The organism is Pseudooceanicola lipolyticus, assembly GCF_002786325.1.
In the GTDB taxonomy this organism is placed as follows: Bacteria; Pseudomonadota; Alphaproteobacteria; order Rhodobacterales; family Rhodobacteraceae; genus Pseudooceanicola_C; species Pseudooceanicola_C lipolyticus.
This window is the reverse complement of record NZ_PGTB01000010.1, coordinates 1-57,282: the sequence shown is the minus strand read 5'-3', so window position 1 is coordinate 57,282 and position 57,282 is coordinate 1. Positions and strand designations below refer to the sequence as shown.

The window sequence follows — 57,282 nt, the reverse complement described above, 5'->3', positions numbered from 1 at the left end:
TTACCGGCGCAAGGTCATGCTGGCGGGCCAGGATAAAGGCCAGCTTGCGATCGGCCACCAGTGCCAGCTGCTGGCCGTCGGCATCATGCACGGCATAGAGGTGTTGCAGATCGCCGGCCTCGTCGCGGACCTGCTTGGGAAGGTCGGCCACATCGACAGGTTTGACATAGACAATCCGCTGGGCCGCTTCTTCAACTTCAAAAGGCGTGTTCATCGCTCAGCCCTTTCTGATACTGATCGTTTTCACGACGGCTTCGGGAACGGCACGGGTCAGATCGACATGCAGCAAACCGTTTTCGATTACCGCCTCACCTACCTCAACGCCTTCAGCCAGCACAAAGGTCCGTTGAAACTGACGCGCGGCAATGCCGCGGTGCAGATAGATTCGGCCTTCGCTGTCGTCCTGCTGGCGTCCGCGGATCACCAGCTGGCGGTCCTCGACGGTGATCGCGAGGTTGGCTTCGGAGAAGCCCGCCACGGCAAGCGTGATCCGGTAGGAGTGATCCGAGGTCTGTTCGATGTTGAACGGTGGATAACCTTCGTTGCCCGATTTCGCGGTGCGCTCAAGAAGGCGTTCCAACTGCTCGAACCCCAACAGGTGGGGGTATGAGCCCAAGGTAAGTTTCGACACGTCTTGCGGTCCTTTTGCATGAAAGCGACACGTGTGCACGGCCCCGTTTTCGGCAACCGCGCAACAGGAATATGGGAAGGTTTTACGAGATCCACAAGGTCTAGGCGAAAACATGATCTGATTGTAATCTGGGACCCTGCCCAGCCTGCCTGCCGAGTCGCCAGAATGAATGCACCCGCCGATATTTCGATGAAAACAGACGATGTTCTGCGCGTCGAGCTTGAAGTGTTTCGCCGCCAGCACCGCGACCTGGACGAAGCGATTGCGGCCCTGGTGGAAAAGGGCACCGGCGACCAGCTGACCATTCAGAGGCTGAAAAAGCAGAAACTGAGGCTAAAGGATCTGATCGCCCTGATCGAGGACCGCCTGACCCCCGATATCATCGCCTGACGCGGCAATTTGCACCGGTGGCAAAGTTACATTGCCTGCCGTGCCGGTTTGGCTATAGTGCCCGTTCTTCGGCGGCAGGGCCGGACAGGCGGGGACAGGCAATGCAGGAAACACACGTCGGCATCATCATGGGAAGCCAGTCGGACTGGTCCACGATGAAAGAGGCCGCATTGATGCTGGACGATCTGGGGGTGGGGTACGAGGCGCGGATCGTCTCGGCGCACCGCACGCCGGACCGGCTGTGGGATTACGGCAAAAGCGCGGTGTCGCGCGGGTTGAAGGTGATTATCGCCGGGGCCGGCGGCGCGGCGCATCTGCCGGGCATGATGGCGTCCAAGACGCGCCTGCCGGTGATCGGCGTGCCGGTGCAAACCCGCGCGCTGAGCGGGGTCGATTCGCTTTATTCCATCGTGCAGATGCCGCGCGGCTTTCCGGTAGCGACCATGGCAATCGGGTCGGCAGGGGCGGCCAATGCCGGGCTGATGGCCGCCGGCATCCTGGCCCTGCAGGATCCGGCGCTGGCGCAACGGCTGGACGCGTGGCGCGCGGCGCTGTCCGCCTCGATCCCGGAGGAGCCGCAAGATGACTGAACCGCTGGCCCCGGGCGCCACCATCGGCATTCTCGGCGGCGGCCAATTGGGCCGCATGCTGTCGGTCGCGGCGGCGCGGCTGGGCTTTTCCAGCCATATCTACGAACCCGGCGCCAACCCGCCCGCGGCCCAGGTGGCGGCGCAGGTCACCTCGGCCGATTACACCGATGAACAAGCGCTGCGCCGCTTTGCCCGCTCGGTCGATGTGATCACCTACGAATTCGAGAACATCCCGACCGAGGCGCTGGATATCCTGGAGGAAGACCGGCCGATTCATCCCGGGCGCGAGGCGCTGCGGGTCAGTCAGGACCGGCTGACCGAAAAGACCTTTCTGCAGGCCTTGGGCCTGAAAACTGCGCCCTTCGCCGATATCGACAGCCTGGACAGCCTGGAGGCCGCGCTGAAGACCATCGGCACCCCGTCGATCCTGAAATCACGCCGCTTCGGCTATGACGGCAAGGGCCAGGTCCGCCTGCGCGATCCCGGCGAGGCCAAACGCGCCTTTAGCGAGATGTTCGGCGCCCCGTCGATCCTGGAAGGTTTCGTCGATTTCCAGCGCGAGGTCTCGGTGATCGCCGCGCGGGGGCTGAACGGCGAGGTCGCCTGTTTTGATCCCGGCGAGAACGTGCACCGCGACGGCATCCTGCACACCACCACGGTTCCGGCCCGGTTGAGCGGGGCGCAGCGCGCCGATGCGGTATTGCTCGCCGGTCAGATCCTGAACGCCCTGGATTATGTCGGGGTGCTGGGCGTGGAACTGTTTGTCACCGGCGAGGGGCTGGTGGTGAACGAGATCGCGCCACGGGTGCATAATTCGGGCCACTGGACCCAGAATGGCTGTACCGTCGACCAGTTCGAACAGCATATCCGCGCCATCACCGGCTGGCCGCTGGGCGATGGCCGGCGCCACCTGGATGTGGTGATGGAAAACCTGATCGGCGATGCGGTGGAAACCGCGCAGGACCTGGCCAGGGAACCGGGAACGGCGTTGCACCTCTATGGCAAGGCCGAGGTCAAGCCGGGGCGCAAGATGGGCCATGTCAACCGGATCACCGGCCCGGCGGGCGGAAGCTAGGCCAGGAACCGCGCCGCCAGGGCACCGTTCAGATAGCTGACCCGCCCGGCGCAGAGCGTCGCGGCGACACGCAGCGTTGCCTTGTCCAGCAGCACGATATCCGCCCGCTTTCCCGGCGCCAGCCTGCCCCGGTCGTCCAGCCCCAACAACCGCGCTGGGCCGTCGGAGACCAACCCCCAGGCGGTGGCGAAATCGCAAATCCCATCGCGCCACAGCCTGAGCGCGGCGCGGCGCAGCGAGGGATAGTGATAGTCCGAGGCCAGCGCGTCGCACAGGCCCAGGCGCACCAGTTCGGCGGCGCTGACATTGCCCTTGTGCGACCCGCCGCGCGACACATTGGGCGCGCCCAGGATCACCGGATCGCCGCCCTCGCGCGCCGCGCGGGCAGCCGCCTCGGTTTCCGGAAACTCGGAAATATGCACGCCGCGCGCGCGCCATTCGGCGCGGTCCTGCGCGCTGTGTTCGTCATGGCTTCCCATGCGCACGCCCTGCGCCGCCAGCACCTGCGCCAGGCGGTCCAGCGCTGCGGGAACCTTGGGGCCGTTGGCATGTAGATCCAGCAACAGCTCGAACTGTTTCTCCGGGTTGCGCCCGGCCTTCAGCGCCTGCCCGGTCAGCGCCTTGGGCCGCCGCCCTTGGGCCAGCCGGTCATGCGGCAGGTGGTCGTTGAACACCACATAGCTTACGCCCCACTCGGCCAGCAGGCCGGGCAGTGCCGCGAAATGGTCCAGCATATGGGTTTCGAACCGCAACTGCGGGATCAAATCGGTCACCAGCACGTCGCGTTCGGCGGTGATCGCCGGCAGCACCTGCGCGGCAAAGTCCGGGCCGCGCAGCCCGCCCTCCCAGCTGTAGAACTGCGCCATCACCCCGGTGGTGATGCCGTTCGCCGCCAGCTCGGCCTCGGCCGATGCAATACCCTCGCCGATATCCGGCATCGCGCCGCGCCGGGGGGCGACGTGGCGTTCGAAACCGTCGCCATGCGCATCGACCACACCGGGCAGCACCAGGAACCCCGATACGTCCACGCGCCGCCCGACCGGTTCGGCGCGGATGCGTCCTGCGGCGATGGACAGGCACCCGACTTCCAGCCCGGCACCGGGGCGCAGCACTTCGCCGCCCTCGAAATCGACGTTCAACACGCTCATTCGCTGGCATCCCCCAGCGGCGCGTCGGCGCAGTCCTGCAGGCCCAGGCAGGCATCCTGAACCAGTGCCAGCACCGCCTCGGACCACGAGAGTTCGGGGTCGAACCGGCCGAATTCGAGGAATTGCAGTGTTTCGACAATCACCCGCGGATTGTTCATCATGAAGGTATGGGTGACCGGCAGGGTCAGATGCGCCGCCATCCCCTGCACCCGGGTCGAGGCGACCGACACCTTGCCGTCATCCGGGCCGGGGATCAGCGCGGACAACACCGGGTTCAGCGTTTGCGTGCCGGCGATGACCCCCAGGGGAAAGTCCACCGGCGGCAGGCGGTTCGGCCAGCTGTCGGGTCCGGTGCCCAGTTGCAGGCCCGCCGGGCCGGCGATCAGGCCGAACACCTCCCAGTCGCCCAACTCGTCCACCACCTCGCTGCCGTGATTGGGCGGGCCCAGCATCACGGTGCGGCCCAGCTTTGCCGGCCGGTGCGATTGCAGCCAATAGCGGATCAGGATGCCGCCCAGGGAATGCGACACGAAATGCACCTGTTGATCGCCGCAGGCGGCGATGGCGGGCGGCAGGGTGGTGCGGGCCAGGTCCGGGATCGGCTTGTCGGTTGAAGGATAATCGGCATTGACCACGGTATAGCCGCGCGCGGTCAGCACCTGTTCCATCACCGCAAAGGACGCATCGGTGCGCAACAGCCCGTGCAGCAGCACGACGCAATCCGCCGCCGCGGACAACGGCCAGAGCAGGAAGAGGGGAACAAGCCAGCGCATGGCCGTTGCTTAGGCCGGTTTCGGCGCGAAAGAAAGCGTTCAGCGTTGCCGACGCAGCGACAGCGCCACGCCGCCCAGCACCAGAACCGCCCCCGCCACCACGCGCAGCCCGACGGTTTCGCCCAACAACAAAACGCCGCCCAGCACCGCGATCACCGGCACGCTCAGCTGTACGATGGCGGCGATTGCCGGGGCGATGCCCGGCAGCAGACTGTACCACAGCGCATATCCCAACCCGGAGGTCACCGCACCCGACAGCACCGCCAACGCGACCCCGGCGGGCGTGACGTTCAGCGGCCCCGCCGTCAGCAGCGGCACCAGCGCGGTCAGCGGGAGCGCCAGGCAGAAATTCGCCGCGGTCCCGGCCAGCGCATCCGGCTCGGTGCGGCCGGACAGGGTGTAGATCGCCCAGCCGATGCCCGCCGCCGCCATCAAGGCCGCCCCCAGCGGATCAGTCCCCTGCGCACCGGCGGGGTTGAGCACGACGATCAACCCGCCAAAAGCGATCAGCGCTCCGGCGATCTGTTGCCCGTTGGGCCCTGCCCCTCGCAGCGCCGACAGCGCAAAGATGGTGATTTGCACCGTCCCGAACAGGATCAGCGCCCCCAGCCCTGCATCAAGCGTCAGATAGGCCAGCGAGAACCCGGCCATGTAGAGCGCCAGGGCAAAGGCGCCCACGGCCCTTTGGCGGGTGGCGAAAACAAGCGGTATGCCCTGCAGCAGCGCCAGCGCCACCAGCACCAGCGCCCCGGACAGCACCCGCAATGCCGCGAAGGATCCCGGATCGGCATGGCCGCCCTCCACCGCCATCCGGTTGAGAATGGAGTTCGCGGCAAAGGCCGTCATGGTCAAGGTGATCAAAAACGCGCGCATCACTCGCCTTTCGCGCGTCCCGGGCCGCGCTGCAAGCGCCATCGCTCAGCCAAAGGCATCGGGATAGATCAACTCCGCTTGAGGCCGGTCATTTCCCGGCCGCAGGATCAGCGTGTGATCGATCGGATAGGGCGAGCTCAGCCGTGCCGCGCGCTCAAGCGAGAAACCCGCGCGGGCGTAAAATGGCGGGTCGCCCAGCACCACCACCGTGTCGATGGCGCTGCTACTGCTGCGGATGGAGGTGACAAGGTCATGCATCAATTGCGATCCCAGATGCACGCCCTGCGCACCGTTCTGATACGCCGGCAGCACCGCCACCGGTGCCAGGCAGGCCCAACCGTCCGGCGCGCGCATCCGCGACAGCGCGTAATACCCCACGATCCGGCCGTGCCAGGGTGTCACCACCTCGGACAGCATTTCGCCGCCTTCACGCAGCTGGTGCACCAGCTCTGCCTCGTCCGCACCGGGAAACGCCGCGCGCAACAATGCGTCGATCTCGCGGTGATCCGCCGGGGTGGCCGGCCGTGAAGGATCGGGGGAAGAAACCATGACCTTACCCTTGGCTTGCAAACATGACGGGCTGACCCCGGCAGAGTTTTCACCGGTTAGCCACCTTGCCAGTATCGCCCACGCGCAGATCACCCAACAAGTTTCGCAAGTCCCGGTCAACTCGACCCGGGCCACCCCGGCCCCTACCCGGTTCCTGCCGCATCGTTATTTGCGGCGGGAGGGAACTTGCCATTGATGAATCGCGTTTGGATTAAGGCTATAATGTCGCCCGAATGCGTGGCGCCTTTGATCGCAGGGGGACAGGGTGCAGCACAGCCAGCAAAACAGGTCGGAAACCAAGATCGCGCGTCCAATCGCCGAGGCGAACCAGGACAACGCGGCTAACACAGTTCGGCCGATCCTCCTGGACAACCAGGTCTTGTTGCCACTGATTGCCTGCCTGATCGGGGTGGTGACGGTGTTCATAATCCTGTACCTGGCGCGGTTTTTCTTCTCGCCGGTCATCTCGGCCTTTGTGATGGGGATCGTGGTTTCGCCCCTGTCCCGCCTGTTGCGCAAGCTGCGCCTCAATCGTGCGCTTGCGGCGCTGGCGACGATGCTGTTGGTCCTGGCGGGACTGGCGGCGCTGATCTTTGCGCTCGAGCCCTATATCACCTTCGCGATCCAGCGCGGGCCGGCGATCTGGGCCGAATTCCGCGATGCGCTGAACGGGTTCACCCAGATGCTGAAAGGGCTGGGCGACATTTCCAAGGATATCGCCGCCTCGGTGACCGGCGCCGGCGCGGGCGAGGTCGAAGCCGAGCCCGAGGTCGAAGTGCCCAGCTTTACCGACGCGCTGTTCTACGCGCCCCAGGTGCTGGCCCAGATCATGGTGTTTTCCGGGACATTGTATTTCTTCCTGCTGGCGCGCGGCGATGTCTATGCCTGGATCGGCGCCTCGATGCCGGTGCTGACGCGGGACGACCTGGACCGCGCCGAACGCAAGGTGGCCCGCTATTTCCTGACCATTACCGCGATCAACGGCGCCTTCGGGACGATTGTCGGTATGGTGATGATGGTGCTGGGCATGCCCTCGCCGGTGTTCTGGGGGCTGATGGCCTTCCTGTTGAACTTCATCGTTTATCTCGGGCCCATCCTACTGGCCGCAGCGCTGCTGGTGGCCGGGCTGGTGGTGTTCGATGGCCCCTTCACCGTCGTGCCCGCGCTTGTCTACATGGCCATGAACGCCACCGAGGGCCAGTTCGTCACCCCGGCGCTGGTCGGTCAGCGGATGTCGGTCAGCCCGCTGCTGGTATTCCTGTCGCTGACCTTCTGGCTGTGGTTCTGGGGGCCGATTGGCGGGATCATCGCCATTCCGCTGATGATCTGGACCATCACCATCACCGAAGCGGCGCTGGGTCAGAGCATCAGCGCCGGGTTTCCCGGCCGAGAGGCGCAGAGCCTGAAAAAAGCCCGTGCCGGGTAGGCACGGGCGCATTCTAGTTTGCTTTATTCACAAGACCCCGGCGATCGGCCGGGGTCTTGGTTTTAGTTACGCTGTAATCGCGCGCAGCATCCAGGCCGCCTGCTCGTGAAAGGCCGACCGCTCGGTCGCCAGATCGGCGGTCACCGGGTCCTTGTTCTCTTCGGCCAGTTCGATCAGGGCGTGAAAGCGATGCGCCACGCGCTCGTGATCTTCGGCCAGATCGGTGCACATCTCGCCGGCAGACGGCGTCTTGTCCTTATCCTTGATAATCGAGGCCGAAACGATCGCATCCAGCCGGGCCGGCGCCAGCTTGCCCAGGGCCCGCACCCGCTCGGCCAGTTCATCCGCGGCGTCGAACAGGTTTTCATATTGCTCTTCGGTCAGCTTGTGCAGCGAAAAGAACAGCGGACCTTCGACGTTCCAGTGATAGGCGTGCGTTTTGAATGTCAGCCGATAGGTATCGGCCAGCAGATCCGACAGGCCCTCGGCAATGCTCTCGGTGTTTCGGACACCCGATTTGACGTCGTGATCGGTCGGGGTGACTTCGAGTGCAGCAGACATAAGCTTCTCCTTTATTACAAAAAACGGCGCGGGCCTTTTCCCTTCAGGCCCGCGAGGGTTCGGTCAGGTTGGGAATTGAATCTCAGAGATTAGATATGGCGCGGAGCCGAACGCGGCCCGGCGACCAGCCAGATCAGGAAACCCACCACCGGCAGCAGCAGGACCAGTAGCGTCCACAGCACTTTGCTGCCTGTCGATGCGGACGATCCGATGATCGATACGATGGCCCAGATATCCAGAATAAGGATGATCAGGCCGCCCAGCCCTGTCACTTCAAGCATGTTCTTTCTCCTCTGATACGTCTGCCTGCTTAACGCCCTCGACCGCGCTTGGTTCCGGTTCGGCAGGTCCCAGACATGCGAAAGCCCGCGACAACGCGGGCTTTCGTCTTGGATTGATGGTAAGCTTTAGCCCTCGTAATCGGGCATCGCTTCCAGCTCTTCCTTGGTCATGTTCACATGGACACGGATCGCCGAGCCATCCGCCTCGCGCTCGAACTTCAGCTCGTCCAGCGCCAGCATCACAGGCTTTTCGCCGATCCCCAGGAAACCGCCCACGTCAACCACCGCACCGTCGATCTGGTTGTCCGTGTTGACCACCAGTTCGGATACTTCGCCGATCCAGTTTTCCGCAGCGTCATAGACCGGGGCACCGGTCATCTCTTCCACCCCAACGCTGGCGGCTTCGACTTCGACGTACTCAACCTCGGCCGCTTCGGCATCGGCGTTCTCGGTCATGTCGGTGTCAGTCGCGGTCGTGCCGGGGGCCACAGCCGCGTCGGTATCACGCTCCATCGCGGTTTCTTCGGCCATGCCCTGCTGCGACCAGTCATATTCCGGCGCTTCCTCGAACTGGCCGCGATTGGCGGTCATCACCAGGAAGAAATCGTTGACATCTTCGGGCGTGGCGTCATCCGCAACAAACCGCAGCGAGTCCATATTCACCGCGATCTGCCGTTCGCCGATGCCCAGGAACCCGCCGATATCGACCAGCACGGCGTCGATCCGGCCGTCGCGTGACAGTACGACGTCGTTGATCTCGCCAATATCTTCCCAGTTGTCCTGAATGCCGTCATAGCTGACCGCATCGCTGGGTTCTTCCATGCTGTAGACCCGCATGCCGATGAAGTCCGATGCACGGAAGCTTTCAATGCCGGGGCCCGACAGAAATGTCTCGTCGTTCATCGGTGTCGTGGTCCCCGTCTGAGCGTGACCAGCGGTGGCGGCCATCGCGATCAGGGCTGTCGTCATCATAAGGCGTTTCATGATTGATCTCCTTCCTCCTTGGGTGCCGGAGCACATCCGGCGATTGGCTGATCAACCACCATCGAGGCGATTTTGTTCCCGCCGCTCTGCATCTTCGAACCGCTTGCCGCCGCGGCGAAAACTCAGAGCCTTGCGGGGAACGAAGCGGCGGCCCGGGCGTTTCGTTTTCGACGTCGACAACCGGGACATGCCCGATAAAATGAACACCTCCGCTGCGCAGGGGGCCATGGTGCAGGCCCGCATGATCATTCTTTTCAACGGCGGGTCGGGCAAGCGCGACACCGCCCATGTGCCTGACCGGATTCGTGCCGCGTTCCGCGACTGCGGCATCGAGGCCGAGATCCGCGTGCTCGACCAGGACATCGACATCACCACCGCCGCGCGCGAAGCGGTGGAGCTGGGCTTTGACACCATCGTGGCGGCGGGGGGCGATGGCACCATCTCGGCCGTGGCCAGCGTGCTGCGCGGCAGCGGCGCGGTGCTGGGCATCCTGCCGCTGGGCACCTTCAACTATTTCGCCCGCTCGCTGGATATCCCGTTGGAGATCGCCGACGCGGCCAAGCTGCTGGGCACCGGGGTGCGGCGCAAGGTCCGCGTCGCCTCGATCAACGACAGGACCTTCCTGAACAATGCCAGCCTGGGCGCCTATCCCGCCATTCTGGAAACCCGCGAGAAGATCTATCGCCGCTGGGGCCGCAGCCGGATTGCCGCCTATTGGTCGGTGCTGGTCGCGCTGTTTACGCTGCGCCGCCCGCTGCATTTGCGGATCGAGGCGGGTGAAGCGGTGATCGAACGCCATACGCCGCTGGTCTTTGCGGTCAACAATGCGTTCCAGCTGGATCAGGTGGGGCTGAGCGGGCGCGAGGAAATCGCCGCCGGGCGGTTGGCAGTGTTCATCGCGCCGCATACAAACCGGTGGGGTATGCTGCTGAACTCGTTGTTGCTGGCGCTGGGGCTGGCCGGGAAAAACGAAAATTTCGACATGGTCGCCGCCGATCATATCCGCATCGAAGAACGCCGCAGTTCGCGCGATGTCGCCTGCGATGGCGAGCGGGCGAAGATGGACGCGCCCTATGAGTTGCGCGTGATCGAAGACGAACTGACGGTGATCGTGCCCGCCGCACAGCAGGACGAGGTGCGGTGAGACGGCTGGTGCATCTATCCGACCTGCATTTCGGCCGCGACCGCCCGGAACTGGCCGAGCCGCTGATCGCGGCGGTGAACGCGCTGGCGCCGGACCTGGTGGCCATTTCCGGCGATTTGACCCAGCGCGCCCGGCTGAGCCAGTTCCGCGCCGCGCGCCGGTTCATCGACCGGCTGCAGGCGCCCGCCCTGGCCGTGCCCGGCAATCACGATGTGCCGCTGCACAATCTCCTGTTCCGCCTGGTCTGGCCCTGGCGCCACTACCGGCGCTGGATATCGCGCGATCTGGAACCGCAATATCGCGATGACGAGATGATCGTTCTGGGCGTGAACACGGTGAATATCCTGGCCCATCAAAGCGGCTGGTTCACCCCCCGGGCACTGGCGCGCGTGCAGCGGATTTTCGACACCGCCCAATCCGGTCAGGCGCGCATCGTGGTGGCGCATCACCCGCTGGAACAGTTGCAGGGTGAACGCAAAAAGCCGATGCGCGGGGCCGCTGCGGCGCTGGAGGCGCTGGCGCAGCGCAAGACCGATGTGATCCTCACCGGGCATCTGCACAACTGGCAGGCCGCGCCCTTTGCCGAAAAACCCGGCCGCAACTCGGTTTTGCAGGTGCAGGCGGGCACCGGTCTGTCCTCGCGCAAGCGCGGGACGGACAATGATTTCAACCTGCTGGAGATCGACGGCACCGCCATCGGGGTCACCCGCTATGCCATCCTCCGCGAGGCGCTGGATTTTGTACCCGTTGAAACCCGCCGATTCGTGATGGATGCGGCGGGCTGGAAAGCGGCCGAACCATCGCTGGGCTAAGCCGGCCTTGCCGGCGGCGCCTTCGGCCGGCGCGGGGGACATGATGGAACCGGACGGTTCATGCCTGCCGCGCGGATTGATCCGGGTATTGCCGCGCCGCGGCCCAATCAGACAGGGCAGCCCGGCTGGCCTGCCACATCTGGGTCAGCGCCTGCAGCTGATCGGGTGCGACGGGCCCCCGTGCCGCCTGCGCCTCGATCTCGCCCAGCGCAATGCGCAGCGCGGCCAGTCCGAAGGAGCCACACGAGCCGGCACATTTATGCGCGGCGCGCCCCAGATCGGGATCCGCCGGGGCGCTGGCCGCCAGCGCGGCAATCTCGGAGTCAAGCTCGGCCAGGCACATCTCGACCAGCTGGTCGAACTCGGCCGCACCCAGCGTGTTCGCCAGTTCGTTCAGCAGAACGGTATCCAGCAAGCCCGGCGCTTCAACCTTGGGTTCCGGCGCAGCGGGGGCCGGACCGCCGGCCAGTTCATTCAGCAGGTCGATCAGTGTCTTCCGGTCAATCGGCTTGCTGAGACACCGGGTCATCCCGGCCTCGTAAAAACGGGTGATCTCTTCGGGCAGCGCATGGGCCGTCACCGCCACGATCGGCACGTCGGCCGAGGCACCCTTGCCGGCGCGGATCCGGCGCGTGGCTTCCTGCCCGTCCATCACCGGCATCGAGATATCCATCAGGATCACGTCAAAGGCCTGCGCCTGCGCCTGCGCCACCCCGGCCTGCCCGTTCACCGCCTCGGTCAAACGATGCCCCTCGGCCTCGATCATGGCGCGCGCGACAAAGCGGTTGATCTCGTTATCCTCGACCAGCAGGATCGACAGCGGCCGCGTAGTCGATGTCCGGGCCGGTGTTGGTGCCAGTGTCGGGGCCGGCGCTGGCACCGTGGCTGCGGGCACGTCCTGCTGGTGCTGCACCGGCAGCGGCAGTTGCAGCCAGAACCGGCTGCCCGCGCCCAGCCTGCTCTCAACACCAATCTCGCCCCCCATCAGGCCGACAAACCGCTTGGAGATGCCCAGGCCCAGCCCGGTGCCGCCGGCCTGGCGCGCATAGGAGGAATCGAGCGTTTCGAAATCTTTGAAAATTCGCTCCTGATGTTCGGGGGCGATGCCGATGCCGGTGTCGATCACCCGGAATTCGACCAGATCGCCCGGCCCCGGCAGGCGTTCCACCTCGATATCGATGGTGCCGCCACGGGTGAACTTGATCGCGTTGCTGACCAGGTTCAGCAACACCTGGCGCAGCCGCCGCGCGTCGCCCAGAACCTGCGCCTCGGCCGGGCCGCAGCAGGCCCAGGCCACGGTATTTTCGTTGGCCGCCGCAAGGCTCATCGTGGTTTCGACCACGCCGTCCAGCAACCGCGTCATGCTGAACGGGCGCCGTTCCGCCTGCAGCTTGCCGGCCTCGAATTTTGACAGATCCAGCACGTCGTTGACCAGCCCCAGCAGCAAGCGGCCCGAAGACTGCATATGATCCAGCAGGTCGGTCTGGTGACGGGTCAGGGTGTGATCGCGCAGCAGTTCCATGGTGCCCAGCAGGCCGTTCAGCGGCGTGCGCATCTCGTGGCTCATCAGCGCCAGGAACTCGGCCTTGGCCTTCTCCCCGGCAAGCGCCCGGTCGCGCGCCACGGTCAGGTCCTTCTCGGCCGCCTTGCGACCGGATATATCGCGGATATGCGCCACGTAGACGCGCTCGCCCGCATCCTCGGCCATGTCCATCGAGATCTCGACCGGGAATTCGCGCCGGTTGCGATCCACCGCGACGGTTTCGAACAGGCGTTCATGCGGCAGCGGCCGCTTGCCGTTTTGAAACGCGTTCAGCGGCCCGGACAGCAACTCGTCGCGCACCTGTTCCGGGTGGCAGAGATCGACGGCACGGCGCCCCAGCGCCTCGGCCCGGGCATATCCGAACAGGCGGCGCGCGGCCTCGTTCATATCGGCGATGCGGCCGTCGTCGCCGCTGACGATGATTGCGTCCACCGCCGCCTCGACCACGGTGCGGATCCGGGTGCCGGCGCGCTGCGCCGCCCGCGCGTGCTGCGCCGCTGCGCGGTAGAGATGGCGAAAGGAAAACGCCAGCAGCGACAGCCCGCACAGCAGCCCGGCCAGTACCAACGAGAGGCGGAACAGGGTCAGCACCAGCTGTTCGCGGCGCTGATCCGACAAGGTGGCAAAGGCGGCAAGCCCGGAAAACGAGATCTGGCGGACATGGGCATAGACCAGCCGCGCCGTCGCGGCGATCTCCGGCAGCGCCGCCGCCAACGCCGCATCGTCGCCGTCGATCAGCGGCAACAAGGCGGTGAGAAACGTGCTGATCTCCTGGTGCGGGCCGGCGAATTCCGGTTCCCTCCGCAGTGACCGGAACACCGCGCCGCTCTCGAGAGTGTGCATCCGGCTGTAAAACACATCATACCGCCGGCGGACATCACCCAGCGGGCCGCTCTGGCTGTGCGCCTTGTTCACCGCCAGTTCGAATTGCAGGAATTCCACCCCGGCCTGGGCCAGGCTCCATTGCAGGTTGTCCGAATTGGCGGTGCTCAGCTCGTCGATTTCGCGCAGCACCAGCCAGGCCATGCCGGCCACCGTTCCCATGCAGAATACCAGCAGGAGGACGATCGCCGATGTGCGCGTCCAGAGGTTGCGCCGCCTATCGGGGCCGGTACCGGCCACGCGGGCCTGCCGGATGCCCACGGATTTCCGCGCCTAGTCCTTTACGACGATCCGGTCCAGCTGCCAGATGCTGCGGGAATAGATCACCTCGGTCTGGTAGTCGGCGTTGGAGTCGTAGGGATAGATGATCCAGAGCGGCCCCTTGTCCCGCACCGACATTGCATCGCCATTGTGCAGATAGCTGACGATCGGCCCGGTTTCGACCCAATCCTCGGACGGGATGTCTACGGCATAGTCATTGATCGCGATGGCGTTGACCGTGCCACCGCTGGCGCCCACCTCGGACAACAGGCGGGCCAGGGGCACGCCAGTGAAGGTTTGCGGCCCTTCCGTCCAGATCGTCGTCGTTTCGATGGTGACCGCTCCCAGCTGTTCCAACATGGCCTGGTCGAACTGGGCGGTATCGCCGACATTGGTGGCGGTGATCTGGCCGCTGACCACCAGAATAGCTTCGCCCGTGGGTGCGGCGAGGTTTGCCGCGGCCAGCCGCAGCGGAGACAAAGCGGCAAGCGCGATCGCTGCCAGCTGAAGTAGAGTGCGCAATGACATCGTAGTCCCTCCTGGGTCGCCCTGCCGGGTCCGCAGCGCACGCCGCCCCGACGTCGCAGGGAGATCGGAAGGGACACCGCAAACAGACCGCAGGGCGCGTGTGAATGACAGGGAACACAGGTCCCCCGGCGCGCGATGCTAGTGCGAAATCGTCACCACGGGCTTAAGGCGGATGGATTCTGGCAATGTGGTTCCTTCGGTCCAGCAAACCCGCAACGCGGCCGCGTCTGACCGGGTTGAAACTCGGCAATCAACGAAGTCCGGCCGGGTGTTTCGACCGAGTCGGCACGGCGAAACCCCATGTTCCAGAATCCGCTCATGGCATGATTCGCCGCTTTCCTGCTGTCAAGATGACAAATGAGCGCCTTAATCCGCCTTTAACCAATCCGATTTAAGGGTCTCAGAGCCCGCGATCCAATTTGTTGATTGTGGATCGAAAAACTACCGCCGGCCCAGCGGCCTGTTCGAGGCGAAAGGTCGCCGATGGCGGATGGCTGCCAAATCGCAGCCGCGGCGTCCTGGTTCACTTGCCTCGCGACGACCAAATAAACAAGTTCCGCCCTGCGGGGCAACCGCAAGCCTTCGAGTAGGATAACAAAAGGACTACAGTGCATGGCCTCTACGACAACACTTAGCGGGAACTATGGCTACACGGCCTACAGGTATTCGGGCGATGCATCGGTAATCGACGCCTCGGACGCCTCGTGGATCGTTGCCAATACCGGCAGCAACATCAACCTCTACCCCTTCCTGATCAACAACGCCTCGGACGGAATCGAGGTCTTTGGCATCACCATCAACGGGCAGGTTTCGCAGACACTCGATTGGGCGAATGCCTATATCAATTCTGCTGCGGTCATGGTGCGCGACACCGCCGATTCGATCCTGCATGACATCACCATCACCAATCCCTGGGACGCGCTGCGGGTCGCCGGAGGCTCCAACGGGTTCGAAATCTACAACGTCCACGTCACCGGCGCCCGCGACGACGCCATCGAAAACGACGATGGCGCCAGCGGTGTGATCCGCGACAGCCTGTTTGACGGCGTGTTTTCGGGGATCAGCCTGGGCAACAAATACACCCCCAACCGCACCAACCAGGTGGTCGAGATCGACAATGTGCTGCTGCGGATGGAATCCTATCTGTACCGGGGCGACGTGACCCATGGGTCGCCGTTCAAAATGGTGGAAAACAGCCCCAAGCTGAAGATCACCGACTCGGTCATCGCCATCGAGGACACCGATCATATCGGTGACTGGCGGCTGGACCTGGCCTGGGACAAGACCATCGAATCCTCGGGCAACGTGTTCCTGAACCTGTCCGACAAGGCGCTGCCGTCCGACTACCCGATGCCCGGCGCCGGCTGGACCGTGCTGCAGGGCCAGGCCGCCCGCGACTATTGGGCCAAGGCCCGCGCCGAATGGATCGCCGAACAGGACGGCAGCACCGCACCGGTTGCCGAAGTGCCGCAGGGCTCGACCTCGAACAGCGACACGCCACAGGTGGTCGACGAGGCGGATGATGTGTTGCTACCTGCCCCCCTGCCCGGCCCTGGCCCCGAGGTCAGCATCAAGACGGTGCCCGACTTCAACCACAACACCGACAAGATCGTGCTGGACAGTTCGATCTTCACCAGCCTGACCGCCCCGAACGCGGCCGGATACCGCACGCTGGACCAGACCTTTTTCGAGATCGCCAGGCAGGCCGGCGATTCCAACGACTACATCATGTACAAGTGGAAAACCGGCGAGCTGTTCTATGACGCCGACGGCACCGGCGCCGGAGCGCAGGTGAAGATCGCCCAGCTAGAGGAACGCCTGTCGCTGGACCACACCCATTTCGTCGTCAGTGACGGCACAGGCGTGCCGGCGGTGTCGGTTCTGCCCGGCCCGGTGGACGAATCCACCGTCGAGGCAACCCGCAACACCGCGGCCAGCACCAGCCCCGACGCGCTGACCATCGACACCATCCCCGCCACGGGCCATCACCTGGACCTGATCGGCGATTTCGAACCCGGCACCAACAAGATCCTGCTGGACCACGACGTGTTCAAAAGCCTGACGGGCAGCAATGGCAGTTCCTCTGGCGAGTTGGATGTGAGCCAGTTCAAGATTGCCGAACGGGCGGGCGATGCGGACGACCACATCATGTATAAATGGAAAACCGGCGAGCTGTTCTATGATGCCGACGGCGCCGGCGGACAGGCACAGGTTCTGATCGCCGAACTGGACCTGCGGATGTCGCTGGATCACAGCGATTTCCTGATCGTCTGATACCTGTTTCCGCAAAGGCAGTTGCCATCGGCAATTGCCTTCGGAGCCCGCAGCGACAGGGCGCCCCCTACCCCCAGGCGTCCAGCCGCCGGCCGATCAACTCTTCGACCCAGGGCCGTGTCGCGGACAATTCGCGCTGCAGCCGGTCCCGGGTGAGGGGCGCCATCGCGGCTTTTTCCACATTGCTGGATCGCAGCTTTTCCCGCACCGCACCGGTGGACAGCGCCCGCAACGTCCCCCGCAGCGCCGGCTGACGCCGGGCAAAGGCCACCAGATTGCGCATGATCCGCGACCGCGGCACCCCGCTGGAATTATAACGCGGCACCGAACCGGCGGCGAAGTCGGGCAGTTCGAGAAAGGCAAAGACCCCGCGCATCACCCGCGCGGGATCGGCGGCCATCTCCTCGGTGATCACGATATGCATCCGGTCGGCCCCGAACGCCTCCAGGAAGGGCGGCAGCCGGTGTTCGTATTGGCTGAGATGTTTCAGGAACCACAGATGTTGCCAGCCTTCGGCGATCCGGGAGGCTTCGTGATCCAGACAGTCTTCGAAACTGCCGGCATCCCAGCCTTTGGACAAACAATACTGATAGCTTGAAAAGGCCCGGTCGACCGGGTTGCGCAGGATCACCACCAGCCTGGTATCGGTGCCGCAGAACCGTTCGATATTCGGGATCGCCGTGTCGGGATAGGAAATCGTGCTGACCGAGGCGTCCAGAAGGCAGGGTTCGGTCCGGCCGGCAAACAGGTCGAGCCATTGGTCCTGGCTCGGCCGGTGACGCGGCGCGAAGTTCTCGTTGCCGATGCCGCAGATCTCGGCGCTCCGGCCATGCATGGCCAGGAAATGCGGTTCTTTGGGCGTACACAGAAACATCGACGGATGTTGCGCCATGGCAATCGCCAGCGAGGTGCTGGCGCAGCGCGGCGCGCCGATCAGCAGAACATTCGGTGGGCGGCGATCTGCGGTCATGAGGGGCCTGATCATCCGTTCGACATGCCGGACAAGGTGCAGAGTGCAGGCCAAGGACGATTCCTGTCAACACGGCACTCGCCCAAGGCGCGCAGTCCAAACGCGCGGCAAACGCATGACGTGAAGAGGCCGACTCGCACGCCCCGGCCGGTTACTCCGATTGGGCGAAAATCCGCCGAAACGGGGCCGGATCATCCGGACGGATACATCAAAAGGATAGCTTCCGCAGATCCGGAAAGGATCGCACACTGAACTCCGCCAAAGGGGGGAACAGGGGTTTTGGCACCACATATCTTTGCGCTATCAGCACCGTAACTTCCCTTCACTTTAATCGGCCAGGGGCTTGCAACGGGCAATCCACGGGGTTGTCCGGCGCCTCAAGAATTTTGAAATGAAGATATAGGGGAGGCTTGAATGGCGAATTCGCACAAAGGGCACGACCAAGGCCATATTGCCGCAATGGGGGTTCCGGGACAGGTCAGGCCCCCCGGCCCCGAGATCGAAACCATCGGCCCCAACACCGTTTCCTCCAGCATCGCGACAACGCTGCAACGCCCCGACGTGGCGTTGCTGGGCGCGACGCCAGCCTTTGAACACACCTTGCATGTGGGGCGGCCGAACATGCCCGACCGGCAGGCGTTCCTGACACGGATCAACCAGGTGCTGGACAGCGGACGGCTGAGCAACTGGGGGCCGTTTGTGCAGGAATTCGAAGATCGCGTGGCAGAAATCTCGGGCGCGAAGCACTGTATCGCCACCTGCAATGCCACCATCGGGCTGGAGCTGGCGATCAGCGGGCTGGGCATGTCGGGCGATGTCATCGTCCCGTCTTTCACCTTCATCGCAACGGTTCACGCCCTGTGGCTGCAAGGGGTGCGCCCGGTCTTCTGCGACATCGACCCGGTGACCCATTGCCTGGACATCGACTGTGTCGAGGCGGCTATCACCTCGCGAACCACCGGCATCCTGGGCGTGCATCTCTGGGGGAATTCCTGCGCCAATCAAAGGCTTCACGACCTGGCGAAGAAATACGAGCTGAAGTTGCTGTTCGATGCGGCGCATTCCTTCGGCTGTGAAACCGGCCCGAACCACCCCAGCCATCTGGGCGATGCCGCGGTCTACAGCTTTCACGCGACCAAGTGCATTCACTCGTTCGAGGGCGGCGCCATTGTCACCAATGACCGCGAGCTGGCGGATCGACTGCGCCTGATGGTGAATTTCGGATTTGCCGGCGAGGATATCGTCGCGCATCTGGGCATCAACGGCAAGATGAACGAGGCCTCGGCGGCGATGGGCCTGACCTCGCTGGAAGCGATGGACCAGTTCTTCGACCATAACCGCGCGAATTATGCCACCTATGCCGCCGCGCTGGCGGATGTGCCCGGCGTCACCCTGATGCCGCGCGAAACCAATCACAAGCACAACTTCCAGTATATCGTGACCGAGGTCGATCCGACCAAGGCGGGGCTGACACGAGACGAGCTGATCTCGGCCCTGCGGCTGGAGAACGTCTATGCCCGGCGCTATTTCTATCCCGGCTGCCACCGGATGCAGCCCTATGCCGGGCTGAACCCGCGCGCGGGATACACGCTGCCGGTGACCGAGGCGGTAGCCGAACGGGTCATGGTGCTGCCAACCGGCATGGCCATGAGCGGTCACGAGATCAAGCGGCTGTGCGCCTGCATCGCCTCGATCGTCCGGCAGGCCCCGGCGGTGCGCGCGGCCATCCATGAATGCAAGGATCCACGCCTGCCACCCTTCCCGGCCTGGGAGGCCCGCACGCGCGTGAACCACTAGACCGCTCGGGCCGTGCAGTATCGGCGCGGCCCGAATACATCGACCAACCTTATTATTTCGGGATCGGCCGAGAGTTTTCAAAGCCCCTGGCGGGGCGAAGGCCATCCCAGACGGCGCCCGGTTCGGGAATTCCCCAACCGGACGCCACAAAATCCGGGTCGGAGAGCACATGACGATCTCGACCACACCGCAAGCCAACGCGCTGTCGCCCGAACACGGGCCGCGTTCCGGTTTTGCAAATTTCAGATCAATCGTGATCGGCCGGCTGTTTTCGGCCCTGTCGGTCTGGCTGGCAATCGTCGCGCTGACCAAGATGTCGGATCCCGCCACCGTCGGGATGTACGCGCTGGCTCAGGCGATCTGTATCCCGATTGCCGAAGTCTCGAAGATGAGCCTGAGGGAAGTGCGCTCCAGCGACCATTCCGGGCAATTCGTCTTTGGCGATTACCTGGGATTGCGGCTGCTGGCGGTTCTGGTCGCGCTGGCGCTGATGATGCTGTTCGGCTTTCTGCAAAGCGACTCGGCCGTCATGCTGATGGTGATGCTGCTATACGCGGTAGCACGCGGCGCCGAGCTGATCTCGGACATGATTTACGGGCTGTTCCAGGCCCATGAACGAATGGAATATATCGGCCGGTCGCTGTGCATGCTGGGTCCGCTGTCGCTGTGCCTTCTGGTCGCGGGCTATTGGCTGACCGGATCGCTGGCTGTCGCCGTTCTGGGCCAGTTGGTGGCGCATATCGCGGTTCTGGGCCTGTATGACCTGCGCCTGGGGTTGCGGCGGGCGCGGCTGGTGGGCGATGTCTTTTTGCCTCGTTTTCTGCCGTCGGCACTGTCGCGGCTGGCCCGCCATGCCCTGCCGCTGACCGTGTCGACCCTGCTGATCATCAGTGCCCTGTATTTCCCGCGCATCGCTGTCGAGCACGAATTGGGGTTGACCGGACTGGGCCTGTTCGCGGCGATTTTCGCGATGGCGATGGCGCCGGACCGGTTGGTCAACGCCATGGGCGTCGCGGTCAGCGTGCGCCTGGCCCGGCATTACGCGGCCCGGCATCATGCGGCCTTCCTGCGGCTGCTGGCCGGTTTGGCCACAACCGTGGCGATCTGCGGGTCGGTCGGCATTGCCCTCTGCGTGCTCTATGGCGAGGCGATCCTGCGCTTTGTCTATACCGAGGATTATGCTCGTTACGGCACACTGCTGGTCTTGCTGGTCACGGCGGCGACGCTGCGCGGCGTGGCGAATATTCTGCGCTATGGCGTGGTGGCGGCGCGGCGGTTCTGGTGGCTGGGGGCGCAGAACGCGGCCGCGGCGCTGGTGGCAATCGCCGCCTGCCTGATCCTGATCCCCCGCTACGGCCTGACCGGGGCCGGAATGGCCATGGTTCTGGTGTTTGCCATCCAGTTGTTTGTCGTTCTGGGCGCCCTGATCCATGCCGTGAAATTTCCCAGCCAGAAGGAGCCTTGCCGATGAAAGTTTCGGTCTCTGTCGTCACCTATCAACAAGCCTCGACCGTACGGCAGGCGGTGGAAAGTGTTCTGGAGCAACAGGTGGATTTCCCGATCGAGATCATCGCCGGCGATGATGCCTCGGCCGATGGCACCCGCGAAGCCTTGCAACAGCTTCAGTTCGAGGCGCCCGAAACGGTAAAAACCATCCTGCGCCACAGCAATGCCGAGGATTTTGGCCTGACCAATGTGCTGGCCACCGTCGATGCCGCGCAGGGGGAATATATCGCCTTTCTCGATGGCGACGACTATTGGACCGACCGGCAAAAGCTGGCGAAACAGGTGGCCTTCCTCGATGCCCATCCCGACTGCGTGATCTGCGCGCACCGGGTCCAACATCTGCGCAAGGACGGGGTCCGGATCCTGTCTCCCAACGCACCGCATGGGGAAGGCGTATATGACATCGGCGCCCTGATCGTTCGCAATTTCGCGCCCAAGATCTCGACGGTTATCCGCAGATCGGCATTGGCCGACTTGCCCGAATGGTACCGCCTGACCTCTTATTCGTCGGCGGACTGGCTGTTGAACATACTGGCCGGACGCCATGGCCGCGTCGGATTCATCGACCAGGTCATGGCGGTGCATCGCATCCACCAGGCCAGCGTTTCGGCCAATTTCGGGTCGCTTCACATGATTTCGGACAAGCTGCGCGCGATCACGGCACTGCGCAGCTGCCTGCCGCAGGCGGCGCGCGATCTAACGCGGCTGGAGCGGAAACTTCTGTGGAAACGCCGCATCGTGCGCTGGTCACCCCGCGCCTTTTCGGTTCTAAGACGGTTGAACGGCATGGCCCGATCGCATCCGGGCTAAGCGCGACGCCATGGCAAAGCTGTTCCGCCCCACCGCGACGAAGGGGCGATGCGGCCGATATTCCCGATTTATCAAAAAAATCCTCTTTCGTTTCTCCGCTGTTTCGGCAGCAGGTCAAACATTTAACCCCATTTTATCGCCTTCGCCCAAACGCAATTCGCAAATGTAATTATTCCGAGTGAAAATTTAGACCTTTCGGATCGGTCCTGATCCGCATGAATTAGACCGCATTCATTACTTGCCGAAACAGAGCACTGACGCCCAGTCTTCAGGGGTAGGTTTGTATTTTCGTGCCAGGTCTTCAGATTAGGGAGGCTTACTGTTTTGGAACACAAAACGGACCATCTATTTCAAGATTTGAAACCGCCTTCGGCGCGCTTTGGCAAGTCAGCTGCCCGCCCGCCGCTGCAACCGGCCCCGACGCCATCGCCTCTACCTACATCAGAACAGGTTGTGCTTCGACGATATACCCCGTCGATAAAAAGCTCGGTTGCCATCCCGGACGATCTTGTCGCCCCCTACCCGGTTGGGGGTGCCGCCAAACGGATGATGGATCTGGGCATCGCGCTGCCGTCGGTCCTCGTCGCGCTTCCGGTCATGGCCCTGATCGCCAGCCTGATTTTGATCACCACCGGCCGGTCGCCGTTTTTTGCCCACAAGCGCGTGGGGTTCCGCGGCTATCCGTTCCCTTGCTATAAGTTCCAGACCATGGTGCCCAACGCGCAGGAGGCGCTGGCCAAGCTGCTGGCCAGCGACCGCGACGCCGCCCGCGAATGGGCCAACCGGCGCAAGCTGCGCCATGATCCGCGGGTGACGCGCCTGGGCTGGATCCTGAGGAAATGCAGCCTGGACGAGCTGCCGCAGCTGATAAATGTGCTGAAGGGCGACATGAGCTGTATCGGCCCCCGCCCGGTGACCACCGAAGAGCTTGAGCGCTATGGCGCCGGTGCCGGTGCCTATATGTCGGCGCGCCCCGGCATTACCGGCCTGTGGCAGGTGACGGGACGCAGCAATATGGACTTTCCCACGCGTGTCTCGATTGACCAGGGCTATGTGCAGAACTGGAGCCTGCTGGGCGACATCCGCATCTTGGCAAAAACCCCGGCGGCAGTTCTTCGCATCATGGAAACGGGGTAATCCGTTCAATTCGGCGGAACTGCCGCCATTGCAAATGTCATATTGATTAGTCCGCACACAAAGATTTGGCACTTTAATTTAACTCTGTCGACAAGTTCTTTCAGCAATCCGGATAATGAACCGACCCGCTTAAAGAGGTCATCCGGAGGCAGCGCTTAACTCCCCCTTCCGTTTTTGGGGGCGTAATTTGGGCCCGTCGACAGCCAGGGGTACGAATGCAATGACTTTGAAACAGCTTTACCCGACGACGCTTGCGCTGACCTGCGCCTTGATCCTGTCCTTGCTGGCACCGTCGACTGGCCGTGCGCAGGATTATCTGCTGCAACCCGGCGACGTGCTTTCGGTGCGCATCATCGGGCCCGAGGTTCTGGAACAGGCCGTCCCGATCGAGATGGATGGCTTTGCCTGGTTCCCGATCATCGGCGAGGTTCAGGCCGCCGGGGCGACCCTGCGCCATGTGCGCGAGCAGGTGGCCAATGCCTATTCGGTCACCAGCATCCCGGTCTCTGCCGGGGCCGACAGCGTGCCGCAGCTGATCCAGTCAAGCCAGGTGATCGTCAGCGTGGCGAAATACCGCCCGATCTATGTATCCGGCGACCTGCAGCAGCCCCTGATCATCGATTTCGAACCGGGCCTGACCCTGCGCAAGGCTGTGGTGCTGGCCGGGGTCGGCAGTGCCATTGACCGTACGGCAACCGTGGTGTTGGAGCAGGAAGAGGCGCTGATATTGAACCTGGCCCGGGTCTATGCCCGGATCTGGAGCCTCAAGTCCCTGTTGGGCACCGATACCCAAGAGGATTACGACAACATCCTGGTTGCCGATACCGAGGATATCCGCGCGATTGTCGAAATCGAAAGATCGCTGATCACCGCCCGGACCGAGGAATATGAACGCCAGAAGCGGACGATTGCCAATAACATCATCCGCAACAAGGTCAGGCTGGCCGCGCTGCTGAAACAGAAGGCCAACGAGGAAGAAGGGCTGAAGCTGGATGAACAGGTGGTGCGCGATCTGCGCAAGCTGGCCGAACAGGGCCTGACCGTCACCTCGAAACTGGCCGAAGTCCGCCGCGCCGCGATCACCAGCGCCGGCAGCGTGTTGCAACTGGGCAGCGCCATCGAAGATGTGCGCGCCGACCTGTCGCTGCTGGAGGCCGAGGCGGAATCGCTGGGTGACAGCGCCCGCAGCGAGGCCTGGTCCGAACTCTCCGGCGCCATCGGCACCGTGCACGAGATCCGCGCCGATCTGGCATCGCTGCGAGCCGTCCGCGCCGCCAGCAACCTGGACCGGAAACAGGTGATGGCGGTGATCACCCGACGCGGCGAACCGCTGGCCCCGGTCGACCTGGCCCTGGATGACCGCGACCTCTATCCGGGCGATCAGGTCGATATCCTGCTCACCTTCCTGAAGGAGTCACAAAGCTAGAAAACGTGTCCAGATACAAAGACTTGTTAAGGGGGGAAAAACAAATGAAAGATGCCGGTCGCGATCTTCTGGATACCGGATGGCAAGAAGGACCCACAGGGCTTGCCTATATTTTCAGGGCCATTGGCAGAAACTTTTTCACGCTCTTGCTGACGCCGCTGCTGTTTATTGCCGGTGGCCTGGCCTATCTGGTGACGGTGCAGCACCTTTATACGGCCACCGCATATCTGCGGGTGCAACTGGACGACACGGTTCTCACCGACAACTATTCCCCGCTGGAAACCCATGCCCAGCTGATCCAGTCGAACCGGATCATCTCGATGGTGATCGAGGATCTGGGCCTGGCCGAGACGCTGAAACCCACGCCGGGCCGGCTGCGGCAATTCATCAGCGCGGCGCGAACCCGGTTGGAACTGGATTCCGACACAGCCGCCGAAGGCACAGACAACGAGTCGCTGCTGATCGGGATCGTGCAGGCGGGTCTGAACGTGGAACGGGTCGGCCGGACCGAGATGATCGCGGTCAATTATACCTCGGCGCGCCGGTCCCAGGCGATGCAGATCGCCAATGCCTTTGCGACGCTTTACACCGAGGATGTCTCGGGCGCCAGCGACCGGGTGAACCAGCGGCGCAAGGATGCCCTGGAAGGGCGGGTCGAAGCGATCCGCGATCTTGCCTGGCTGGAACGTGACACCGCGCGCAAGCTGATGTTTCGGAACAATTACATCGTCACCAGCGCCAATGATCTGGAAGACCGGATCGCCGAGTTCCACCAGCAGCTTTCCACCGTCAGCGCCAACGAGGCCGAAATTCGCGCCCGGCTGGCGATGATCTCGCAGGGCGACGATATGGAAGCGCTGCAGGCCTCGGCGCTGCAAACCGACGCGACGCTTGAAATCTACAGCGACCTGATCAGCGCCAGCCGAAAGCTGGAGCAGCTGAAAAACCAGCCCGGCGTGTCGCAGGACACCCTGGACCGGCTTGAGGAAAGCATTCTGGGCATGCGCGCCTCGCTGGAACGGGCGGTGCGGCGCATTCGCGACGATCTGGACCTGCAACTTGCGGTGCTGACCGCGCGCAAGGCGACCGTTCTGGAAGAGCTTGGCCGCATTCAGGATTACGGCCGCAGCGCCGAATGGGCACAGCTGCGCGAGGCCCAACGCAAGGCCGAGATCTATGAACGCATTCACCAGCAGCATCTGAACGATCTGGAGGAACTGAACCGATCCGACGCCTCGTCGGACGTCAAGCTGATCTCGCTGGCCCGGTTGCCGGCGACGCCCAGCTATCCGAAATACAAGGTGCTGCTGGTGCTGACCGGCATCTTCGGGTTGCTGGTGGGTGTGGCGATCGCGATGTCGCGCGAATGGTCCGCGCGGTCGCAACCGAAACCCGCCTTGATCGTCGACCCGCAACTGCGGCGGCATTCATGACCGCGATTGACCAGCGCTTTGTGCCACTGGGCCACGAAGTGCGCTTTGCCTTCCTGCTGGGTTGCGGATTTTTCGTCTTGCTCAGCTTTCCCGGTGTCGGCGGGCTGCCCAGCGGGATGACCGGGGCACATGCCCTGATGTTTGCCAGCCTTCCGTTCTGGTTTGCCGCCTCGGTCCGGCGCAAGGCATTGGTGTTGGACCAGACCGCAGCTCTTGGCGCCGGGCTGATCCTGCTCTGCCTTGCCTTCCTGGTCGGCTGGGCCTTCCTGTCGGCGATGGTGTCGAACACGCCGCTGCGAACCGGCCGACCGATTGTGGCGCTGCTGTCGGGGATTTCCTGTTTCTTCCTGGTCACCGGCACCGTGACCCACAGGCGGCTGAACGTCTTTGTCGATGTTCTCTGCCTGACGCTGGCGCTGACCTGTCTGATCAGCGTCGCTGCTTTTTACCTGCCGCCGCTGCAGAACGCGGTGTTCAACGGGACCGACCGTGCCTCGGGCTATTTCAAAAACCCGAACCAGTTCGGCATGGCGATCTCGGTCATTCTGCCGGTGGCCGTGGCCTGCCTGCTGGGGCAGCGGGAACGCCGTCTGCTGTGGTTAGGCTGCCTCGCGGCGCTGCTGCTGGGGCTGGTCCTCAGCGGGTCGAAAACCAACCTGATGATCTCCTCGGCAACGCTGATCTTTGTGCTGGGGGCGTTTTCGATGATTGCCCAGACCGGCATGAAGCGGGTGCGCATGCTGGTCCTGAGCTTTCTGGTCACGGCGGCCTTGCCGTTGCTGAACATCGCGCTGTTGTGGATTTACAATCCCCGCGCGCTCAGCCTGTTCACCGTGCTGCTGAGCGAGCAGGAAGAGCTGCATTCGCTGACTACCCGCAGCGAAATCTGGCGGCGCAGCATCGAAGAGTTCCTGCACAGCCCGGTCTTCGGCCAGGGCGCCGGCCATCCGATCGACATCTTCTATGCCGACCAATTGGTCACGCACAGCCACAACGTCCTGCTGGACTATCTGCGCACCATGGGGGCACCGGGATTTTTCGGCTTCCTGATCGTGGTTCTGGCGGTACTGTTCCTCTCGCTCAGTTCGATCCGCCTGGCCTTCAAGATGCGCCAGGCCGAGCTTGAAAACCGCATTCTCTGCATCGGCCTGTCGGTGGCGCCCATCGCCTATCTGACCGCCAATATGTCCAGCGATTCCATGGGGCCATCGACCAGCCCCTTCCTCTGGGTCACGTTTTTCCTGGCCTTGGCGGCGCGGGTGTCGCTGCTGGGCGAGCCCCGGCCCAGATAACCCGCCGTGACAGGTCCGACGGCTTCAGGCAAGGCGCGGATGCTGGTGCCGCATGCTGATCATTTCGGAGTAGATCGACAGCGTATCCCGGCCCATGGCCGACCCGTCCCAGCGTCTCAGATCGGTGTGGCGCGCCCCCTCGGCCAAAGCTGCCCGCGCGGCTGGATCCCCCAGCACGCGCAACAGCGCCTGGGTGAACCCGCCCCAATCCCCCGGGGGCACGATCACCGCGTTCTGACCATCGCGCAATACCTCCTCAAGCCCCGGCAAATCGAACAGCACCACCGGCCGGCCGGCGGCGATATATTGCAGGACCGAGCGCGGCAGGCCCTCACGTTCGGAACAATGGATGCAGATATCGCTGAGCGCGATGATCCGTTCGGGATCCTCTCGATACCCCAACAGCCGGACCTGGGCCTGCAGCCCCAGCTCCCGGATTTTCGCCGCGATCTCGTCGCGCAGATGGCCCTCGCCGGCGAACAGGAACCGGGCCTGCGGGAAACTCTCGATAACCGGCCCCAGATGGTCCAGCAGGGCCAGGTGGTTCTTGCGCGGCTCCAACGCCGACAGCATCGCGATAACCAGCGGGCGATCAGCGCCCTGATCCGTGCCCACCAAATCCCGCCAATCCTGTGGAGGCTGGGCCGTGGCAAAGCGCCCGAGTTCAAAGCCGGAACGCACCACGTGATGCGGACGCTCGGTGCCGACCCGGTGTTCCAGGCAGGCGTCCCGCATCCCTTCGCTGACATGGATGAAACCGTTCGTCACCCTCGCGGCCGCCCGTTCGGACAACAGATAGATGGCTTTCCTGGCGCCGGTTTCGCCGACAAAGGGCAGAATATGCACGCCATGCACCACCAGCGGCACGCCCGCCGCGGCGGCGGCAAAGCGTCCGACGATTCCGGCCTTGGACTGATGCGTATGCACCACCTGGGGGGACAGCTGCTTGAGCACCCGGCGCAGGTGCAGAAAGGCCGACATATCTTTCAGCGGGTGCAATTCCCGCGTCAGGGCCGGCACCGACACCAGCCGGAGATCGGGCAAGGCCCGTCCCGCCGCTTCGGGGGCCGAGTCGTGACCATGCACCAGGTAAACCTCGTGACCCTCTGCCAGTTGTCCCGCGCAGGTCAGCAAGGTGTTCTCTTCCGAACCCGCGCGCAGCAGCCGGGTCAGGACATGGACGATCCGCATACTGGCACCTCCTTCTGGACGGGTCGCAGTCAGAATGCGGCGCCGGCGGGCCTAGTACAGCCCGCCATGCGCCGCGTGATCGCATTTTGACGGGTCCGAAACCTCATCGTCGGGAAATCGGACGGCACCGGGATGGCAGTTGATCCAGTTCAGCCGCGTCTCGGCCCAGACCGCGCGCGCCTCTTTGCCCTGCAACACGCGAAAGCAGTTGGGCGGCTTGTCCAAGTGATCGGGCCAGGCCTTGTCCGACGTCCACAGGAACAGGTTGTTGCGGCAATCGCTGATCTTGTCGAAACCGATGCCAAGCGCCGAGGCGCTGACCATCTCGTCATCACCCATCGCGATAATGCTGTCGTGAATCACCAACACTGGCGACGCGCTATCGGCCTTTACCGGAAATCCCTGCCGGCGGTCGCCCTTGTAAAGATAGGGTTGCATCCGCATCAACACACCGGCCAGCGTCACCGTGACCGAGACATCGCCGGGCAAGGCTTCGTCGGAGGACCGCAGGCTGATCGCCGAAAAGCAGCCGTCGAACAGCGAGTCCTTGATCAGCCCGGTCTGCAGGAAATCGTTTTCCAGGCAATCGTCGCGCACCTCGCTCAGCCAGACCCGGTCGATCCGGAACAGGGGGGACTCCTCGATGATGCGGATGCCGTCCCAAACCCGGCGGATCCTCTGCCCTTCCATATGGGCGGACGGGCTGTTCCACAGACCGATCGCGGTGCTGTTGCAATAGGTATAGATCCAGTCGGACTCCTGCGGCACTTCGCCCTCGAAACGACCGCCCAGCAAGGCCACGCCGGCGCTGCCATACACCCGCAGCGGATAGCGGTTCAGCCGAAGCGGTCCGGTTTCGCAGTCGGTTGTTTCGTCCGGGTTGGAATTTTTACTATTGGCGACGCGGAACCTGCCATTGCGCATGTCGATCACCGACCCCGGTTCCAGATCGCGCGCGACGAATTCCTGATACTCATGATCGCCATCGGCCGAAATGGCCTCGGCCCCGGCGGCGGTTGTGAGGGCAAGGGACAGGCAAAGCCCCGACATCGCGTCGCGACAGCGCCCTGGCAGCTGGCACCGCCCGGCCACTGTGCTACCGATCGGCATATTTCTCATTCAGCTTATAGGCCGCTTCGGTTCGGTTGGTGACGTCGAGCTTTTTAAGGATATTGCGGACGTGAACCTTGACCGTGTTTTCACACATATCCAGTTCGTGCGCGATGATCTTATTCGGTTTGCCATGGCGCAACGCCTCGGCCACCGCGGATTGGCGCGAGGTCAGCGTGTCGTGGAACACCTCGGGCGCAGGCAGCTTGCGCCCCGCCAGTTGCCGCAATTCGCCAAAGCCCTGGCTGGTCAACATCACCCCGCCGAACGCCGCCGCCTTCATCGCTTCGACGATCACTTCCAGTCCGATGGTTGTGGGGATATAGCCGCTGACCCCGCAGTCGAGAATGGACAGAACCAGGGAGATATCTTCGCTGTCCGACAGCACCACAACCGGTGTCGGCTCGGCATCTTTGACCAGCTTTCGAAGGGCCATGCCTGTCGAAGCTTCGGAAAGTTTGTTTTCATTCAGATAGATCACAACCGCGCCCGGCGGTTGCCGAGACGGGTTGCTGTCAAGATATCTTTCGATTGAATCGTATCCGGTCAGCCGGACATCCGGATGAAATTGTTCGATGCCGTGAGAAAGACACTCCCGCCAAAGCCGCCGCTCCTCGATAAAATAGATATGCGCAACTTCGATCTGCGCATCCAAGTTTTCAAGATTCTTACGCGACTCTTTTTCTATTTTTGATGTCGGAACCGCTTTTTTCAAAACAACATCGTTCGACTCGCAAAGTTCTTCTTTCATAGCCCCCCCAAACTGCAATGGATCGCGGGCTTCGCGACCACTGCAATGCACCCCTGCGGCGTGGGCAAAATGTACGCCAAACGAGACTTACTCATGGTACTCCTTACCCCCCAAAAAAACAATTGCTACTTTTTTTATACTATGGTATGGCGGCATTCCGCCAAAAGAATCAACTCACGAGATACCCGCGAGAAACAAACTCTCGTGTAAGGCGACTTCGCAATCTCAATTTGCCACGCCGCGCGGGTGATTATTTTAGATCGGCGCTCGGAAAATTGGCTGCCAGAGGGCACGCTTACGCCAAACTGTGTCAGTGCTCCTGCCCAAGAACAGACCCATCAAAAGCCTTATTATAAAGGCCATGAGCGGTCTGTGAGCCAGCGCACAAGTTCCGGCGCAGCCTCTTCTTTGAAGCCACCAGCCGGCACAGAATTGCCCGGCACTTTACCCAGGCCGCCTTCCATCGGGAGGAAGGGAACGGCCCAAACGGGCGAGCGAATCAGCCTTATTAGGCGGTTGTCTTTTCACCGGCGGCCACTGTCTGCCGTGGAAACATTCGGGACTGCAGCGCAATCGCCTCCCGGTTTTCCAGTGCCGGCGTAAACTCCGGCGTGGTAAAGCGCGCGCCGCGAATTTTCACCAGATCTCCCTCAACCCGCATGCGATCCTGCATCAGCCAATCGACGACCTGAATAAGTGTCTTGCATTGCTGAACAAAAATGCGGTCGCGCATTTCTTCCAGCGGCACGTCCCGATCCACAGCGCAGGCCGTCTGCATCACGATCTTGCCCTCGTCCATGACATCCTTGATCAGCTCGACGGTGGTGCCGATGATTTTGGTGAAATAGTCAATGCCATCGCCAAATCCATCCATGCCTTTAAATGCAGGCAACAACGACGGGTGGAAATTAATGATCCTATCGCGCAAGGCCTGGCGGATCTCATCCGTATAAAATTGTGTATAAAACGAGAGGATATAGTCGATTTCATGTTTGCGGACATAATCCAACAGGCTTTGGCAGAATAGTTCATTGGTTCGCGCGGGCAGGACGACGGCCGGCACGCCATGCGCGCGCGCATGGACCAGGGCCGGCCCTTCGGCAACCGCGACCGCGGAATGCACCGCGCGGCGCACGGTTTCCGTATCCAGAACGCGCTGCATCACCGATCCCGTGGTGGAAAGCACGAAGACAAAACTCGGTTGTAACGAAGCCATGGTCACAGCTCTCCTTCACGGTAGGCGGGGAAATAGCTGGTTTCGGCCCTGCCCCGCGTCAGGTCGCGATAGGCCGCCCGGTCAAAAACCGAGCCGCAGATATAGTTACGCCTTGTGGTGTTGCTCCACCCTGTCTTGAAATGTTGCAGACCCTGGGCGCCCTGCCCGGTGGCGCCGGCGACACCGCCGAAATTCACCCATCGGACCTTGTCCGCGAAATAATTCAGCAAGGTCCACTTGGTCGCATAAGAGGCGCTGCAGGCATAGCCCGTCTTGCTGAAGGCCGCGAGATGACCCTGGGCGATATCGCCATCGACATACCACAGGTCCAGCCCGACGGTTTCGCCATCGCGCGACGCCCGGAACATCACCAGTCCCGGCACCCTGAACTGCTGTTCAAACGAGTCACGGGAAAACGCCCGCATCCCGTGGACGTCATGCTTATCGGCCAGAACGGCATAAAGTTCGATCCAGTCATCGAGGAACTGCATCGGCGTCTCGCACAGTTCCACATCGACCTTGTTCAGCGCCCGCCGCGCGTTCTGGCGGTGCGATTTCGACACGAAACTGTCCAGCGGTTCGGTCAGGTCGGCGATGAAATGGTCCTTGAACGGATGCACCCGGTCAAAGCTGCGCCGCAGCAGGTCTTCGTCATAGTCGCCCAGCGGATCGCTGACCAGCATGACACTGACACAATCCGCACAGTCGCGCCGCAGATCCGCCGCCACCGCCGACCAGTCGGCACAGCAGAACAGCGGATACAGCCCCATCGCATCGCTCAGACCGGTCTGGGCAATCGGCCGACGCAACAGCCAGCCGCCGCTATCGCACAGGAAGCGCGGTGTGCCGAAGGCGGTGAAGGCCTCGGCATAAAGCGCGCTGCGATAGCCGGGCGCGGCAAGGTCTGAGATGCGGGAATGAAGCATATCTGTGTTCCCGGTCTGATGCGCAGGACCACGCGGCGGTCAGCTTGCCTCGGTGGCCGCGACTTGGCGCTGATCGACTTCGGCCTGCAATTCGCGCAGCCGGCTGGACCGGCAGCGATTGAAGAACCGGTCGCGCGGCAGGCTGGCCAGCCGATACCGCGTTTTCCAGTCCCCGCGCAGCAATACGGTGCTGCTGGGATCCGAGGCCGGCTGATAGGTCGCCTGCACCAGAATCCGGTCCGGGCCGCTGACAAATTCCGGCGAACAATGCCAGGTGCAGGTGTGGCACATCGCAATGTCGCCCGGTTCAAGCTCGGGACAGATCAGCGGCCAGTCCGGGCTGAGAAGGTCGGTATTCACCTCGCCGGCATCGCCCATATAGCCGAAGAAATGCGTGCCCGGATAAAACGAGATGCCACCGTTCTTTTGGTTCGACGGGCTGAACGGAATGAAAACCGTGGTCTTTTCCGGCCAGCCATAGTCATAGGCAAAGTCGCTATGCGGGAACACCGCGTTGCGGCTGCTGCGATCCTTGATGACGAAACGCTGCATGAACAGCGCCAGATCGGGATAGAGCTGTTGCATCACATCCAGGATCGCCGGAAAGGCATGGACCTGCGCCAGCACTTCGGGCGGCGCCTCGTGCACATGCACCGGGTTGAACGGGTTGACCTGGCGCTTGCCCTGCAGCGACCGGGAATAGAACGCCCCCCATTCCCGCTGCCAAAGCTCCACCTGCGCGGCAGGCACCACGTCACGCAGCACATAAAACCCGGTTTCGCGGTAAATCTCAGGCGAAAACGTCGTGGAATCGGCCTTGGGGATGGACTGGCGGATGTCACCGATTTCAATGGATTGCATGGAATTCACATCCTTTTTCTGAGCTGACCTGACATCCGGGATCCCGCGCGCATACCCGCGAAATCCCGGCCGGTGTCAGATGCGATAGTCGGCGACTTTTTCGGGCAGCAGATCATAGCTGCGCTTCATGTCGATCCCCCGCGTCTCATCGTCATAGGGCACCGAGCAAAAGCCCAACACGGCCTTTTCCTTGTTCGACAGCTGGTCATAGATCTTCTGCGGCATGTTGCCGGGAATGTCGAAAGCCTGCTTGATCCACCAGCGGCAGAAGGTTGCGATGATCGACCAGCGCGTGCGGCCGCTGACATTGTCCAGCGCGGCATGCCAGATGCGACTGTCCCAGATGATCAGGTCACCCGCCTTCGACTCGATCGGGATCGCCTGTTCGATCGCGGACTGTTCGGCATATTTGTTCGATTTATGCGATCCGGGCACGATCACCGTACAGCCGTTTTCCCGGGTTTGATCTTCCAGCGGGATCGAACATTGCATGATAAACGGATAGGACCCGGTATAGGGAATGAACGAGTCGATATGCATCGGCATCTGGTAATTGCTGCTGCGCGCCAGAAAGGATCGCAGGATGTAATTCGGATCCTCGGCCGGCACCGAGGAAAACCACTGATCGTTCAGGAAATGCTTGAGGATATCCTCGATCACCGGCGTCTGCAGGATCAGCCGGCAAAAGGCGATGTCCTTGCTTTGCAGGTTATACACCATTGGCTGTTGCTTGTTCAGTCGCGGCATGCGAGCCGACTGCGCCTGAACCGTCTTGTCGAACCAGGCCGAGACGCGGTCCAACATCGTATCAACGGTCGACTTGTCGAAGACTTGTGGAATGCGCACATACCCGTGTTCTTCGATCGCGGCGATATAATCCGCAGTGGGATCGCGCGCGACTTTTTCCGAAACGACCTGATCCATAATAAATTGCCCCCCATTTCCGGAGCGCGAAAGACGCCCCTGACCCCCCGGAGAACAGCGTTGAAAAGCACTTGGGGATATCCCCAGAATACACCTAAATCAAAACCCCACCGACCTGCCGGATCACAGGCATGCCAAAGCACGACGTTCATCTATTTTGAAACGGCGTTTCCTCCGCTTTGAACGGGCACCCTGGAATTATTAGGTACCAGCAGATCCGAAGGGCTGTGATAAATCTGCGCAATCATCGACCCGCAGTTCACGCTTTCAAACTACCCCGGACTAGGATCGAAGGTACTGGGGGTGAATATTTCTGGCAAGACCGCCATATTAACCACTTGGAAGTACTCCGATGCCTACCCGGAAGAGTTACCAGGAACAAAAGAAACATATTTTCAACAGGTTAACCGGATCGCCAATGCATGACGCACGCCGGAACAGCCAGGGAAATGCCGGCCGCCGCGCCTGAACCGGCCGAACGAAGCACCGGCGCGGCCGGCTTCAAGGCGGGCAGACAGCGCCGCCGTCCGTACGACGTCAAACGCTCAGGCCAGCCCTTGCACCGATCCCGAGGCGGCGACCGGGTCCTTCCGGAACAGGATTTCGAATCGCTCGCAATAGTCGCGGTCGACCAGGTACTGAACCCCGGTGATCAGCCGCCAGACCAGGTAGAAGGGGAAGAAAAAGGTGAAATAGGTCGAGAAATAAAACTTGTTCAGCCCGTCAAACCGCAAACCCACTTTCTCGGCTGACTCCCGCATGCTGCTTGCGGTGCAGTTCAGATAATAGGCCGGAAACCCGTCGCCGATCTTGTTGGGAAACAGGTAATGCAACAGGCGCTTCTTGAATTCATTCGGCAATAGCCGGTTCAAAACGGCAAAGCAGGCATAGCGGTAGGGCACCATGATATACAGCTCGCCCCCCTCTTTCAGCAGGCTGGCCAGACCGCGCATCGCCGCCTCTTCGTCCAGAACATGCTCCAACGTGCTTTTGCAGATCACCTTGTCGTAAACGCCCCTGAACGCGCCGACATCCTTGGTGATGTCAAGCTGATAGACATTGGTGTATAGATCGCGGGCCTGATCCAGTTCGTCCATGTCGATGTCAAAACCGTCATACAGGCGATAGTCTTCCTTGCCCCCGAACCCCAATAATATGCGCGCCGGTTTTTTCCCGCCGCCAATATCGGCGATTGCGTCACCGGGTTTGATATCCTCGACCAGCTTGGGATAAACCGATTTCCCGCTTTCCTGCGGAAGCAAGGTTTCCAAACTTGAACACAGCCGCTTGTTCAGATTGATGAAACGCCTAATCATTTGCATCCCCCGACTCCGATATGTCGCATGATCAAATGTTGCCAGCTTAAGCGCCGCGTAGAATTGGAACTGAATATTCAAGGCCAGCGGCGCATGGCCTGACCTGCCGGTGCGACGCCGTCTATTGCGGAGCCACACGGCAGTTCGACGCTCTCAGGGTAGCACGCCGGCAAGCCGCTGTGAACTTGCTGCCTGCCGGCCGGAGCCTTCACTTGGTTCACGCATCGCTGCGCAGACAGCGTGCCCCTCGCCTCGCTATCGCGTGCGGGACCTCTCGCACGATTTCGGAGTACTGCCATCGAAGATCTATTGGCGGTGCCAACAGGGCAATTCGAACCGGTCTCGGCAGGGGCAGCATGGCTGCCCTTTAAGCCCCGCCGAGCTGACTCCACTCAGCAAGAGCAGCGTCGGGTTCCGTTTGAAACCGGCCCGGCCGGAAAGCCGTGCGCGCCGAGTTGCACTGGTTGAAGACAGAGGCGCACACTGCGGCGCACCTCTGCACCCTTCGCACGAGCGATCAAACCCGGCGCTTGCGTCTTCACGCGACGTCGGCCGTCAGTTGATCGTTGAAGGGGAACAGCGCCGGAGTGCCGCCGCAATGCACAAACAGAACGTCCGAGCCCTTCTCGATCTTGCCGCGTTCAGCAAGACCGACAATGCCCGCCATCGCCTTGCCCGTATAGACCGGATCCAGCAACACGCCTTCGGACCGGCCTGCGCGCAGGATCGCCGCGTTGCCGGATTCGGACGGGATGGAGTAACCGGCGCCGATATAATCATTCTCGATCCGGATGTCTTCGGGGGCGAACCGCTGCTCCAGTCCAAGAAGTTCGGCAGCGTCGTTCGCCATGACCGAGATCCGCTCTTCGAAGGGGGTTGCACTGCCGGTAACCGCAACGCCGATGACTTTCGTGTCCGGCATCCAGATCGAGCAGCCCACGACCATGCCGGCCAGCGTCCCCCCGGATCCGACCGGTGCGCAGATATAATCCGGTGCCTTGCGACCCGTGGCTGCGTATTGCTCGGACAGCTCACGGATTGCGTTCACGTAGCCCATCGCGCCAAGCGCGCTCGCCCCGCCCAGGGGGATGATGTATGCTTTCTCGCCTCGGGCCTCCGCCTCTTGTGCATACTGTTGCATCCGCGGATTGATCAGCTCGAAATAGGCGTCGGGATCGAGGAAATCCACTTCCGCCCCCAGGATGTGATCCAGCAGAAGGTTGCCCTGCCAGCTTGCCGGCTTGTTGCCGCGCAGCACGAGGATTGGCTTCATGCCGAATTTTCGGGCAGCAGCTGCGGTCATCCGCGCATGGTTCGACTGGTGCCCCCCCGTGGTGATCACCACCTTGACGCCTTGCGCCACGGCATCGGCCATCAGGAACTCCAGCTTGCGGACCTTGTTGCCACCTCCTCCAAAGCCAGTGAAATCATCGCGTTTCACCGACAGCGAAATGCCAAGTTCAGCGCCAAGCGTAGGCAGTTCCTCTACCGGTGTCGGCAGAAAGCCCAGCGAGATGCGCGGCAGGTCGTCAAGTTTCATCCTCGGTCCTTTCCCTGTGATCCTGCCCCGTGGATCCGATTTCCCTTGCAAACGCGGGGCTCATACATGAGGATATATGATATATTATGAACAGCAACCCCCGTGTCGCCGAACATGATGCTTCCGGCCAGGCGGGACAGCGACTACGCTCAATCGAACCAACGGGACCGCTTCATGAGCCAGCCAGTTTTCTCCGTCTCCGGCCTCGAGATTGCCTTCCGGGGCCGTGACGACTGGTCCCCGGTCGTGCACGACGTTTCATTCGTGATCGCGCGCGGCGAGACACTTGCCCTTGTCGGAGAAAGCGGTTCGGGCAAGAGCGTGACCTCGCTTGCCGCGATGCGCCTGCTCGATCCAGAAAACAGCCGGACACGCGGCAAAGTTCTGCTTGAAGGCCGCGATCTGCTAACCTTGTCCGAAGCCGAGATGCGCGGAGTGCGCGGCAATGACATTGCGATGATCTTCCAGGAGCCGATGACCTCGTTGAACCCGTCGATGAAGATCGGCGAGCAGATTGCCGAGGTGCTGGTGGCACACCGGGGCATGGCCCAGTCCGAGGCGATGGCCGAGACACAGCGACTGCTTGAACGGGTGCGCATCCCTGCCGCGCGGCAGCGGATGGGCGAATACCCGCACCAATCCTCGGGCGGGATGCGGCAGCGCTTCATGATCGCCATGGCGCTGGCCTGCCGGCCCCGTCTTCTGATCGCGGACGAACCGACCACAGCCCTGGATGTCACGATCCAGGCGCAGATCCTCGAGCTTATCAAGGTGTTGCAGGAAGAAGAGGACATGGCCGTCCTGTTCATCACCCATGACATGGGTGTGGTCGCCGAAGTCGCCGACCGGACCTTTGTCATGTACAAGGGCAAGGCCGTCGAACAGGGCCCAACCGATACCCTCTTTGCCGCCCCGCGGCAGCCCTATACCCGCGCGCTTCTGTCGGCCGTGCCGCGTTTGGGGTCCATGCGCGGTGATACCGGCCCCGCAAGATTCCCCCTGATTGCACCGGAGACCGGTCAACCGGTGCCGGCCCGCCCTGTCACCTCGGAAGTCGATCCAACGGCCGCACCGCTTCTGGAAGTGCGCGGACTTACCACGCGCTACCAGATCTCGGGCGGGATGTTGGGGCGTGGTGCCGGCCGCGTTCATGCTGTCGAGGGCATCGATTTCGATATCCGCCCCGGCGAGACGCTGTCGCTGGTGGGCGAATCCGGCTGCGGCAAGTCGTCGGCCGGGCGCTCGATCATCGGCCTCACGCCGGCGCAAGGCGGCTCGGTCAAACTTGATGGCGCCGAACTTCTGGGCCTGTCCCGTCGCGCCATCCGCCCGCATCGCAGAAAGATGCAGATGATCTTCCAGGATCCTTTCGCCAGCCTCGATCCGCGCGCCCGGATTGGCGGCGCCATCGCCGAGCCGATGCTGACACACGGCCTGGTATCGCGCGCCGAAGCGCCGGACCGGGTCGCCGACCTGCTGGAAAAGGTCGGGCTGAAGGCCGACATGGCGAAACGCTTTCCCAACGAATTCTCGGGCGGACAGCGCCAGCGCCTGTGCATCGCCCGCGCACTGGGAATGACGCCGAGCCTGATCGTCGCAGACGAAGCGGTGTCGGCGCTGGACGTGTCGATCAAGGCACAGGTGATCAACCTGATGCTCGACCTGCAGGAAGAGATGGGCCTGTCCTATCTCTTCATCAGTCACGACATGGCGGTGGTCGAACGCATGAGCCACCGGGTTGCGGTGATGTATCTGGGCGAAATCGTCGAGATCGGACCGCGCGCCGCGATCTTCGAGAACCCCCAGCACCCCTACACCCGCCGTCTTCTTTCGGCTGTCCCCGTGCCGGACCCCGGCCGCCGGGGCATGCGCCGGGGCCTCGACGTGCGCGAACTCAAAAGCCCGGTGCGGCCAATGGATTACGTGCCGCCAAGACGTGAATGGCGTGAGGTCTCGCCTGGTCACAGGGTCCAAGTTCCGGGGCCGGAATGGTCCGAGGAGATCGCGCAACAGGCCACCGGCATCCCGGCATGAACCGCCTGGTCGTCATGATCTCCGGTGCCAGCCGCGGCATCGGCGCCGCCACCGCCGCCGAGATGCACGCGGCTGGCTGGAACCTCAGCCTTGGGCTGCGGGACCCTTCCGCCAGCCCCCTGCCGGCCTCGGACAACGTGTTGAACTGCCGGTTCGACGCCACCGACCCTGAAAGCGAAACCGCCTGGGTCGACGCCACGCGGGCGCGCTTCGGACGGCTCGACGGACTCGTACTGAATGCGGGCATCCACAGCACAAGTTCGGTCCTTGAGGCCACGGGCGAAGAATTCGACCGGCTGTTCGAAGTCAACGTCAAGTCTCCGATGCGCCTGGCGCAGGCCGCCTGGCCGCTGCTGGAACAGGGCCCCGGCCGCATCGTCACGATTGCGTCACTGTCGGGCAAGCGGATCAAGTCCCCAAGTTCCGGCCTTTATGGAATGTCGAAATTCGCCCTTGTCGGCCTGAGCCATGCGTTGCGCCAGGCGGGACGCGACAGCGGAGTACGGGCAACCGCCATCTGTCCCAGCTTCGTCGCCACCGATATGGGGCGCGCCGCCTCGGGCACCGACGGCCATGGCAAGACCAGCCCGGAAGAAATCGCCCGGATCACCCGGATGGTGCTCGAGCTTGGCCCCTCGGCAAGCCTGGCCGAGATCCCGGTGCACTATGACGTAGAGGACTGCTTCTGAGATGATCCCCAACCGCGGGCCTGCCGTCCTGGGCGTAACCGGCGCAACCGACTTGCCCGCTGCGGCGGATGTCGTGGTTATCGGTGGCGGCGTCATAGGTGTCACCACCGCGCTGGAACTCGCCCGCGCCGGTCACGACGTGTGCCTGCTGGAAAAAGGGGTGATTGCCGGTGAACAATCCAGCCGCAACTGGGGCTGGGTGCGCCAGGCCGGCCGCGATCTGCGCGAACTGCCCCTGTCGAAGGTCGCCCGCAGCCGCTGGCAGGCCCTGGCCGAAGAGATCGGACCCGAGCTTGGCTATGTGGAATGCGGCATCGCCTATGTCGCACGCAGTCCAGAACAGGCAGACCGCCACCGCCGCTGGGTGGCCGAGGCGACCCGGTTGGGCATCCGCGCAGAAATTGCAGATGTGAAGACCCTGGCCCCTGGCCTGAACGCGGATTACGCCACAGCGCTTTATCTCCCCGGCGACGGGCGGGCGGAACCGCAGGTGGCGGCACCTCTTTTCGCCCGGCTTGCAATCGCGGCCGGGGCAACCGTGCTGCAGGGGTGCGCCGCGTATGAGATCGAACGGGATGCCAAAGGCATCAGCGGAGTGCGCACCGAACGGGGGCGCATCGCCACCAAGCGCGTCGTCTTGGCCGGCGGCATCTGGACCTCAGCGCTGTTGCACCGACTTGGGATCTCGCTGCCGCAACTCAAGGTGCTCTCTTCCGTCTGCCGGACGGAGCCGCTGTCGCCCGAGCAACGGCGGGCGTTCTCGTCCTGCCTGTCCCTGGGCGATCTGGCGCTGCGGCACCGCGCTGACGGCGGGCTGGTCGCGGCAAATTCCGACACGATGGTCGCCGAGATCGTGCCCGACAGCCTGCGATACCTGCGGGCCTTCCTGCCGGGTCTGCGCAGCACGTTCCGGGGGATGAAGCTGCGGATCGGGCGCGGCACCCTGCGGGAACTCGGTTGGCTGGCGAGTGCTGGAGCGCTCGAGCGCAGCCTGACACGACACCGCATCCTCGACCCGACCCCGGATGCCACTGCCCTGGCCCGCGTCAAGGACAGGCTCGCCGATCGTTTTCCGGCGCTGGCGGGCCTCCAGCGGGAGCAGGCCTGGGGCGGGATGATCGACGTGACGCCGGACGCTATCCCGGTGATCTCCGAAGTTCCGGCTTTGCCGGGGCTGATCATCGGCACCGGCTTTTCCGGCCATGGGTTCGGGATCGGCCCCGGCGCGGGCGTGGCCTTGGCCGCCCTTGCGACCGGCGCGGAATCGGAGGTCGACCTTGCCGACTTCCGCTTCTCACGCTTCAAGGACGGGCGTCTGCAGCTGCAGTCCTGGCTGTGACGCCTCAGACCGCGGCGCCGGTTTCCATCGGCAGGGTCTCGTCCGCAGCCCATTCGTGCCACGACCCCACGAAAATCCCGACATCCCGGAAACCTGCCAGCCGCAACCCGTAGAGCGCCGTGGCGGCGCGGGCGCCCCGGTGGCAATAGGTGACCACGGGCTTATCCGGATCCAACCCGGCAGCAAGCGCGCCGGCCCGGATCTCTTCCGCTGGGCGGTATTTTCCATCGCGCAACATGTCCTCGTAGAACTCGAACAACGCGCCGGGAATGCGGCCGCCACGCGCACAGCAGTCATGGGCAAAGCTGCCATCGAATTCCGTCGGGCGGCGCACATCGAAGATTTGCAGATCTTGGTCGGGATGCAACAGGGCCTCGCGGGTCAGGGCCAACTCGGGCCGCCAGCCCTCGGGCGCAGGCCCTGCGCCATGGGTGATGTCGACCGCCGCCCCCTCACCCGGTGCCAGGGTGCAGTTTGCCTTGACCCAGGCCTGCAGACCACCGTCGAGGATCAGGCCGCCCTCCAGCCCCAAAAGCTCTTGGAACCACAGGCCGCGCGGTGACCGCATCCCGGTCTCCTCCTCGAACCAGACGACCGTTTTTGCTTGGCCGAGCCCCACCTCGCGAAAGGCCCGTGCCGCACCCGCCGCCATCCCTGCGTACCCCTGCTCAGTGCTCTCGGGTACGAAATAGTCATAGACATTGACGAAGATCGCACCCGGCAAGGTCGCCTGCTTCCATTCCTCCTGCGAACGCGCATCGACAAGCACGAGGCCCGGTTCGTCCAAACGTGCGATGAGCTCGGTTGCAGAGATGGTCACGGTCATAAGGTCGATCCTTTCCAATGGTCACGGGGCAAGCGTCAGCCCAAGGCCGAGATCCGCCGCCCGCCGCGTCAGGCGCGCGGCGAAGGCAATGTCGAAGATGTTCAGCCCGAAGCTGGAAAAATAGATGCAGGCGTCTGGCGCGGGCCGCCAACCGTCCAGCAGAATCGCGGCGGCGTCGGCGGCCACGCGGTTTTCGGCAAAGCGCCCGGCCCGGTACATCTGGAACAGGCTCTTGGCGCTGGTGCGGGCGAACTCGCCCCACAGGTCGCAGGTCACCGCATCCGCCGTGTCGATCGCGTCAAAGCTGACCTCGTGATAGCCAGTCTGCAGCAGCAAGGTGCCCGGACGCATGACCACCGGGCCCAGAAACGGCTCGGGCGCGGAGGTGCAGGCGAACGTCACCTCTCCGGCAAGACTGGCCGCTGTCGGCGTGTCATGGGCAACAAGCGCAATCCCTTCGGGCAGGTTATCCGCCAACGCGCGGCCCGACGGGGTCCAGTGGTGCACTTGGCGCAGGTCGGGAAACAGCGCCAGCGCCATGTCGAGATGCATCCGCGCCTGCGCCCCGGCGCCAAGAACGGCAAGACGTTTCACCCCCGGCACCAGCGCTCGCACAATTGCGCCGGACAAGGCTGCTGTCCGCACGCGGGTCAGCATGGCGCTGTCCAGGATCGCCATCGCCTGCCCGGTACCGAGATCGTTCAGCACGGTGCGGGAGGTGATGGCCTCGCCACCCGCCGGGGTCTCGGCCCGGTGCAGCGTCCACTTCAGGCCGGCGGCGTTAAATCGTCCACCCACGCGCGCCGGCAAGCCATAGCCCTTGTCCCGCGGGTCCGGGCCAAGCGGCAGGACGTTTTCTGCCGCCATCACCGCCTCGCCACTCCGCAGCAAGGCCAGCGCATCGCGGATGTCAGCCAGCGCCGCATCCCAGTCGAGCGCTCCGGCGGCGAGCAGGTCATCTTTCGTCAGGAAAAGTTCGCTCATAGCGGCCCCATCCGGCCCAGCCATGTCTGCACCGATGCGATGAAGCGGCCAAGGCCTTCAATCACCAGGAACTCGTCGATGCCATGCGCATGGCCGCCGCGCCCAGCGCCACCGATCAGGAAACTGTCGGCATGGCGCGCAAAGGCATGTCCGGGCGCCGAGCCGATGGCCCAGGGCCAAACCTGCGGCGCCGTCGACGTCGCGGCATAGGCCGCCCGCAAGGCCGCAACACCGGGACTGTCAGCACGGAAGCGGACGCCGGGGGCGATCTCGCCGACCTCCAGCCGTACAGGGGTTCCATGGAAGCGGGCGCGCTGGTTTTCCAGCCAGGTCTCTGCCTGCTGCCCGGGCGGGGTTCGCAGGTCGAACAGCGCCTCGGCCCGTGGCGGGATTACGGCAGTATCGCCAGAGGGCATCGTCATCAGCGAAGAGATGTTCAGCGAGGCGGTGCGCAACACGTGGCGCAGCAGCTCCCTGGCGCCGCCGTCGAGGGCATAGCGGTCGGCGGTCCGGAACATCAGCTCATCCTCCGGATCGAAGGTGTCCGCCAGCTCGGCAATCAACGCTTCGGCCTCGGCGTCGAGTTCGATCTGATCCAGCTGGCCGGTCGCGACCCCGCCAAAGCCGGCCAAAGCGTCGACCAGCAGACGCGCCGGATTGGCGATCCAGGGCGCGTTGCTGGAATGGATGGCGCTGCGCGGGCCACCGAATTCCCCGCCCTCCGCGACCAACCGCCCCTTGGCGATCCCGGAAAAGCCGAGGTAGATGCGGGGCGCCCCCCCGCCATATTCACAAAAACTGGGAAAGAGACCCCCGGCGCAATGCGGCAATGGGCAATCTGGCGCTGCAAGATAGCGGCGCATCGAGGGCGAGCCTTGCTCCTCCTCTCCGTCGAGCAGGATCTCGACATTGACCCCCAGCTGACCCCGGTTATGCAGGTCGCGCAGCGCCACCAGCATTCCCGCAAGCGGGCCCTTGTTGTTCTCGGCGCCACGTCCGATCCAGACTTCGCCGATTCCGTCCAGCCGGGCGTGCCCACCGGTCCAGGGATCGACTCGCCAGCCCTCGGCCGTGGCGGGCATGACGTCGTACATGTTGTAGAGGATCACGGTCCGTTCCGCACCGGTGTCGATCCGGGCATGGATCACCGGGGTTTCCCCCCGATCGTCGCCGGGCGCAATGATCTGCGCTCCCAGTTCGGATGTGAGCCAGTCCAGCAGCGTGGCGGCCATCCGGGCCTGTGCCGGTCGATCGCCCGCATGCGAGGGGATGGCACACCAGCGCGCGGTGAGTTCCAACGCTTCTGGCAGCAAGCTGGTCACAGACGGATCCGCGGGTTCAGCCAAGTATAGGCCACATCGACAAGGAAGTTCGCCACCACGAAGACCAGCGCAGCAAACAGCACCACCGCCTGCACGACCGGGAAATCACGGTTCTGGATGGCCTCGACGGCCAGTCGACCGATGCCGGGCCAGGCAAAGATGATCTCGGTGACCAGCGCCCCTCCCATCAAGGAGGCAAGGTACATCCCCTGCAGGGTCACGACCGGGATCATCGCGTTGCGCAGCGCATGGCGCACGACGATCCGCCATTCCGACAAACCCTTGGCACGTGCGGTGCGGATATAGTTCTCGCCCAAGGTCTCGATCAGGCTGGAACGGACAAGGCGCGTGATGGCCGACAGATAGTAGGCGCCAAGCGCCAGCGAGGGCATGATCAGCTGCTGGAAGCTGCCATAGCCGCTGGACGGCAGCCAGCGCAGGTTCAGAGAGAACAGAATGATCAGCATCAGCGCCAGCCAGAACACCGGAACAGCCTGCCCCAACAGAGAGATGACGCGGATCGCGAAGTCGATCGGGCTGTTGCGGCGCACGGCAGAAATCGCGCCCAGCACAAAGCCCAGAAGCGAGGACCACAGCAGCGCCGACAATGCCAGCAACGCGGTTGCGCCCAGCCGCTCGGTCAGCAGCTCCATTGCCGGGCGGCTGTAACGCAGCGAATTGCCCAGGTCTCCCCGCAATGCATCCACCAGAAACCGGCCGTATTGCACGATGATGGGATCGTTGAACCCCATGGCCTCCCGGAAATCGGCGATCTCCTGCGCGGTGGAATCCGGCGCCATCATCAACACCGCGGGATCACCGGTCAGAAACAGTGCAAAGAACACCAGAAGCGAGACGCCGAACATCACGATTAGGCCTTGAACGGCACGGGAGAACAGGAAGCGCAGGCCTTTCATCAGGACACCTTGCTTTCGGCTCGGCGGACCAGCCAGTCGCCGAAGAGGTTACAGCCGATGACCAGAGCCCCGATCATCAGGCCCGGGTAAAGGACAAGCCAATTGGCGATCAGAATAACCGACCGACCCTCGCCGATCAGGTTACCCAGCGTCGGCATCGGCGGCTGGACCCCGAGGCCCAGAAAACCGACCGAGGCCTCGAGGATGATCAGCCTTGGCAGATCCAACGTCAGCAACACGGTTTGCGGGCCGATGATGTTGGGCAACACATGACGGAAGATGATCGCCATATCCGAAAGCCCCATGGCGCGCGAGGCGTCGATGTACTCCAATTCCCGCACCTCCAGCGTTCGGCCCCGTGCGACACGGGCAAAGATGGCCCAGCCCGTCAGCCCCAGCACGATCACCAGGTTTGTCATCGACGGCCCCAGAACGGAGACCAGAAGCAGGATCAGAAGGATAAAGGGCACGGCAAGCTGGATGTCGACAAGGCGCATGATCAGCGCGTCCACCCAGCCGCCGAAATAACCCGCGATCATGCCGAGCGCGGTTCCCAGCACGACCGAAATCAGCGCCGCGACGAGGACGATCCCGAAAGAGACCAGCGTCCCGAGCCCCAGCCGGGCGAGAAGATCTCGCCCGAGCTGATCGGTTCCGAGGGGGTGCAACGTGTCCCCCACCAGCGTCATCGGAGGTTTGAACGTCGCGGAGATGTCACCGCGCAGCGGATCCAGCGGCCAGGCCAGCGGCACCAGCACACAGAACAGAACGGCAGCGATGAGCAGGACGATCGCCAAGGCGGCATCCTCGTTCCCCTTGAGGCGCAAACGTCCGGTCACGGGTTCAGTCCATCTTGATTTCGAAAACCGGGATCCGCGCGTCGGCACGACCCTCGAATTCAACGTTGGGCGCTTTACCCATCAGTTTGTCTTCCTGATAGAGCGTGATCAACGGCACCTGTTCGGCAGCCAGAGCCTGGATGTCTTGCAGGATCTTCTCGCGAGCATCCGGATCGACTGTCGAGCGGCTCTCGTCCAACAGGGCATCCAGCTCCGGGATCGAGGCGCCTGAATAAGGCTCGCCCGACTTCATAATCGCATAGATCGCGGCGTCGGCGTCAAGCGTCTGGGTGGACCCCCAGCCCAGCATATAGATCGGTCCCTCGAACGGCACGGTCTGCGTGTAGACCGACCATTCCATGGTTTCCTGATTCACCGACAGGCCGATGTCCTCGAATTGCTGCGCGATGGTCTGCGCAACTTCGGCGTTTTTCATGTAGCGGAAGGACGATTGCATGGTGATCTCGAAACCATCCGGAAAGCCGGCCTCGGCCAGCAGCGTCTTGGAGAGTTCGGGATCGTAGGCCGGTACAGGCAGATCGAGATAGCCGAAATCGGCCGCGCCAACCTGCGTGCCCTTCGGCGTTGCAAGACCACCCAACAGGTTTTCGGTGATCGACACCCGGTCGATGGCGTGATCGAGCGCCTGACGCACCTTGACGTTGTCAAGCGGTGCCTTGTCCATGCGCAGGCCGAGATAGATCGTCAGGCCGCCGTTCTTGACCTGAACCAGGTCGGCATCGGGGGTCTGTTCCAGCAGCGACACCAGATCAACGGGCACATCCTCGATCAGGTTGACCTCTCCGGTGATCAGCGAGGTGATCCGCGCCGTGGCATCGGGAATCGGGCGCCAGATCACGGTCTGGATATCCGGAGTGCCGCGCCAGTAGTCGGGGTTGGCGGCCAGCGTGACGCGCTCGTCCGGGACAAAATCGACGAATGTGTAGGCGCCGGTACCGACCGGATGGTTGGCGAAGTGGTCCTGGCCGTTCTCCTCGATATACTTCGGCGGCACGATATAGGCGGGATAGCGGCTCATCCGCGTCGGCAGAAGCGGATCGGGCGCCGAGGTCGTGATGCGTACCGTCATCGGATCCACCACCTCGACCGAGGAAATCGTGCGGATGTAGGAGATCGTCGGCGCGTTATTGTCGGGGTTCAGAACACGCTCGAGGCTGAACTTCACCGCTTCTGCGTCAAAGGGTTCGCCATTGTGGAAGGTGACACCCTCACGCAGCTTGAATTCCCAGGTCGTGTCGTCGACCGCTGTCCATTCGGTTGCCAGCCCGGGGACCAAGTTCATTTCGGTATCGCGCATGACCATCGTGTCGAAGATATTGTCGACGATAGTTGCGGCTTCCCGAAGAAACCCCGGGTCCATTGCGTTGGTCGTTGCCGAACGTCCGATGACGAGCGTACCGTTCTGTGCAAGTGTCGCTGACGCTGGAAACGCCAGCGCAAGTCCCAGGGCGAAGGCCGGTAGGTATTTCATGTTTTATTCACTCCTGTTGGATTGGGGGCGGACTGGATCCGACGGTTTGTTCACGTCGCCTTCCGTCTGGATTACGAACACAATATATCATATATCATCATCACGACAAGCTTTCGCCGCCTTTGTCCGAACAGATGCTTTCGCAGGAGATACTTTTTGAAGCAGACTGGTTTCAGCGCCCCGCCCCGCAAGAGTCTGACCGACCATGTCGAGGGCCAGTTGCGTGATGCCCTGATCGAGGGCCGGTTGGAGCCGGGCACCCGGCTTGTAACGAAAGAGCTTGCGGAATCGCTGGGCATGAGCATCACGCCGGTGCGTGAGGCGCTGGTGAGGTTCGTTGCCTCCGGCGTGCTGACTGCGGAACCGGCCAGTTCGTTCCGTGTTCCGGTGATGACCGTCGAGAACTATGTCGAACTGGGCGCCATCCGAAAGCGCGTTGAAACGCTTGCAGCAGAGACCGCGGCCGTGAAGATCTCGCCCCAGGAGATCGATGCCCTCGAATCCCGCGTGAAGGCCTATATCGCAGCGAAACACACCGCTGATCCCCACGAAGCCTTGAGGGAAAACAAGGCGCTGCGCTTTTCGCTCTATACCGCAGCGGGGATGCCGATCCTGCTGCAGACAATAGAGACTTTGTGGCTGCGCGCCGGGCCGGGCTTCAACTATCTCTTTCCCGACCCAGGCGCGAGCCGCACCGAACACGCCAATTACGCCGCGCTGATCGCCGCGCTGCGCGCAAGAGACCCGGCTTCGGCGGGCGAGGCCATCTGCCAAGCCATCGATGATGGCACTGATCGGGTGATACAGGCGCTGGCCGCGCGCCAGGCAGAGGCTGGCTGAGGACATCGTCACACTTCCCGCCGCGACAAGTGGCGGGACAAACTGTCGATGACGCGGGCCTTCAGACCCTCTTCCATGTCGCGTCCCGGCGCCAGCACGGACACCGCCAGTTCCACGCCGTGGCCGCCACGCACCGGTTTCGCCAGGCTGCAGATGTCGACCGCCCCGGACCGGCGGGAGACCAAGAGCCATCCCTGCGCGGCATAAAGCGCAAGCTCGGCGCGGATATCGGCCTCTTTCAGACCCCAATCGGCGAATCGGGGGGCATTCAGGCGCAGCACCTGTTCACGCCCTTCCGCATCCATCTCTCCCAGCACGACGAGGCCACCGACGCCGACACCCAGCGGCAGCCGACCGCCAATCCCGTCGAACATCGCGGGCACGGTGGAGAAGCCGCTCTGCCAGTCGAGGCAGACGGAATCAAAACCCGCCCGCGCCATAAGGAAGGTCGGCAGACCGGTCTCGGCAGCGATGTCGATCAGCAGTGGACGCAGCGCCCGGGTCAATTCGCCGACCGCAACGGACTTCATGGCGATCGCGTGGATCGCGGGCCCGATGTGATAGTTGCCGCGCCGCCCTGACTGCAGCACAAAGCCATGCTCGACCAGGGCGGCAAGCGCCCGATGCACTGGCGCGCGGGTGTCTCCCAGCGTTTCCGCCAGACCGGTCAGCGAGAGCCCTTTCGCCCCCGCCTCGCCCAGCGCCGCCAGGATCCGCGCCGCTCGGGCGGCGTTGGAGGACTTGCCCGAACTGGTCACGCCGGGGCCGCGCTTCGTCCGGCACGGCTATCCGCCGCGCGCAGGATTGCAGCACGCCCCGATGGCGCCCCGTGGCCGCCTCCGCCGGGTGTGATCACCTCGAACAGATCACCGGCGCGCAGATCCGCGCTGCCGGAAAGATCGATCGCATTCGGATCACCGTTGATCCGAAACGCGCCGCTGGCCCCAGGGCCGCCTCCGTCCAGACCCCAGGCGCGCGAGGTCAGCCGCGCGCCCATGATCTGCACCCGACAGTCAGCCTCGATACGATAGGTCCGGCGCACCCCCATGCCACCCAGCCAGGTGCCGTCACCACCGCTTGTCTCCGCGAATTCATACTCCACCAGGGTGATCGGATATTCGCTTTCCAGCGCCTCCAGCGGCAGGTTCGATGTGTTGGTCATGTGCACTTGAACAGCGTCCAGCCCGTCCTTGTCGGGCCGGGCTCCGGCCCCGCCGGCAATGGTCTCGAGGTAGACCCAGATGCTGCCGTCGGGCCGCGTACCGCTGAAACTGGCGACGTGCACGGAACCGCAGGATGCCGCGTTGACGCGATCCGGCGCCGCCTGGGCCAGGGCGCCGTGGATCAGGTCAACCACCCGCTGACAGGCCGAGATCCGCCCATCCACCGCGGCCGGATGCACACAGTTGAGCAGCGTTCCGGGCTTCGCCTCCAAGGTCAGCGGCCGGGCCAGCCCAGCATTTGGAAGGATCGTCGGATCGACCACCGATTTCACCGCATAGTAGACCGTTGCCTGCAGCGCCGTGAAGATCACGTTAAGTCCTGCGCGCACCTGTGCCGGGCTGTCGAAAACCAGACGCATCTCATCACCGGAAACAGTCAGCGCGACCGACAGGGTCGTGTGCTCGACCAGGCTTTCGGTTTCGAAGACGTCCGAGAAGGTCCAGGTCCCATCGGGAAGCGCAGCAATCCCCGCCCGCATCTTGCGCTCGGCATAGTCCATCAACTCCGCGCCGGCCCTGCGGACCGTCTCCGGCCCAAAGCGTGCACACAGCTCCTGAATCCGCAAGACGCCCAAACGATTTGCCGCCATCTGCGCCCGCAGGTCCGACATCCGCTCCGCAGGCACCTGGCAATTCAGCAGGAACAGCCGCATGACTTCCGCCTGGCTGATACCATCGCGCTGCAGCCGGATCGGCGGGATCCGCAACCCTTCCTGATAGATATGGGCGTGGCCGCGATCGGCGAAATCGGAATGGTGCGCCGTGTTGATCGCCCAGCCGAAAAGCGTGTCATCGACGAAGATCGGTTCAGCCATCACGATATCCGGCAGGTGAGTTCCGCCGCCCGCATAGGGATCGTTCCCGATAAAAACGTCCCCCTGGCGAAGCTCCTCGACCGGGTAGTCCGCCAAAAGGCGCGGCACGAATTGCAGGAAGCTGCCCAGATGCATGGGAATGTGCTCGGCCTGACACAGGATCTCGCCCGCGGCGGTGCACAGCGCGGTGGAACAGTCGCGCCGCTCCTTGATGTTGGTGGAATGGCTGGCGCGCACCAGCGCCTCGCCCATTTCGTCGACAGCGGAAGAAAACGCGCTGCCGATGACCTCGACGGTAACGGGGTTCAGACTCTCGCTCATGCGTTGCGTTCCAGGATCAGGGTCAGGTGGCTATCGACACGGGCCGTCATGCCCGGCGGCACCACGGTCGTGGTGTCGAGCTGGTCGATGATCGCCGGGCCGGCAATCTCGTTGCCGGGGCTCAGCGCAGCGCGGTCATAGATCGGCGTTTCAACAAAACCGCCGGCCTGCCGCATCCAGACAGGACGGCTGCCCGTGCGTGCGGCCGAGGCATCCGGGCCGCCCTCGGGAAATGAGGGCATCCTGGCCTTGGGCACCATGCCCGTTGCCTGCAGGCGCCAGGTCACCATCTGGATCGCGTCCCCATCCGCGACAAAACCATAGAGCTGCTCGTGCTGCTCGAGGAAACCATCACGCAGGGCAGCAAGGCTGTCCGGTCCGATGCGCCCGCCAGGCAGATCGACCGAGATCTCGTAGTTCTGGCCGGAATAGCGCATGTCGACGCGCAGCGCGGTGCTGCGGGACTGCGGAGCGATGTTCTCTTGATCGAACCAGGCGTCGGCCTGGGCCATCAGCCCGTCGAAGATTTCCACAATCTCCTCCTGCGTGACGTCCTCCAGCAGGCGGATGCGGGTGGTCGCGTAATCGGTCCGGAGATCGGTCATCAGCAGGCCGAGCGCGCACAACACGCCCGGTGTGCGCGGGATCACGATCCGGTCCATGCCCAGTTCGTCTGCCAAGCGTGCGGCGTGGACGGGTCCCGCCCCACCAAAGGCCACCAGGGCATAGCCGCGCGGATCGTGGCCACGCTGGACCGAGATCAGCCGGATCGCCTTGGCCGTGTTCGCCGTGACAATGTCGAGTATCCCGTCCGCGGTTTCCATCACCCCCAGGCCCAGTTGATCCGCCAGTCGCCCGACCGCCGCCAGCGACAGGTCGCGGTCGATGGGCATCTGCCCGTTCAGCAGGGCCTCCGGATTCTGGGTCTGCAACACGACGTTGGCATCCGTCACCGTCGGCTCATCCGATCCCAGCCCATAGCAGGCCGGTCCGGGATGGGCGCCCGCGCTGCGCGGGCCGACCTTCAGCAGCCCGCCATTGTCCACGTAGGCGATCGACCCGCCCCCGGCGCCCACGGTATGAATGTCCAGCATCGGGGTCTTAAGCGGGTAGCCATGCACCTCGGCTTCGGCCACCAGCCGGCAGGTACCGCCGGACAGAAGCGCGACATCCGAGCTGGTTCCCCCCATGTCAAAGGTGATCAGGTCCGGAATGCCCGTCAGCAGCCCCAGCGCCTGCGCCGCGACGACTCCGGTGGAGGGCCCGGAAAGGACGGTGCGCACTGAGACCGCCGCGGCCTGGTCAAAGCCGGTGACGCCCCCGTTCGACTGGGTCAGGTGCGGAGCGACGCGGAGCCCCGCATCCGCCAGCCGCGATTTCAGCGCCGAGACATAGCCGTGCATCACCGGTCCGAGATAAGCGTTGACGGTGGTGGTGGACAGGCGCTCGTACTCGCGGAATTCCGGCGCGATCTCGTGCGAGAGCGACAGAAAGACGCCGGGCGCCTCTTCCGCGACGATCTCGGCGGCTCGACGTTCATGCGCATCGGAGAGGAAGGCATAGAGAAAGCTGATGGCAATGGCCTCGACGCCCTGCTCGACCAGGTTGCGGACGGCCTCGCGCAGGGCGTCCTCGTCCAATGGCAACTCGACCGTACCGTCGCGCCGCAATCGTTCGGGCACCCCCAGGCGCAGATCGCGTGGCACCAGCTCTTGCGGCTTGTCGGCGGACATATCGTAGAGATGGGGGCGCTTCTGACGGGCGATGGCCAACAGGTCGCGGAACCCGGCAGTGGTGATCACCCCCGTTTTCACTCCACGGTGCTGGATCAGCGCATTGGTGGCAACCGTCGTCCCATGGCCGAAGAACGCCACATCGGCCGCGTCGGCACCGGATCGCTCAAGCCCCTCCGCAAAGGCGCGCGCGATTCCGCGCGAGGGATCATCTGGGGTCGAGCTCACCTTCCAGATGTGCACGTCCCCGCCGTTCTCATCGATCAGGCAGACATCCGTGAAGGTCCCGCCGGAATCGATCCCGATGCGCCACATCGCGTTTCACCTCTATGCCGTTTCTCCTTCCACCTGACTAAGGCACCATGCCGAACGGGCAATCCCATAGCGAATATCGGAACAGAAATCCCTACTTGTTCCGATTATAGGATAATAACTGCTCAGTTTGACCCCGTCGGATCGCCGATTGACGCGCCCAGAAGGCGTGGAGAGGGGCCGTTAGCACGGGGCAATATTTCTACAACCCATTGATACTGAGAGCGTATGCAGGGCGAAAATCACTCAAAACGCCGGAATGCAGCAGGTCTCTTCGATATTTCCCGGTTGGCAGGGACATCTGGCGCGAACCGAAGCGCCTGACAGAGTCAGCACAGGAAAATCGCGCGCTTGGGGTTCACGCTCGTCTCCCCCATAAAACGGCGTCGCCCAAGCAGCTGGAAAATCGGCGAAAACAGGAAAGGAACGACTGTCCCATCAGAGATAGGGGGTAATGGCGGGCCAGGTGGGATTCGAACCCACGAGACGCTTCCACGCCTGCCAGTTTTCAAGACTGGTGCCTTCGACCGCTCGGCCACTGACCCTCGAAACTCCTTACGCATCTACCCTGCAAAGTGCAATCGTTCAGCACGGGACTCGGGGAACCTGGGTGGCAAAAACACCAATTCCACGCGGATGATACCTGCAGACTTTCCTTGAAGCCCGCGTCGCGCTATGGTGCTGAAAAGGCGGTCACAAGATCCGCGCAGCAGCAAGACCGGGCAACCGGCAACCGGGCGGAACACGCGCCCCTACAGGCAAGGGACTTCGAGGATGAGCGAAGCACGATTTGTGAGCGGACGGGCGGCACGTCTGACAGGCGCATTTCTGGCCGTGGCGGCGGTGTCGGCCTGTACCGACGGGCAGCCATTGTCCTTCCTGCAAAATACCGGCGCGAAAGAACAGGTGTCGCGCAACGCGAATACCGCAACCAAGCTGTCGCAGCGCGATGTCGAGGCGCCCAGCGTGTTTTCCGCCACCGAGGCGGGGTTGTGGGACGGGCGGCCGTCGCTGGGCGGTGTCTGGGTGGCGCATCCGGATGTCGACGAACCGGAACGGGTGATCATCCGCAACACCGCGAATGGCCAGGTGGTGATCGGCGCGCTGTTCCGGCGCGAACGCGACCAGCCGGGGCCGCGCATCCAGGTGTCCTCGGATGCCGCCGAAGCCTTGGAACTGCTGGCCGGTGCGCCGGAAAAACTGAGTGTCATCGCCCTGCGCCGGGAAGAGATCGAAGAGGCGCCGGTTGACTCCGCCGACCCCGAGACCCCGGCCATCGCCGCCGTCGAGCCGGTGAGCGAAGCACCAGTGGTCAGCGCCGAAACCCTGCCCGCCCCGGTTGAGAACGCCACCGCCGAGCCCGACGCGATTGCCGCGGACACCGCCGAGGCGCTGGCCGCCACCCGCCCGCCGGCAGGCCCCGTTCCCGGCAGCGACGCAGAGCAGATATCCGACGCGGACGAAGCGCCGACCTATTCCACCGCCGAGGCACCGGCGCGCAAGGGCTGGTTCGGCCAGCGCCTGTTCGGCAAGGCCCGGACGGAAGCGATGGATGCCGAAGCCCTGGCCGCATCCGAAGCCGAGCCCGAAGTGATCGGCGAGACGGTGGAGACCGCGCTGGCCGAGGACCGGCCAGAGCGCAAACCGCTGTTCGGCAAGCCGCTGTTCGGACGCAACGCGGACAAGGTGGGCGAGCCGCTGAGCGTGCTGAACCCGCAGCCGGTCGCCGCGGTGCTGAACGAGGCCGAGGCGGTCGCCGCCGCGCCGCTGCCCGCAGCGGCCCCCGCCTCCGCTCCTGCCGCTCCGGCATCGGCTCCGGCCCCGTGGAAATCCGAACTGGAAAAACCCTATATTCAGGTTGGCATCTTCAACGTACAGGACAATGCCGGGCGCACCGCCAACCGGATGCGCGAGGCCGGCATGGTGCCGACGATCTTCGAACAATCCTCCAGCGGCAAAACCTTCTGGCGGGTCGTGGTCGGACCGGCACGGACCGGCTCAGAGCGGACCGCCCTGCTGGACAAGATCAAGGATGTCGGCTTCATTGACGCCTATGCCGTGACCAACTGACAGGAGTCTGACCTGTGCCGTTTGCCGCCCGATTTCTTGCCGCGCCGCTGATCCTGATCGTCGGCGCGCTGCCTGCGATGGCCTTCGATACCCAGGCCCGCGCCGCCTATGTGCTGGATCAGTCGACGGGCACCGTCCTGCTGTCGAAAAACGCCGAGGAACCGCTGCCGCCGGCCTCGATGTCGAAGCTGATGACGCTCTATGTCGCCTTCGAGGCGATCCGCGACGGGCGGCTGACCCTGGACGAACGCCTGCCGGTGTCGTCCCACGCGATGAGCTATGGCGGCTCGACCATGTTCCTCGACACCCAGGACAAGGTGCGCGTCGAGGATCTGCTGCGCGGCATTATCGTGCTGTCGGGCAATGACGCCTGCGCGGTGATTGCCGAGGCGCTCAGCCCCGATGGCACCGAGGCGGGGTTCGCGCGCTACATGACCCGACGCGCACAGCAGCTGGGCATGGAACATTCGACCTTCATGAATTCCAATGGCTGGCCCCAGGCGGGCCATCGCATGTCGGTGCAGGACCTGGCGATCCTGGCCAACCACATCATCACCGATTTCCCGGAATTCTACCCGCTCTTTGCCGAGACCGAGTATGAATTCGACGGCCGCGCGCCCTCGAACGTCAACAACCGCAACCCGCTGCTGACCATGGGCATCGGCGCCGACGGGCTCAAGACCGGCCACACGCAGGAGGCCGGCTATGGCCTGGTCGGATCGGCCCGGCAGGGCGACCGGCGGGTGATCTTCGTGGTCTCCGGCCTGAACTCGGAACGTCAAAGGTCCGAGGAGTCCGCGGCCATCGTTAACTGGTCGTTTCGCCAATTTGCCGAAAAAACCGTTGCCCATGCCAACACCCCGGTCGCCGAGGCCGAAGTCTGGATGGGGCGGGAGCAATCGGTAGGGCTGGTGCCCGCCGAGGATCTGGTGGTGCTGCTGCCGGTGCTGTCCGATGACAATGTTGAGGCCGAGGTGGTCTATCGCGGCCCGGTCGAGGCGCCGATCCAGCAGGGCCAGGAACTGGCCGAGCTGGTGATCAAGCCGCAGGACCTGCCCGAGATCCGCCGCACGCTGGTGGCCGAACACGCGGTGCCCAAGGGCGGCTTTGGCATCAAGGTCCGCACCGCGGCGGAACAGCTGTTCAAACGCTTCATCAACGGCCCGTCGGACGCGTCGTGACACCGCAAGACAGCGCCGGACGCGGCCTGTTCATCACCTTCGAGGGGATCGACGGCTCGGGCAAATCCACCCAGGCCCGTCTGTTGGCCGAAGCGCTGCGCGGGCTGGGCCGCGACGTGGTACTGACACGCGAACCGGGCGGGTCGCCGGGCGCCGAGGAAATCCGCGCGCTGGTGCTGGAAGGCGATCCCGACCGCTGGTCGGCGGAAACCGAGATCCTGCTGTTCACCGCCGCCCGCCGCGATCACCTGGAACGCACCATCGCCCCGGCGCTGGACCGCGGCCAGGTGGTGATCTGCGACCGCTTTGCCGACAGCACGCGGATGTACCAGGGCCTGTCGCGCGGCGATCTGCGCGGGCTGGTGGACCAATTGCACGACCTGATGATCGCGCGCGACCCCGACCTGACCGTGCTGATTGATATGGACCCCGATACCGGGCTGGGCCGCGCCCTGTCGCGCAATGGCCACGAGGAACGGTTTGAAGAGTTCGGCCCCGACCTGCAGCGCAAGATGCGCGCCGGGTTCCTGGCGCTGGCGCGGGAATTTCCCGCCCGGTTCCGCGTGGTCGATGGCAACCGCGCGATCGAATTGGTGGCTGCGGAAGTCCGGGAGATCGTGCTAGACGCTCTGACATGAGCGACGACATTCCCGCCCCCGACCAGGCCCCCGGCGCGCCGCATCCGCGCGACACGCCGCGCCTGTTCGGCCAACAGGCCGCCGAGACGGCGTTCCTGGATGCCTACGGGCGCGACCGGCTGCACCACGGCTGGCTGATCACCGGGCCGCGCGGCATCGGCAAGGCCACGCTGGCCTGGCAGATCGCCCGGTTCCTGCTGGCCACCCCGCCGGCACAGGAGGACGGGCTGTTCGGCGCACCGCCGCCGCCCACGACGCTGACCATCGACCCCGAGCATCCGGTGGCCCGGCGCATCGCCGCCGGGGCCGAACCGGGGCTGGCCAGCATCACCCGCTCGGTCAACGCCGATACCAAGCGGCTGCGCGACCAGATCGTGGTCGAGGATATCCGCCGCCTGACCCGGTTTTTCGGGCTCAGCGCCGCCGATGGCGGGCGGCGGGTGGTGATCGTGGACGCCGCCGACGAGATGAATATCAGCGCCGCCAACGCGCTGCTGAAGATGCTGGAGGAACCGCCGGCACGCACCACGCTGCTGCTGGTCTCGCACCAGCCCTCGCGTCTGTTGCCCACCATCCGATCGCGCTGCCGCACCCTGCGGCTGTCGCCGCTGGACGCGGCTGACATGCAAGCGGCATTGCAACAGACCGGCGCCGACCTGCCCGCCGAAACCGACCACCTGACCGCGCTGGCCGGCGGCTCGGTCGGGGCGGCGCTCAGGCTGCACAGCTTGGGCGGGCTGGCCGATTACGCCGAACTGGTGGCGCTGCTGGGCACG

Annotated in this window: 52 protein-coding genes and 1 tRNA gene (1 of these 53 only partly in view); 22 read left to right on the top strand and 31 right to left on the bottom strand. The window is 63.6% G+C overall.

What is annotated here, in order from left to right; translation table 11 throughout:
• Positions 1-214 carry the 5' portion of a DUF1150 family protein gene (locus tag CVM52_RS05660; RefSeq protein ID WP_100161573.1) on the bottom strand. Its footprint begins 11 nt before the window's first position, so 214 of the gene's 225 nt are visible here — the first part of the coding sequence; the start codon lies at positions 212-214; its stop codon lies beyond the left edge, outside the window.
• Between the two features lie 3 nt (positions 215-217).
• Complete coding sequence (locus CVM52_RS05655; RefSeq protein WP_100161572.1) at positions 218-631, bottom strand: Hsp20 family protein; 414 nt, start codon at positions 629-631, stop codon at positions 218-220.
• A 165-nt stretch (positions 632-796) separates the two neighbouring features.
• On the opposite strand from CVM52_RS05655, the gene CVM52_RS05650 reads away from it, so the two are divergent.
• From CVM52_RS05650 to CVM52_RS05640, 3 genes are all read left to right on the top strand, one after another.
• Positions 797-1,021 carry a YdcH family protein gene (locus CVM52_RS05650; RefSeq protein WP_100161571.1) on the top strand — a complete coding sequence of 75 codons (225 nt, stop codon included), beginning with the start codon at positions 797-799 and terminating at the stop codon, positions 1,019-1,021.
• Between the two features lie 101 nt (positions 1,022-1,122).
• A complete protein-coding gene (gene purE, locus CVM52_RS05645) occupies positions 1,123-1,611 on the top strand; it encodes a 5-(carboxyamino)imidazole ribonucleotide mutase (protein WP_100161570.1) in 489 nt (162 codons plus the stop codon).
• Positions 1,604-2,686, top strand: coding sequence for a 5-(carboxyamino)imidazole ribonucleotide synthase (locus CVM52_RS05640; RefSeq protein WP_100161569.1), 1,083 nt, complete (start codon positions 1,604-1,606; stop codon positions 2,684-2,686). Before purE ends, CVM52_RS05640 begins: the two co-directional genes overlap by 8 nt.
• On the opposite strand, the gene CVM52_RS05635 is transcribed toward CVM52_RS05640, so the two are convergent.
• Genes CVM52_RS05635 through CVM52_RS05620 form a run of 4 tightly spaced genes read right to left on the bottom strand, consistent with a single transcriptional unit; the run spans position 2,683 to position 6,029 of the window.
• Positions 2,683-3,834 (bottom strand): alpha-D-ribose 1-methylphosphonate 5-triphosphate diphosphatase, encoded by a 1,152-nt coding sequence (locus tag CVM52_RS05635; protein WP_100161568.1) that lies wholly within the window; start codon positions 3,832-3,834, stop codon positions 2,683-2,685. The two genes, CVM52_RS05640 and CVM52_RS05635, sit on opposite strands and share 4 nt — an antisense overlap.
• Entirely contained in the window at positions 3,831-4,607 is a 777-nt protein-coding gene (locus CVM52_RS05630; protein WP_100161567.1) for an alpha/beta fold hydrolase, read from the bottom strand. The genes CVM52_RS05635 and CVM52_RS05630 overlap by 4 nt, the downstream gene beginning before the upstream one ends.
• Positions 4,608-4,646: 39 nt before the next feature.
• Entirely contained in the window at positions 4,647-5,480 is an 834-nt protein-coding gene (locus CVM52_RS05625) for a DMT family transporter (RefSeq protein ID WP_100161566.1), read from the bottom strand.
• A 45-nt stretch (positions 5,481-5,525) separates the two neighbouring features.
• Positions 5,526-6,029 (bottom strand): GNAT family N-acetyltransferase, encoded by a 504-nt coding sequence (locus tag CVM52_RS05620; RefSeq protein WP_100161565.1) that lies wholly within the window; start codon positions 6,027-6,029, stop codon positions 5,526-5,528.
• 379 nt (positions 6,030-6,408) lie between these two features.
• Here CVM52_RS05620 and CVM52_RS05615 point away from each other — a divergent pair, with 379 nt between their 5' ends.
• Complete coding sequence (locus tag CVM52_RS05615) at positions 6,409-7,455, top strand: AI-2E family transporter (RefSeq protein ID WP_172720921.1); 1,047 nt, start codon at positions 6,409-6,411, stop codon at positions 7,453-7,455.
• Positions 7,456-7,521: 66 nt separating this feature from the next.
• Here CVM52_RS05615 and CVM52_RS05610 read toward each other — a convergent pair whose 3' ends face one another.
• The 3 genes from CVM52_RS05610 to CVM52_RS05600 all read right to left on the bottom strand — a co-directional run bounded on the left by CVM52_RS05610 (position 7,522) and on the right by CVM52_RS05600 (position 9,281).
• Positions 7,522-8,016, bottom strand: coding sequence for a Dps family protein (locus CVM52_RS05610; protein WP_100161563.1), 495 nt, complete (start codon positions 8,014-8,016; stop codon positions 7,522-7,524).
• Between the two features lie 89 nt (positions 8,017-8,105).
• Positions 8,106-8,297 (bottom strand): PLDc N-terminal domain-containing protein, encoded by a 192-nt coding sequence (locus CVM52_RS05605; RefSeq protein WP_100161562.1) that lies wholly within the window; start codon positions 8,295-8,297, stop codon positions 8,106-8,108.
• A 126-nt stretch (positions 8,298-8,423) separates the two neighbouring features.
• On the bottom strand, positions 8,424-9,281 hold the full coding sequence (locus CVM52_RS05600) for a PRC-barrel domain-containing protein (RefSeq protein ID WP_172720920.1): 858 nt from the start codon (positions 9,279-9,281) through the stop codon (positions 8,424-8,426).
• A 199-nt stretch (positions 9,282-9,480) separates the two neighbouring features.
• Between CVM52_RS05600 and CVM52_RS05595 the strand changes: the two genes are divergently transcribed.
• Together CVM52_RS05595 and CVM52_RS05590 are read left to right on the top strand one after the other, a co-directional pair.
• The gene (locus tag CVM52_RS05595) at positions 9,481-10,425 is read left to right on the top strand and encodes a diacylglycerol/lipid kinase family protein (RefSeq protein ID WP_240620871.1); all 945 of its coding nucleotides are present in this window, start codon (positions 9,481-9,483) and stop codon (positions 10,423-10,425) included.
• Positions 10,422-11,237 (top strand): metallophosphoesterase family protein, encoded by an 816-nt coding sequence (locus tag CVM52_RS05590; RefSeq protein ID WP_100161560.1) that lies wholly within the window; start codon positions 10,422-10,424, stop codon positions 11,235-11,237. Before CVM52_RS05595 ends, CVM52_RS05590 begins: the two co-directional genes overlap by 4 nt.
• A gap of 58 nt (positions 11,238-11,295) precedes the next feature.
• Here the strand turns inward: CVM52_RS05590 and CVM52_RS05585 are convergent, their stop codons facing one another.
• Both CVM52_RS05585 and CVM52_RS05580 read right to left on the bottom strand, forming a co-directional pair.
• The gene (locus tag CVM52_RS05585) at positions 11,296-13,824 is read right to left on the bottom strand and encodes a hybrid sensor histidine kinase/response regulator (RefSeq protein ID WP_100161559.1); all 2,529 of its coding nucleotides are present in this window, start codon (positions 13,822-13,824) and stop codon (positions 11,296-11,298) included.
• Between the two features lie 111 nt (positions 13,825-13,935).
• Positions 13,936-14,451: a putative pterin-binding protein gene (locus tag CVM52_RS05580; RefSeq protein ID WP_205964888.1), complete on the bottom strand. Its 516-nt coding sequence runs from the start codon at positions 14,449-14,451 to the stop codon at positions 13,936-13,938.
• Between the two features lie 612 nt (positions 14,452-15,063).
• On the opposite strand from CVM52_RS05580, the gene CVM52_RS05575 reads away from it, so the two are divergent.
• The gene (locus CVM52_RS05575) at positions 15,064-16,725 is read left to right on the top strand and encodes a hypothetical protein (protein ID WP_100161558.1); all 1,662 of its coding nucleotides are present in this window, start codon (positions 15,064-15,066) and stop codon (positions 16,723-16,725) included.
• Positions 16,726-16,792: 67 nt separating this feature from the next.
• Here CVM52_RS05575 and CVM52_RS05570 read toward each other — a convergent pair whose 3' ends face one another.
• The gene (locus tag CVM52_RS05570) at positions 16,793-17,695 is read right to left on the bottom strand and encodes a sulfotransferase family protein (RefSeq protein ID WP_172720919.1); all 903 of its coding nucleotides are present in this window, start codon (positions 17,693-17,695) and stop codon (positions 16,793-16,795) included.
• Between the two features lie 414 nt (positions 17,696-18,109).
• Between CVM52_RS05570 and CVM52_RS05565 the strand changes: the two genes are divergently transcribed.
• The 7 genes from CVM52_RS05565 (at position 18,110) to CVM52_RS05535 (ending at position 27,096) form a co-directional block, all read left to right on the top strand.
• Positions 18,110-19,492 carry a DegT/DnrJ/EryC1/StrS family aminotransferase gene (locus tag CVM52_RS05565; RefSeq protein ID WP_205964887.1) on the top strand — a complete coding sequence of 461 codons (1,383 nt, stop codon included), beginning with the start codon at positions 18,110-18,112 and terminating at the stop codon, positions 19,490-19,492.
• A gap of 169 nt (positions 19,493-19,661) precedes the next feature.
• Positions 19,662-20,963, top strand: a complete 1,302-nt coding sequence (locus tag CVM52_RS05560; RefSeq protein ID WP_100161556.1) for a lipopolysaccharide biosynthesis protein — start codon at positions 19,662-19,664, stop codon at positions 20,961-20,963.
• Positions 20,960-21,808: a glycosyltransferase gene (locus CVM52_RS05555; protein WP_100161555.1), complete on the top strand. Its 849-nt coding sequence runs from the start codon at positions 20,960-20,962 to the stop codon at positions 21,806-21,808. The genes CVM52_RS05560 and CVM52_RS05555 overlap by 4 nt, the downstream gene beginning before the upstream one ends.
• Positions 21,809-22,261: 453 nt before the next feature.
• On the top strand, positions 22,262-22,945 hold the full coding sequence (locus tag CVM52_RS05550) for a sugar transferase (RefSeq protein WP_205964886.1): 684 nt from the start codon (positions 22,262-22,264) through the stop codon (positions 22,943-22,945).
• Positions 22,946-23,165: 220 nt separating this feature from the next.
• Complete coding sequence (locus tag CVM52_RS05545; protein WP_100161553.1) at positions 23,166-24,371, top strand: polysaccharide biosynthesis/export family protein; 1,206 nt, start codon at positions 23,166-23,168, stop codon at positions 24,369-24,371.
• A gap of 44 nt (positions 24,372-24,415) precedes the next feature.
• Positions 24,416-25,804 (top strand): GumC family protein, encoded by a 1,389-nt coding sequence (locus tag CVM52_RS05540; RefSeq protein ID WP_100161552.1) that lies wholly within the window; start codon positions 24,416-24,418, stop codon positions 25,802-25,804.
• The gene (locus CVM52_RS05535; RefSeq protein ID WP_172720918.1) at positions 25,801-27,096 is read left to right on the top strand and encodes an O-antigen ligase family protein; all 1,296 of its coding nucleotides are present in this window, start codon (positions 25,801-25,803) and stop codon (positions 27,094-27,096) included. Before CVM52_RS05540 ends, CVM52_RS05535 begins: the two co-directional genes overlap by 4 nt.
• 24 nt (positions 27,097-27,120) lie before the next feature.
• Here the strand turns inward: CVM52_RS05535 and CVM52_RS05530 are convergent, their stop codons facing one another.
• From CVM52_RS05530 to CVM52_RS05490, 9 genes are all read right to left on the bottom strand, one after another.
• Positions 27,121-28,287: a glycosyltransferase gene (locus CVM52_RS05530; RefSeq protein WP_100161550.1), complete on the bottom strand. Its 1,167-nt coding sequence runs from the start codon at positions 28,285-28,287 to the stop codon at positions 27,121-27,123.
• 51 nt (positions 28,288-28,338) lie between these two features.
• Positions 28,339-29,397, bottom strand: a complete 1,059-nt coding sequence (locus tag CVM52_RS05525; protein WP_133119794.1) for a hypothetical protein — start codon at positions 29,395-29,397, stop codon at positions 28,339-28,341.
• Positions 29,384-30,148: a LuxR C-terminal-related transcriptional regulator gene (locus CVM52_RS05520; protein ID WP_100161548.1), complete on the bottom strand. Its 765-nt coding sequence runs from the start codon at positions 30,146-30,148 to the stop codon at positions 29,384-29,386. The genes CVM52_RS05525 and CVM52_RS05520 overlap by 14 nt, the downstream gene beginning before the upstream one ends.
• Positions 30,149-30,656: 508 nt before the next feature.
• Positions 30,657-31,364 carry a phosphoribosylglycinamide formyltransferase gene (gene purN / locus CVM52_RS05515; RefSeq protein WP_100161547.1) on the bottom strand — a complete coding sequence of 236 codons (708 nt, stop codon included), beginning with the start codon at positions 31,362-31,364 and terminating at the stop codon, positions 30,657-30,659.
• A 2-nt stretch (positions 31,365-31,366) separates the two neighbouring features.
• Positions 31,367-32,290, bottom strand: a complete 924-nt coding sequence (locus tag CVM52_RS05510) for a GNAT family N-acetyltransferase (protein WP_100161546.1) — start codon at positions 32,288-32,290, stop codon at positions 31,367-31,369.
• Between the two features lie 39 nt (positions 32,291-32,329).
• Positions 32,330-33,151: a phytanoyl-CoA dioxygenase family protein gene (locus tag CVM52_RS05505; RefSeq protein ID WP_100161545.1), complete on the bottom strand. Its 822-nt coding sequence runs from the start codon at positions 33,149-33,151 to the stop codon at positions 32,330-32,332.
• A 75-nt stretch (positions 33,152-33,226) separates the two neighbouring features.
• A complete protein-coding gene (locus CVM52_RS05500; protein ID WP_100161544.1) occupies positions 33,227-34,075 on the bottom strand; it encodes a phytanoyl-CoA dioxygenase family protein in 849 nt (282 codons plus the stop codon).
• A gap of 545 nt (positions 34,076-34,620) precedes the next feature.
• Positions 34,621-35,391 carry a class I SAM-dependent methyltransferase gene (locus tag CVM52_RS05495; protein WP_172720917.1) on the bottom strand — a complete coding sequence of 257 codons (771 nt, stop codon included), beginning with the start codon at positions 35,389-35,391 and terminating at the stop codon, positions 34,621-34,623.
• 538 nt (positions 35,392-35,929) lie between these two features.
• Positions 35,930-36,931 (bottom strand): 1-aminocyclopropane-1-carboxylate deaminase/D-cysteine desulfhydrase, encoded by a 1,002-nt coding sequence (locus CVM52_RS05490; RefSeq protein WP_100161542.1) that lies wholly within the window; start codon positions 36,929-36,931, stop codon positions 35,930-35,932.
• Between the two features lie 174 nt (positions 36,932-37,105).
• Here CVM52_RS05490 and CVM52_RS05485 point away from each other — a divergent pair, with 174 nt between their 5' ends.
• From CVM52_RS05485 to CVM52_RS05475, 3 genes are read left to right on the top strand one after another with little or no spacing between them, the layout of a single operon-like run.
• Positions 37,106-38,965 carry an ABC transporter ATP-binding protein gene (locus tag CVM52_RS05485; RefSeq protein ID WP_100161585.1) on the top strand — a complete coding sequence of 620 codons (1,860 nt, stop codon included), beginning with the start codon at positions 37,106-37,108 and terminating at the stop codon, positions 38,963-38,965.
• Complete coding sequence (locus CVM52_RS05480; protein ID WP_100161541.1) at positions 38,962-39,654, top strand: SDR family NAD(P)-dependent oxidoreductase; 693 nt, start codon at positions 38,962-38,964, stop codon at positions 39,652-39,654. Before CVM52_RS05485 ends, CVM52_RS05480 begins: the two co-directional genes overlap by 4 nt.
• A gap of 1 nt (position 39,655) precedes the next feature.
• Complete coding sequence (locus CVM52_RS05475; protein WP_100161540.1) at positions 39,656-40,993, top strand: NAD(P)/FAD-dependent oxidoreductase; 1,338 nt, start codon at positions 39,656-39,658, stop codon at positions 40,991-40,993.
• 4 nt (positions 40,994-40,997) lie between these two features.
• Here the strand turns inward: CVM52_RS05475 and CVM52_RS05470 are convergent, their stop codons facing one another.
• Genes CVM52_RS05470 through CVM52_RS05445 form a run of 6 tightly spaced genes read right to left on the bottom strand, consistent with a single transcriptional unit; the run spans position 40,998 to position 47,373 of the window.
• Complete coding sequence (locus CVM52_RS05470; protein WP_100161539.1) at positions 40,998-41,819, bottom strand: sulfurtransferase; 822 nt, start codon at positions 41,817-41,819, stop codon at positions 40,998-41,000.
• A gap of 21 nt (positions 41,820-41,840) precedes the next feature.
• Positions 41,841-42,803: an ornithine cyclodeaminase gene (locus CVM52_RS05465; protein ID WP_100161538.1), complete on the bottom strand. Its 963-nt coding sequence runs from the start codon at positions 42,801-42,803 to the stop codon at positions 41,841-41,843.
• Positions 42,800-44,125 carry a M20 family metallopeptidase gene (locus CVM52_RS05460; protein ID WP_133119792.1) on the bottom strand — a complete coding sequence of 442 codons (1,326 nt, stop codon included), beginning with the start codon at positions 44,123-44,125 and terminating at the stop codon, positions 42,800-42,802. Before CVM52_RS05460 ends, CVM52_RS05465 begins: the two co-directional genes overlap by 4 nt.
• On the bottom strand, positions 44,122-45,042 hold the full coding sequence (locus CVM52_RS05455) for an ABC transporter permease (RefSeq protein WP_100161536.1): 921 nt from the start codon (positions 45,040-45,042) through the stop codon (positions 44,122-44,124). Before CVM52_RS05455 ends, CVM52_RS05460 begins: the two co-directional genes overlap by 4 nt.
• Positions 45,042-45,881, bottom strand: coding sequence for an ABC transporter permease (locus CVM52_RS05450; protein ID WP_100161535.1), 840 nt, complete (start codon positions 45,879-45,881; stop codon positions 45,042-45,044). The genes CVM52_RS05455 and CVM52_RS05450 overlap by 1 nt, the downstream gene beginning before the upstream one ends.
• 4 nt (positions 45,882-45,885) lie before the next feature.
• The gene (locus CVM52_RS05445; protein ID WP_100161534.1) at positions 45,886-47,373 is read right to left on the bottom strand and encodes an ABC transporter substrate-binding protein; all 1,488 of its coding nucleotides are present in this window, start codon (positions 47,371-47,373) and stop codon (positions 45,886-45,888) included.
• Between the two features lie 156 nt (positions 47,374-47,529).
• On the opposite strand from CVM52_RS05445, the gene CVM52_RS05440 reads away from it, so the two are divergent.
• A complete protein-coding gene (locus tag CVM52_RS05440) occupies positions 47,530-48,213 on the top strand; it encodes an FCD domain-containing protein (protein ID WP_172720916.1) in 684 nt (227 codons plus the stop codon).
• 8 nt (positions 48,214-48,221) lie between these two features.
• Here the strand turns inward: CVM52_RS05440 and CVM52_RS05435 are convergent, their stop codons facing one another.
• The 4 genes from CVM52_RS05435 to CVM52_RS05420 all read right to left on the bottom strand — a co-directional run bounded on the left by CVM52_RS05435 (position 48,222) and on the right by CVM52_RS05420 (position 53,162).
• Positions 48,222-48,971, bottom strand: coding sequence for a helix-turn-helix domain-containing protein (locus CVM52_RS05435; RefSeq protein WP_100161532.1), 750 nt, complete (start codon positions 48,969-48,971; stop codon positions 48,222-48,224).
• On the bottom strand, positions 48,968-50,572 hold the full coding sequence (locus tag CVM52_RS05430; RefSeq protein WP_100161531.1) for a hydantoinase B/oxoprolinase family protein: 1,605 nt from the start codon (positions 50,570-50,572) through the stop codon (positions 48,968-48,970). The genes CVM52_RS05435 and CVM52_RS05430 overlap by 4 nt, the downstream gene beginning before the upstream one ends.
• Positions 50,569-52,620, bottom strand: a complete 2,052-nt coding sequence (locus CVM52_RS05425) for a hydantoinase/oxoprolinase family protein (RefSeq protein ID WP_100161530.1) — start codon at positions 52,618-52,620, stop codon at positions 50,569-50,571. Before CVM52_RS05425 ends, CVM52_RS05430 begins: the two co-directional genes overlap by 4 nt.
• A 452-nt stretch (positions 52,621-53,072) precedes the next feature.
• Positions 53,073-53,162, bottom strand: a tRNA-Ser gene (locus tag CVM52_RS05420).
• A 229-nt stretch (positions 53,163-53,391) separates the two neighbouring features.
• Between CVM52_RS05420 and CVM52_RS28070 the strand changes: the two genes are divergently transcribed.
• The 4 genes from CVM52_RS28070 to CVM52_RS05400 form a co-directional block, all read left to right on the top strand.
• Complete coding sequence (locus CVM52_RS28070; protein ID WP_370741362.1) at positions 53,392-54,687, top strand: SPOR domain-containing protein; 1,296 nt, start codon at positions 53,392-53,394, stop codon at positions 54,685-54,687.
• 14 nt (positions 54,688-54,701) lie between these two features.
• Positions 54,702-55,868, top strand: coding sequence for a D-alanyl-D-alanine carboxypeptidase family protein (locus CVM52_RS05410; RefSeq protein WP_240620870.1), 1,167 nt, complete (start codon positions 54,702-54,704; stop codon positions 55,866-55,868).
• Positions 55,865-56,506, top strand: coding sequence for a dTMP kinase (gene tmk, locus CVM52_RS05405; RefSeq protein WP_100161529.1), 642 nt, complete (start codon positions 55,865-55,867; stop codon positions 56,504-56,506). Before CVM52_RS05410 ends, tmk begins: the two co-directional genes overlap by 4 nt.
• A partial coding sequence (locus tag CVM52_RS05400) for a DNA polymerase III subunit delta' (RefSeq protein ID WP_100161528.1) occupies positions 56,503-57,282 on the top strand: 780 nt, incomplete at its 3' end. The genes tmk and CVM52_RS05400, both read left to right, overlap by 4 nt.

Bases quoted from the DNA above. Each gene is read 5' to 3' on its own strand.
- CVM52_RS05445 (WP_100161534.1), bottom strand. From the start codon at position 47,373: ATGAAATACCTACCGGCCTTCGCCCTGGGACTTGCGCTGGCGTTTCCA.
- CVM52_RS05470 (WP_100161539.1), bottom strand. From the start codon at position 41,819: ATGACCGTGACCATCTCTGCAACCGAGCTCATCGCACGTTTGGACGAA.
- CVM52_RS05500 (WP_100161544.1), bottom strand. From the start codon at position 34,075: ATGGATCAGGTCGTTTCGGAAAAAGTCGCGCGCGATCCCACTGCGGAT.
- CVM52_RS05455 (WP_100161536.1), bottom strand. From the start codon at position 45,042: ATGAAAGGCCTGCGCTTCCTGTTCTCCCGTGCCGTTCAAGGCCTAATC.
- CVM52_RS05475 (WP_100161540.1), top strand. From the start codon at position 39,656: ATGATCCCCAACCGCGGGCCTGCCGTCCTGGGCGTAACCGGCGCAACC.
- CVM52_RS05535 (WP_172720918.1), top strand. From the start codon at position 25,801: ATGACCGCGATTGACCAGCGCTTTGTGCCACTGGGCCACGAAGTGCGC.
- CVM52_RS05625 (WP_100161566.1), bottom strand. From the start codon at position 5,480: ATGCGCGCGTTTTTGATCACCTTGACCATGACGGCCTTTGCCGCGAAC.
- CVM52_RS05650 (WP_100161571.1), top strand. From the start codon at position 797: ATGAATGCACCCGCCGATATTTCGATGAAAACAGACGATGTTCTGCGC.
- CVM52_RS05640 (WP_100161569.1), top strand. From the start codon at position 1,604: ATGACTGAACCGCTGGCCCCGGGCGCCACCATCGGCATTCTCGGCGGC.
- CVM52_RS05560 (WP_100161556.1), top strand. From the start codon at position 19,662: ATGACGATCTCGACCACACCGCAAGCCAACGCGCTGTCGCCCGAACAC.
- CVM52_RS05505 (WP_100161545.1), bottom strand. From the start codon at position 33,151: ATGCAATCCATTGAAATCGGTGACATCCGCCAGTCCATCCCCAAGGCC.
- CVM52_RS05565 (WP_205964887.1), top strand. From the start codon at position 18,110: ATGGCGAATTCGCACAAAGGGCACGACCAAGGCCATATTGCCGCAATG.
- CVM52_RS05585 (WP_100161559.1), bottom strand. From the start codon at position 13,824: ATGGGAACGGTGGCCGGCATGGCCTGGCTGGTGCTGCGCGAAATCGAC.
- CVM52_RS05465 (WP_100161538.1), bottom strand. From the start codon at position 42,803: ATGAGCGAACTTTTCCTGACGAAAGATGACCTGCTCGCCGCCGGAGCG.
- CVM52_RS05540 (WP_100161552.1), top strand. From the start codon at position 24,416: ATGAAAGATGCCGGTCGCGATCTTCTGGATACCGGATGGCAAGAAGGA.
- CVM52_RS05580 (WP_205964888.1), bottom strand. From the start codon at position 14,451: ATGTCATTGCGCACTCTACTTCAGCTGGCAGCGATCGCGCTTGCCGCT.
- CVM52_RS05605 (WP_100161562.1), bottom strand. From the start codon at position 8,297: ATGCTTGAAGTGACAGGGCTGGGCGGCCTGATCATCCTTATTCTGGAT.
- CVM52_RS05575 (WP_100161558.1), top strand. From the start codon at position 15,064: ATGGCCTCTACGACAACACTTAGCGGGAACTATGGCTACACGGCCTAC.
- CVM52_RS05490 (WP_100161542.1), bottom strand. From the start codon at position 36,931: ATGAAACTTGACGACCTGCCGCGCATCTCGCTGGGCTTTCTGCCGACA.
- purN (WP_100161547.1), bottom strand. From the start codon at position 31,364: ATGGCTTCGTTACAACCGAGTTTTGTCTTCGTGCTTTCCACCACGGGA.
- CVM52_RS05485 (WP_100161585.1), top strand. From the start codon at position 37,106: ATGAGCCAGCCAGTTTTCTCCGTCTCCGGCCTCGAGATTGCCTTCCGG.
- purE (WP_100161570.1), top strand. From the start codon at position 1,123: ATGCAGGAAACACACGTCGGCATCATCATGGGAAGCCAGTCGGACTGG.
- CVM52_RS05595 (WP_240620871.1), top strand. From the start codon at position 9,481: ATGAACACCTCCGCTGCGCAGGGGGCCATGGTGCAGGCCCGCATGATC.
- CVM52_RS05510 (WP_100161546.1), bottom strand. From the start codon at position 32,290: ATGCTTCATTCCCGCATCTCAGACCTTGCCGCGCCCGGCTATCGCAGC.
- CVM52_RS05425 (WP_100161530.1), bottom strand. From the start codon at position 52,620: ATGTGGCGCATCGGGATCGATTCCGGCGGGACCTTCACGGATGTCTGC.
- CVM52_RS28070 (WP_370741362.1), top strand. From the start codon at position 53,392: ATGAGCGAAGCACGATTTGTGAGCGGACGGGCGGCACGTCTGACAGGC.
- CVM52_RS05525 (WP_133119794.1), bottom strand. From the start codon at position 29,397: ATGCCGATCGGTAGCACAGTGGCCGGGCGGTGCCAGCTGCCAGGGCGC.
- CVM52_RS05555 (WP_100161555.1), top strand. From the start codon at position 20,960: ATGAAAGTTTCGGTCTCTGTCGTCACCTATCAACAAGCCTCGACCGTA.
- CVM52_RS05545 (WP_100161553.1), top strand. From the start codon at position 23,166: ATGACTTTGAAACAGCTTTACCCGACGACGCTTGCGCTGACCTGCGCC.
- CVM52_RS05570 (WP_172720919.1), bottom strand. From the start codon at position 17,695: ATGACCGCAGATCGCCGCCCACCGAATGTTCTGCTGATCGGCGCGCCG.
- CVM52_RS05600 (WP_172720920.1), bottom strand. From the start codon at position 9,281: ATGAAACGCCTTATGATGACGACAGCCCTGATCGCGATGGCCGCCACC.
- CVM52_RS05620 (WP_100161565.1), bottom strand. From the start codon at position 6,029: ATGGTTTCTTCCCCCGATCCTTCACGGCCGGCCACCCCGGCGGATCAC.
- CVM52_RS05610 (WP_100161563.1), bottom strand. From the start codon at position 8,016: ATGTCTGCTGCACTCGAAGTCACCCCGACCGATCACGACGTCAAATCG.
- CVM52_RS05430 (WP_100161531.1), bottom strand. From the start codon at position 50,572: ATGAGCGAGAGTCTGAACCCCGTTACCGTCGAGGTCATCGGCAGCGCG.
- CVM52_RS05495 (WP_172720917.1), bottom strand. From the start codon at position 35,391: ATGATTAGGCGTTTCATCAATCTGAACAAGCGGCTGTGTTCAAGTTTG.
- CVM52_RS05520 (WP_100161548.1), bottom strand. From the start codon at position 30,148: ATGAAAGAAGAACTTTGCGAGTCGAACGATGTTGTTTTGAAAAAAGCG.
- CVM52_RS05530 (WP_100161550.1), bottom strand. From the start codon at position 28,287: ATGCGGATCGTCCATGTCCTGACCCGGCTGCTGCGCGCGGGTTCGGAA.
- CVM52_RS05630 (WP_100161567.1), bottom strand. From the start codon at position 4,607: ATGCGCTGGCTTGTTCCCCTCTTCCTGCTCTGGCCGTTGTCCGCGGCG.
- CVM52_RS05635 (WP_100161568.1), bottom strand. From the start codon at position 3,834: ATGAGCGTGTTGAACGTCGATTTCGAGGGCGGCGAAGTGCTGCGCCCC.
- CVM52_RS05480 (WP_100161541.1), top strand. From the start codon at position 38,962: ATGAACCGCCTGGTCGTCATGATCTCCGGTGCCAGCCGCGGCATCGGC.